Annotated in this window: 52 protein-coding genes and 2 tRNA genes (2 of these 54 cut by a window edge); 29 read left to right on the top strand and 25 right to left on the bottom strand. The window is 71.9% G+C overall.

Annotation, left to right across the window (positions count from 1 at the left end):
• Positions 1-260, top strand: the end of a protein-coding gene (locus tag AB0F89_RS00575; RefSeq protein ID WP_367131462.1) for an HNH endonuclease. The gene continues 406 nt to the left of window position 1, outside the view; only the last 260 of its 666 coding nucleotides appear in the window; the start codon falls outside the window, past its left edge; its stop codon occupies positions 258-260.
• A 17-nt stretch (positions 261-277) separates the two neighbouring features.
• Here AB0F89_RS00575 and AB0F89_RS00570 read toward each other — a convergent pair whose 3' ends face one another.
• Positions 278-511, bottom strand: a complete 234-nt coding sequence (locus AB0F89_RS00570) for a hypothetical protein (RefSeq protein ID WP_367131460.1) — start codon at positions 509-511, stop codon at positions 278-280.
• Between the two features lie 569 nt (positions 512-1,080).
• Between AB0F89_RS00570 and AB0F89_RS00565 the strand changes: the two genes are divergently transcribed.
• Positions 1,081-1,326 (top strand): hypothetical protein, encoded by a 246-nt coding sequence (locus tag AB0F89_RS00565; protein WP_367131458.1) that lies wholly within the window; start codon positions 1,081-1,083, stop codon positions 1,324-1,326.
• Positions 1,313-1,795, top strand: coding sequence for a DUF5130 family protein (locus AB0F89_RS00560; RefSeq protein ID WP_367131456.1), 483 nt, complete (start codon positions 1,313-1,315; stop codon positions 1,793-1,795). Before AB0F89_RS00565 ends, AB0F89_RS00560 begins: the two co-directional genes overlap by 14 nt.
• 49 nt (positions 1,796-1,844) lie before the next feature.
• Here AB0F89_RS00560 and AB0F89_RS00555 read toward each other — a convergent pair whose 3' ends face one another.
• Both AB0F89_RS00555 and AB0F89_RS00550 read right to left on the bottom strand, forming a co-directional pair.
• A complete protein-coding gene (locus AB0F89_RS00555; protein WP_367131454.1) occupies positions 1,845-2,009 on the bottom strand; it encodes a DUF397 domain-containing protein in 165 nt (54 codons plus the stop codon).
• Entirely contained in the window at positions 2,006-2,848 is an 843-nt protein-coding gene (locus tag AB0F89_RS00550; RefSeq protein WP_367131453.1) for a helix-turn-helix domain-containing protein, read from the bottom strand. Before AB0F89_RS00550 ends, AB0F89_RS00555 begins: the two co-directional genes overlap by 4 nt.
• Positions 2,849-3,070: 222 nt before the next feature.
• Here AB0F89_RS00550 and AB0F89_RS00545 point away from each other — a divergent pair, with 222 nt between their 5' ends.
• Positions 3,071-3,919 carry a helix-turn-helix domain-containing protein gene (locus AB0F89_RS00545; RefSeq protein WP_367131451.1) on the top strand — a complete coding sequence of 283 codons (849 nt, stop codon included), beginning with the start codon at positions 3,071-3,073 and terminating at the stop codon, positions 3,917-3,919.
• A 132-nt stretch (positions 3,920-4,051) separates the two neighbouring features.
• Here AB0F89_RS00545 and AB0F89_RS00540 read toward each other — a convergent pair whose 3' ends face one another.
• The 3 genes from AB0F89_RS00540 to pepN all read right to left on the bottom strand — a co-directional run bounded on the left by AB0F89_RS00540 (position 4,052) and on the right by pepN (position 7,219).
• Complete coding sequence (locus tag AB0F89_RS00540) at positions 4,052-4,363, bottom strand: type II toxin-antitoxin system PemK/MazF family toxin (RefSeq protein WP_367131449.1); 312 nt, start codon at positions 4,361-4,363, stop codon at positions 4,052-4,054.
• Complete coding sequence (locus AB0F89_RS00535; protein ID WP_367131447.1) at positions 4,353-4,583, bottom strand: hypothetical protein; 231 nt, start codon at positions 4,581-4,583, stop codon at positions 4,353-4,355. Before AB0F89_RS00535 ends, AB0F89_RS00540 begins: the two co-directional genes overlap by 11 nt.
• A gap of 74 nt (positions 4,584-4,657) precedes the next feature.
• Positions 4,658-7,219 carry an aminopeptidase N gene (gene pepN, locus AB0F89_RS00530; protein ID WP_367131445.1) on the bottom strand — a complete coding sequence of 854 codons (2,562 nt, stop codon included), beginning with the start codon at positions 7,217-7,219 and terminating at the stop codon, positions 4,658-4,660.
• A gap of 217 nt (positions 7,220-7,436) precedes the next feature.
• Here pepN and AB0F89_RS00525 point away from each other — a divergent pair, with 217 nt between their 5' ends.
• Together AB0F89_RS00525 and AB0F89_RS00520 are read left to right on the top strand one after the other, a co-directional pair.
• Positions 7,437-8,060, top strand: coding sequence for a disulfide bond formation protein DsbA (locus AB0F89_RS00525; RefSeq protein WP_367131443.1), 624 nt, complete (start codon positions 7,437-7,439; stop codon positions 8,058-8,060).
• Between the two features lie 70 nt (positions 8,061-8,130).
• The gene (locus AB0F89_RS00520) at positions 8,131-9,486 is read left to right on the top strand and encodes an aldehyde dehydrogenase family protein (RefSeq protein ID WP_367131441.1); all 1,356 of its coding nucleotides are present in this window, start codon (positions 8,131-8,133) and stop codon (positions 9,484-9,486) included.
• 151 nt (positions 9,487-9,637) lie between these two features.
• Here the strand turns inward: AB0F89_RS00520 and AB0F89_RS00515 are convergent, their stop codons facing one another.
• Positions 9,638-10,351, bottom strand: a complete 714-nt coding sequence (locus tag AB0F89_RS00515; RefSeq protein WP_367131439.1) for a 2-phosphosulfolactate phosphatase — start codon at positions 10,349-10,351, stop codon at positions 9,638-9,640.
• 27 nt (positions 10,352-10,378) lie between these two features.
• Between AB0F89_RS00515 and AB0F89_RS00510 the strand changes: the two genes are divergently transcribed.
• On the top strand, positions 10,379-10,846 hold the full coding sequence (locus AB0F89_RS00510) for a ribose-5-phosphate isomerase (protein ID WP_367131436.1): 468 nt from the start codon (positions 10,379-10,381) through the stop codon (positions 10,844-10,846).
• Positions 10,846-11,649 carry an Fpg/Nei family DNA glycosylase gene (locus tag AB0F89_RS00505; protein ID WP_367131434.1) on the top strand — a complete coding sequence of 268 codons (804 nt, stop codon included), beginning with the start codon at positions 10,846-10,848 and terminating at the stop codon, positions 11,647-11,649. The genes AB0F89_RS00510 and AB0F89_RS00505 overlap by 1 nt, the downstream gene beginning before the upstream one ends.
• 5 nt (positions 11,650-11,654) lie before the next feature.
• On the opposite strand, the gene AB0F89_RS00500 is transcribed toward AB0F89_RS00505, so the two are convergent.
• Both AB0F89_RS00500 and AB0F89_RS00495 read right to left on the bottom strand, forming a co-directional pair.
• Complete coding sequence (locus AB0F89_RS00500) at positions 11,655-12,419, bottom strand: hypothetical protein (protein WP_367131432.1); 765 nt, start codon at positions 12,417-12,419, stop codon at positions 11,655-11,657.
• A gap of 62 nt (positions 12,420-12,481) precedes the next feature.
• Complete coding sequence (locus tag AB0F89_RS00495; protein WP_367131430.1) at positions 12,482-13,690, bottom strand: GNAT family N-acetyltransferase; 1,209 nt, start codon at positions 13,688-13,690, stop codon at positions 12,482-12,484.
• A gap of 84 nt (positions 13,691-13,774) precedes the next feature.
• Between AB0F89_RS00495 and AB0F89_RS00490 the strand changes: the two genes are divergently transcribed.
• Positions 13,775-14,494 carry a maleylpyruvate isomerase family mycothiol-dependent enzyme gene (locus tag AB0F89_RS00490; protein WP_367131428.1) on the top strand — a complete coding sequence of 240 codons (720 nt, stop codon included), beginning with the start codon at positions 13,775-13,777 and terminating at the stop codon, positions 14,492-14,494.
• 148 nt (positions 14,495-14,642) lie between these two features.
• On the opposite strand, the gene AB0F89_RS00485 is transcribed toward AB0F89_RS00490, so the two are convergent.
• Positions 14,643-14,987, bottom strand: a complete 345-nt coding sequence (locus AB0F89_RS00485) for a VOC family protein (protein ID WP_367131426.1) — start codon at positions 14,985-14,987, stop codon at positions 14,643-14,645.
• A 516-nt stretch (positions 14,988-15,503) separates the two neighbouring features.
• Positions 15,504-15,577 (bottom strand) — tRNA-Gly (locus tag AB0F89_RS00480).
• A gap of 61 nt (positions 15,578-15,638) precedes the next feature.
• Here AB0F89_RS00480 and AB0F89_RS00475 point away from each other — a divergent pair.
• Positions 15,639-15,712: transfer RNA gene (locus AB0F89_RS00475), tRNA-Pro, on the top strand.
• A 57-nt stretch (positions 15,713-15,769) separates the two neighbouring features.
• Here the strand turns inward: AB0F89_RS00475 and AB0F89_RS00470 are convergent.
• Together AB0F89_RS00470 and AB0F89_RS00465 are read right to left on the bottom strand one after the other, a co-directional pair.
• Positions 15,770-16,021: a hypothetical protein gene (locus AB0F89_RS00470; RefSeq protein WP_367131424.1), complete on the bottom strand. Its 252-nt coding sequence runs from the start codon at positions 16,019-16,021 to the stop codon at positions 15,770-15,772.
• Positions 16,022-16,110: 89 nt separating this feature from the next.
• On the bottom strand, positions 16,111-17,016 hold the full coding sequence (locus AB0F89_RS00465; RefSeq protein ID WP_141978685.1) for a LysR family transcriptional regulator: 906 nt from the start codon (positions 17,014-17,016) through the stop codon (positions 16,111-16,113).
• Positions 17,017-18,225: 1,209 nt separating this feature from the next.
• On the opposite strand from AB0F89_RS00465, the gene tig reads away from it, so the two are divergent.
• The 5 genes from tig to AB0F89_RS00440 all read left to right on the top strand — a co-directional run bounded on the left by tig (position 18,226) and on the right by AB0F89_RS00440 (position 23,038).
• Positions 18,226-19,578, top strand: a complete 1,353-nt coding sequence (gene tig / locus AB0F89_RS00460; RefSeq protein WP_367131422.1) for a trigger factor — start codon at positions 18,226-18,228, stop codon at positions 19,576-19,578.
• Between the two features lie 113 nt (positions 19,579-19,691).
• Positions 19,692-20,300 carry an ATP-dependent Clp protease proteolytic subunit gene (locus AB0F89_RS00455; RefSeq protein ID WP_367131420.1) on the top strand — a complete coding sequence of 203 codons (609 nt, stop codon included), beginning with the start codon at positions 19,692-19,694 and terminating at the stop codon, positions 20,298-20,300.
• Positions 20,301-20,328: 28 nt separating this feature from the next.
• A complete protein-coding gene (locus tag AB0F89_RS00450; RefSeq protein WP_367131418.1) occupies positions 20,329-20,955 on the top strand; it encodes an ATP-dependent Clp protease proteolytic subunit in 627 nt (208 codons plus the stop codon).
• Between the two features lie 207 nt (positions 20,956-21,162).
• Positions 21,163-22,443 (top strand): ATP-dependent Clp protease ATP-binding subunit ClpX, encoded by a 1,281-nt coding sequence (clpX, locus tag AB0F89_RS00445; protein ID WP_077008567.1) that lies wholly within the window; start codon positions 21,163-21,165, stop codon positions 22,441-22,443.
• A gap of 1 nt (position 22,444) precedes the next feature.
• On the top strand, positions 22,445-23,038 hold the full coding sequence (locus AB0F89_RS00440) for an RBBP9/YdeN family alpha/beta hydrolase (protein ID WP_367131416.1): 594 nt from the start codon (positions 22,445-22,447) through the stop codon (positions 23,036-23,038).
• On the opposite strand, the gene AB0F89_RS00435 is transcribed toward AB0F89_RS00440, so the two are convergent.
• From AB0F89_RS00435 to fdhD, 4 genes are read right to left on the bottom strand one after another with little or no spacing between them, the layout of a single operon-like run.
• Positions 23,025-23,768: a methyltransferase domain-containing protein gene (locus AB0F89_RS00435; RefSeq protein WP_367131414.1), complete on the bottom strand. Its 744-nt coding sequence runs from the start codon at positions 23,766-23,768 to the stop codon at positions 23,025-23,027. The genes AB0F89_RS00440 and AB0F89_RS00435 overlap by 14 nt on opposite strands.
• A 40-nt stretch (positions 23,769-23,808) precedes the next feature.
• The gene (locus AB0F89_RS00430) at positions 23,809-24,699 is read right to left on the bottom strand and encodes an alpha/beta hydrolase (RefSeq protein WP_367131412.1); all 891 of its coding nucleotides are present in this window, start codon (positions 24,697-24,699) and stop codon (positions 23,809-23,811) included.
• A 16-nt stretch (positions 24,700-24,715) separates the two neighbouring features.
• Complete coding sequence (locus AB0F89_RS00425) at positions 24,716-25,882, bottom strand: CaiB/BaiF CoA transferase family protein (RefSeq protein WP_367131410.1); 1,167 nt, start codon at positions 25,880-25,882, stop codon at positions 24,716-24,718.
• Complete coding sequence (gene fdhD / locus AB0F89_RS00420; protein ID WP_367131408.1) at positions 25,879-26,703, bottom strand: formate dehydrogenase accessory sulfurtransferase FdhD; 825 nt, start codon at positions 26,701-26,703, stop codon at positions 25,879-25,881. Before fdhD ends, AB0F89_RS00425 begins: the two co-directional genes overlap by 4 nt.
• 94 nt (positions 26,704-26,797) lie before the next feature.
• On the opposite strand from fdhD, the gene AB0F89_RS00415 reads away from it, so the two are divergent.
• Positions 26,798-28,318, top strand: a complete 1,521-nt coding sequence (locus AB0F89_RS00415) for a phytoene desaturase family protein (RefSeq protein WP_367131406.1) — start codon at positions 26,798-26,800, stop codon at positions 28,316-28,318.
• Positions 28,319-28,330: 12 nt separating this feature from the next.
• Here the strand turns inward: AB0F89_RS00415 and AB0F89_RS00410 are convergent, their stop codons facing one another.
• The 4 genes from AB0F89_RS00410 to AB0F89_RS00395 form a co-directional block, all read right to left on the bottom strand.
• A complete protein-coding gene (locus AB0F89_RS00410) occupies positions 28,331-28,813 on the bottom strand; it encodes a hypothetical protein (RefSeq protein WP_367131404.1) in 483 nt (160 codons plus the stop codon).
• Positions 28,814-28,883: 70 nt separating this feature from the next.
• Entirely contained in the window at positions 28,884-31,178 is a 2,295-nt protein-coding gene (locus AB0F89_RS00405; protein WP_367131402.1) for an FdhF/YdeP family oxidoreductase, read from the bottom strand.
• 256 nt (positions 31,179-31,434) lie between these two features.
• Positions 31,435-32,376, bottom strand: coding sequence for a hypothetical protein (locus AB0F89_RS00400; protein WP_367131400.1), 942 nt, complete (start codon positions 32,374-32,376; stop codon positions 31,435-31,437).
• A gap of 72 nt (positions 32,377-32,448) precedes the next feature.
• Positions 32,449-33,360, bottom strand: a complete 912-nt coding sequence (locus AB0F89_RS00395) for a hypothetical protein (RefSeq protein WP_367131398.1) — start codon at positions 33,358-33,360, stop codon at positions 32,449-32,451.
• Between the two features lie 202 nt (positions 33,361-33,562).
• On the opposite strand from AB0F89_RS00395, the gene AB0F89_RS00390 reads away from it, so the two are divergent.
• The 6 genes from AB0F89_RS00390 to pulA all read left to right on the top strand — a co-directional run bounded on the left by AB0F89_RS00390 (position 33,563) and on the right by pulA (position 46,345).
• Positions 33,563-36,199 (top strand): valine--tRNA ligase, encoded by a 2,637-nt coding sequence (locus AB0F89_RS00390; RefSeq protein ID WP_367131396.1) that lies wholly within the window; start codon positions 33,563-33,565, stop codon positions 36,197-36,199.
• A complete protein-coding gene (locus AB0F89_RS00385) occupies positions 36,196-37,560 on the top strand; it encodes a folylpolyglutamate synthase/dihydrofolate synthase family protein (RefSeq protein ID WP_367131394.1) in 1,365 nt (454 codons plus the stop codon). Before AB0F89_RS00390 ends, AB0F89_RS00385 begins: the two co-directional genes overlap by 4 nt.
• A 59-nt stretch (positions 37,561-37,619) precedes the next feature.
• Positions 37,620-37,973, top strand: coding sequence for a DUF4233 domain-containing protein (locus AB0F89_RS00380; protein ID WP_367138625.1), 354 nt, complete (start codon positions 37,620-37,622; stop codon positions 37,971-37,973).
• 58 nt (positions 37,974-38,031) lie between these two features.
• Positions 38,032-39,048, top strand: a complete 1,017-nt coding sequence (locus AB0F89_RS00375) for a hypothetical protein (RefSeq protein ID WP_367131392.1) — start codon at positions 38,032-38,034, stop codon at positions 39,046-39,048.
• 115 nt (positions 39,049-39,163) lie between these two features.
• Positions 39,164-40,693, top strand: coding sequence for an alkaline phosphatase (locus tag AB0F89_RS00370; RefSeq protein WP_367131390.1), 1,530 nt, complete (start codon positions 39,164-39,166; stop codon positions 40,691-40,693).
• Between the two features lie 126 nt (positions 40,694-40,819).
• A complete protein-coding gene (gene pulA, locus AB0F89_RS00365) occupies positions 40,820-46,345 on the top strand; it encodes a pullulanase-type alpha-1,6-glucosidase (protein WP_367131388.1) in 5,526 nt (1,841 codons plus the stop codon).
• 50 nt (positions 46,346-46,395) lie between these two features.
• Here the strand turns inward: pulA and AB0F89_RS00360 are convergent, their stop codons facing one another.
• A complete protein-coding gene (locus AB0F89_RS00360; RefSeq protein ID WP_367138624.1) occupies positions 46,396-46,791 on the bottom strand; it encodes a RidA family protein in 396 nt (131 codons plus the stop codon).
• Between the two features lie 99 nt (positions 46,792-46,890).
• Between AB0F89_RS00360 and AB0F89_RS00355 the strand changes: the two genes are divergently transcribed.
• Entirely contained in the window at positions 46,891-47,865 is a 975-nt protein-coding gene (locus AB0F89_RS00355; RefSeq protein ID WP_367131386.1) for a helix-turn-helix transcriptional regulator, read from the top strand.
• Positions 47,866-47,869: 4 nt separating this feature from the next.
• Here the strand turns inward: AB0F89_RS00355 and AB0F89_RS00350 are convergent, their stop codons facing one another.
• Entirely contained in the window at positions 47,870-48,496 is a 627-nt protein-coding gene (locus tag AB0F89_RS00350; protein ID WP_367131384.1) for a hypothetical protein, read from the bottom strand.
• A 73-nt stretch (positions 48,497-48,569) separates the two neighbouring features.
• On the opposite strand from AB0F89_RS00350, the gene ndk reads away from it, so the two are divergent.
• A complete protein-coding gene (gene ndk / locus AB0F89_RS00345; RefSeq protein ID WP_367131382.1) occupies positions 48,570-48,980 on the top strand; it encodes a nucleoside-diphosphate kinase in 411 nt (136 codons plus the stop codon).
• 51 nt (positions 48,981-49,031) lie between these two features.
• Here ndk and AB0F89_RS00340 read toward each other — a convergent pair whose 3' ends face one another.
• Positions 49,032-49,619 carry an N-acetyltransferase family protein gene (locus AB0F89_RS00340; RefSeq protein WP_367131380.1) on the bottom strand — a complete coding sequence of 196 codons (588 nt, stop codon included), beginning with the start codon at positions 49,617-49,619 and terminating at the stop codon, positions 49,032-49,034.
• Positions 49,620-49,675: 56 nt separating this feature from the next.
• Between AB0F89_RS00340 and AB0F89_RS00335 the strand changes: the two genes are divergently transcribed.
• Genes AB0F89_RS00335 through AB0F89_RS00320 form a run of 4 tightly spaced genes read left to right on the top strand, consistent with a single transcriptional unit; the run spans position 49,676 to position 54,262 of the window.
• On the top strand, positions 49,676-50,596 hold the full coding sequence (locus AB0F89_RS00335; RefSeq protein ID WP_367131379.1) for an ABC transporter ATP-binding protein: 921 nt from the start codon (positions 49,676-49,678) through the stop codon (positions 50,594-50,596).
• Entirely contained in the window at positions 50,597-51,385 is a 789-nt protein-coding gene (locus tag AB0F89_RS00330) for an ABC transporter permease (RefSeq protein WP_367131377.1), read from the top strand. It begins immediately after the preceding gene.
• The gene (locus tag AB0F89_RS00325; protein WP_367131375.1) at positions 51,382-52,239 is read left to right on the top strand and encodes an ABC transporter permease; all 858 of its coding nucleotides are present in this window, start codon (positions 51,382-51,384) and stop codon (positions 52,237-52,239) included. Before AB0F89_RS00330 ends, AB0F89_RS00325 begins: the two co-directional genes overlap by 4 nt.
• Before the next feature lie 58 nt (positions 52,240-52,297).
• A complete protein-coding gene (locus AB0F89_RS00320; RefSeq protein ID WP_367131373.1) occupies positions 52,298-54,262 on the top strand; it encodes a TIGR03960 family B12-binding radical SAM protein in 1,965 nt (654 codons plus the stop codon).
• Between the two features lie 42 nt (positions 54,263-54,304).
• Here the strand turns inward: AB0F89_RS00320 and AB0F89_RS00315 are convergent, their stop codons facing one another.
• Entirely contained in the window at positions 54,305-55,780 is a 1,476-nt protein-coding gene (locus AB0F89_RS00315) for a S8 family serine peptidase (protein ID WP_367131371.1), read from the bottom strand.
• 275 nt (positions 55,781-56,055) lie between these two features.
• On the opposite strand from AB0F89_RS00315, the gene AB0F89_RS00310 reads away from it, so the two are divergent.
• A protein-coding gene (locus AB0F89_RS00310) for a TIGR03936 family radical SAM-associated protein (RefSeq protein ID WP_367131369.1) crosses the window boundary here: on the top strand, positions 56,056-56,363 show its 5' end (the start). The gene runs 436 nt beyond the window's last position; the window shows 308 of its 744 coding nt (coding positions 1-308); its start codon is at positions 56,056-56,058; its stop codon lies off the right edge, out of view.

The raw sequence follows: 56,363 nt of genomic DNA, 5'->3' as shown, positions 1-56,363 counted from the left end.
GCTGCGCGTACTGCGGCGGGCGCGCCGAGACCATCGACCACGTGGTGCCGCGCAGTCGCGGCGGACCCCACTCGTGGACCAACTGCGTCGCCTGCTGCGCGAAGTGCAACCACCGCAAGGCCGACAAGCTCCTCTCGGAGCTGGGCTGGCGCTTGCGCGTGGTGCCGAACGCGCCCCGCGGGCCGCACTGGCGGCTGCTGGCCGGCGTCACCGAGGCCGACCCGCTGTGGCTGCCGTACCTGGGCGAGCCCGCGGCTTAGCGACGACGTGCCCCACCTCAGGCCGCCAGGACCACGTCCTGGGGGCCTTCGGTGATGCGCACGGAACCTGACGTGATCCGCACGGAGCCGGACGTGATCCGCACCGAGCCCGACGTGATGCGCACGGAGTCGGACGTGTCGCGCACGGAGTCGGACGTGATGCGCACAGATCCCGACGTGATGCGCACAGAGCCCATCGCGGTGATCCGGACGGAGTCGTCGGAGGTGATGCGGACGGAGTCGGCGAGCACGCTCGGAGGCTGAACAGTGGTAACGGTCTGCTCCGATTGGGTGTACGACGAAAGGGTGAGGGCGGCGACCAGAACGAGGTTCATGGTGTACATGTCGTGTCCTCCGAGACTCATCGGGCGGGTATTGGTCTCCGGAATCGGATGCGCAAGACCCGTACAGGTGAAAAGCTAGAAGCCGACTGGGCTCGGGACAAGACGCCAAACCGGCCGCCATTCGCCTCCGTCCGGGCGAAGGCCGTCCGGGTGTACGCACTGCGACGATCGAGCGGTCGAGCTGGTTCATTCGGCACCGATGAGTACCGAGGGTGACGTCGTCCCAGGTAGGGCGTAGGGAGGATCACTCGCGTCCATGCCACGTGCCCAGGCTCGTCACGGTGCGCGGCGCGGTGTCCCGGCCGCCGCCGGGGCGTCCCACGGCTTGGTAACCGCCATACGCGTGATCGCGGACCGCGCGACGGGGGTCTCGTTCACAGATAGAACGACCGCCGGAGGACCCCGCCGGACCTCCTCGACACCACAACGGTGCCCTCGCCCGGACGTGACCAGGCCGATCGGTTACCGTAACCAGCGTGACCATCGTGGAGACCGTGCTCGTCTTCGCGCTGATCCCGCTGGCCATCTACGGCGTGATCACGCTACTGACGCTGAGGCCGAAGGCCACCCGCATCCAGCGGTACCGCCCGGGCCAGGAGTGGAACTACCCCACCGTCTGGTGGACCGCGAACCCCGGCGGCTTGCCCGGTGGAGCGCACCAGGCCGTCGCGGCGCCGGCCGAGGGCCGTACCGCCAAGGGAGGTGCCCGTGGCAACTGGTGAGCTGACGAGGGTGGAGGTGGACCCGTCAACCCTGCCGGTCGGCGCGGCCGTCACCAACAGCGGCCGGGTGTCCGCCGCGAAGATGTACGAGCCGCACGCGCCGATCCTGCCGTTCACGCCGGTGCAGCTGGCGAGCCTGGACGAGGCGCTGACGCTGGCCAGCCGCACCACCGGGCTGGACTTCAGCGTCTACCTGGGCGGGCTGGGCGCCGACTCGCGCGCGAAGGCCGAGGAGCTGCACGCGAGCACCCCGCGCCCGACGCACGCCGTGCTCGTCGCGGTGTCGCCCGGTGAGCGCAAGGTCGAGGTGGTGACCGGTGACGAGTCGCACCGCCGCATCCCCGATCGCGGCACGAAGCTGGCCGTCATGAGCATGGTCGCGTCCTTCAAGGAGGGCGACCTCGCAGGCGGCCTGGTGAGCGGCCTGCGGATGCTGACCGACCAGGCCGGGCACGCGCCCAGGGCGTGAACCCGCTCGTGAAGTGAAGGCCCCGGCGCACGAGCCGGGGCCTTTGCCGTTACCGGGCCTTGAGGGCGTCCACGAACGCCCTCAGCCTGGCCGTGCTCACCCCGAGGACCACCCCGGGGTTCTTGCTGTCCCGCACCGCGCCGAGGTGGTTCGCCACCTCGACGCAGGCGCTATCGCTGACGCTCTTGCTGGACTTCTTCCACCGAAGTGTCATGCGACTCCTGTCGTCCGCTGCACCTCCTTCGCGATGAACTCGAAAGACTCCTGCGGGCTCATCGCGACCTCCAGCAACCTTGGCACGCACGCCTCGAAGTCGGCCACCGCCTCAGGCTCCTGCACGAACACCGAGCTGACGTGGTTCTCCATGTGGGCGAACGAGGTGCCGTCGCACCTCAGCAGCATGAAGGCGCCACTGAGACCCGGGTGCCAGCCCGTGGCGGTGGGCATGATCCTGAGGTCGACGTTCTCGTGCGCGCTCATCATCAGCAGGTGGTCGAACTGCTCGGCCATGACCTCCCGGCTGCCGAACTCCTGGTGCAGCACGCCCTCGCCGATGATGGCGGTGTACTGGACCGGGTTGCGACGGGTGAGGATGTCCCGCCGCCCCATCCGGACCGCGACGCGGGTGGCGATCTCCTCGTCGGGGATGCGGGCGGCCTCCATGATCGTGCGGGTGTAGGCACTGACCTGGAGCAGGCCGGGGATGATCAGCGGCGACCAGCTCACCACCTCCTTGGCCATCTGCTCGACCTCCACCAGAGCGGCGAGCTGCACGCGCCGGTGGGGCAGTTCGACGATCGCCAGCGGCGAGCCGTCCGGGTCTTCGGTCATCGCCAGGATTTCTTCGCGTTCCCGATCCGGTAGGTACAGGGGTTCGAGGATGCGGACGACCTCGGCGCGGGTCGGAACCCGTTGCCCGCTTTCGTTGCGCGAGAGCAACGAATGCACGACACCAATCTTCTTCGCCAGTGCGCGCTGACTGAGATTGTTGGACTCGCGGGCGTTGCGGAGACGCGCGCCCAGGGCGATGGATTTCGAGGTATTGCGATTCATGAATCGCAGCTTAGGGCTGGACCAGTGGTCCAGTCTCTCGCTCGAAAAGGGTATTGACCGGTTGTTCCACGCCGGACAGTCTGTTGTGCACCAAGCCACCGGCAAGCCCGCACGCTTGGCCGGACATGCACGGCGGGTGGTGGGACCCGCAGGTTCCGCACGATGCCACCACCCGCCGTGCCCCTCCCGAACATTCTGCACACACCTAGAGCTAGGGGTGACATGGAAACCGATGAAAAGCCGCCTGCCCGCCTGAGCACCGCGCGCAGCCGGGAATTGGGCGAGGAATTGCGCCGGGTCCGCCACCGGGCCCGGTTGTCGTCGGCATTCGTGGCCGAGGCGCTGGGTTGGTCGCTGGGCAAGCTGTCGAAGCTGGAAACCGGCAGTCGCGGCACGAGCGCGTGGGAAATCGGCACGCTGCTCGGCCGCTGCGGCGCCGACAAGCCGACCCGCGACCGCATCATGGCCATCGCCGCCGAGATCGACACGGGCAATTTCCTGCGCCTGCACGGCCCGACGCCGGACGCGCTCACGGCGTTGGCGCTGCACGAGTACACGGCCCGCACGCTCACCACCTACGAGCCGCTGACGATCCCCGGTGTCGCGCAGACCGAGGACTACGCCCTCGCGCTGACCGGCGACCGGGACGTCGTGCAGGCCCGGATGGTCCGCCAGGACGCGCTGCGCAGGCCGGGCGGCCCGGAGACGGTCATCTACATCCACGAGGCCGCGCTGCGGGTGGTCGTCGGCGACTCGAAGGTCATGCGAGACCAGCTGCTGCGCCTGACGCTGATGTGCGGCTGGCCCCGGTTCAGCCCGCGGATCGTCCCGATGAGCGCGCAGTCGCACGAGTCCCTGCGCCACGCGGCGACCCTGCTGACGTTCCCCGCGCCCAGCAAGGCGATGGCCTACGCCGAGACGGAGACCGCGACGATCTTCCACGACGACCCGAACGCCGTCCTGGCCTACCAGACCAAGATGCGGCACCTGGAGCGCATGGTCCTCACCCCGGCCCAGTCGCGCGACGTCTTCGCCCGCTGGGCCGACGCCTACGACAAGGACCACCGCTAGGGCGTCCCGGCGCTCCTACCAGGCGATGATGAACCCGTTCACCTCACAGGCGCACCCGCGCTGGAAACCGAACGGGGCGACGCCTGGAGCGCCACCTGTCGACCCGGCAAGCTTGCCGGGTGGACCTTCGGCTCAGAGGTCCAGCACGATGCGGAGTGCGGCATCGACCGCGTCCATCTCATGCAGTGTCAGCCTGCCGGCCACATCGCCCAGGCGCTGCGGGTCCACAGCGGTTGTCTGCTCCACGAGAACCCTGGTCGACTTCCCGTTCAACTCGATCTCAGGACGAAACGATGCCGCTCTGGCCGACGTCGAAGTCGGCGCGATGAGCCACGTGCTCAGTGGGAGCGCGTTCGACTGGACGACGACCGCGTAGCGGCTGCCCTGCTGCTCGTGCTCGGTCGCGTTGCGCGGAGCGCGAAGGCGGTAGACCTCACCACGCACGCAGTGGCTCCAGATCGGCGAGCACGGCATGTGCTTCCGCCACGTCGTCCGGGTCGGCCGCCAACGCCAGCGCTTCTGCGCGCAACTCCTCAGCCTGCTGCACCTTGGCTGCCAGGAGCAGGGCCTCGCGAATCGCAGCCGAAGCGCTGCGGCCGTTGGCCGTCAACGCCGCCAACGCGCGTTCTGTCTCCGCGTCCGGGCGAAAGGTGATGGTGCCCATGTGCTCAGCGTACTACGAATTGTATGACGTGCGGTAACACGTTCGAGTGGTACCGCACGTCACACGACATGGGCTCAGGACCGGTCGAACTCCTGGGCCGCCAGGGCGCGCACGATGCCCGCGCGACCCTCCGACACCAGCCGCCGCAGGGCGGGCGGCCGTTCCTCGGCCAGCCACTCGTCGGCCGCCGTCACCGTGTCCTTCGCGATCGACCACGAGGGGAACAGCCCGACGACCATCGACTGCGCCCGCTCGCTGGACCGCCGCTCCCACACGTCGGCCACGTCGGCGAAGTACCGCTGCACGAACGGCTGCAGCAGCTGCTTCTGGCCGGGGTGCTGGATGCCCGCGATGACCGCCTCCGACACCGCGTTCGGCAGCTCGTCGTCGTTCACCGCCCGGTCCCACGCCTCGGCCTTCGCCTCGGCCGTCGGCCGCAGCGCCCGCGCCGACTCGGCCCGTCGCCGCCCGGTGGCGGTCGGGTCGCGCTCCTCCTCGGCCTGGATCTCGTCCAGCCCGGCGGCGCCGTGCGCGACCAGCGCGTGCAGCAGCCGCCACCGCAGGTCGGTGTCGACGTCCAGGCCGTCGAGCACGTCCGTGCCGTCCAGCCAGCCCCGCACCACGGCCAGCGCGCCCTCGTCCAGCACCGACCCGGCCAGCGCGTTCACGAACGCCAGCTGGTGGTCGGAACCGGCCTCGGCGGCCCGCGCCAGCTCCAGCGTGGTCGAGGTGAACCGGCGCCAGCCCTCGTCGCGCCACGACGCGTCCGCGTACGACGACAGCGCGGTCTGCGCCTGGAGCAGCAGCCGCTGCACCACGCCGACCTCGGACTCCGAGCGCAGCCCGCCGAGCACCAGGTTGACGAAGTCGCGGGCCTTCAGCTCGGCCTCGCGGGTCATCTCCCACGCCGCCGACCAGCACAGCGTGCGCGGCAGCGGCTCGGCGATGTCGGCGATGTGGTCGATCAGCGAGGCCAGCGAGTCCGGGTCCAGCCGCATCGTGCAGTAGGTCAGGTCGTCGTCGTTGACCAGCACGAGCTTGCCCCGGTGCACGCCGATCAGGTCGGGCACCTCGGTCCGCTCGCCGGACACGTCCAGCTCGACCCGGTGCTCGCGCACGAGCTTGCCCGACTCGTCCGCGTCGTAGACGCCGATCGCCAGCCGGTGCGTGCGCAGCTCGCCCGCACCCGGCCGCGCGCCGCCCTGCAGCACCGCGAACTCGGTGAACCGGCCCTCGGCGTCGACGGTGAACTTGGGGCGCAGCAGGTTCAGGCCGGTGGTCTCCAGCCACTGCGCGCTCCACCACGACAGGTCGCGGCCGGACGCCTCCTCCAGCGCGCCGAGCAGGTCGGCCAGCGTGGCGTTGCCCCAGGCGTGCTTGCCGAAGTACACCCGCAGGCCGGACAGGAAGTTGTCCAGCCCCACGTAGGACACCAGCTGCTTGAGCACCGAGGCGCCCTTGGCGTAGGTGATGCCGTCGAAGTTGACCTCGACCGCCTGCAGGTCCGGGATGTCGGCGGCCACCGGGTGCGTGGACGGCAGCTGGTCCTGCCGGTACGCCCACGACTTCTCGATCTTGGCGAACGTCGTCCACGCCTGCCGGTACTCGGTCGCCTCGGCCTGCGCCAGCACCGACGCCCAGGTGGCGAACGACTCGTTCAGCCACAGGTCGTCCCACCAGCGCATGGTCACCAGGTCGCCGAACCACATGTGCGCCATCTCGTGCAGCACGGTCTCGGCGCGGCGCTCGTACAGGTAGCGGGTGACGCGGCTGCGGAAGACGTAGTCCTCCAGGAACGTGACGCAGCCGGCGTTCTCCATCGCGCCCGCGTTGAACTCGGGCACGAAGCACTGGTCGTACTTGCCGAACGGGTACTTGACCCCGAACGCGCCGTGGTAGAAGCCGAAACCCTGCTTGGTCTCGGTGAACAGCCGCTCGTGGTCCATGTGCGGCGCGAGCGACGCGCGGCAGTAGATGCCCAGCGGGATCGTCGTCTCGCCGTCGCTGAACTCGTCGCGCCACTCCGCGTACGGGCCCGCGACCAGCGCGACCAGGTAGGTCGACATGGGCTTGGTGGTCGCGAAGACGTGCCGGTCCGCGCCGCCGCCGCCGTCCACAGTGGACTCGATCGCCGAGTTGGAGACGACCTTCCAGTGGTGCGGGGCCGTCACGGTCAGGTCGTAGACCGACTTCAGGTCGGGCTGGTCGAAGCAGGCGAACATGCGCTTGGCGTCCGCCGTCTCGAACTGCGAGTACAGGTAGACCTCGCCGTCCACCGGGTCGACGAACCGGTGCAGGCCCTCGCCGGTGTTCATGTACCGGCAGTCGGCCTCGATCGTCAGCTCGTTGACCTCCGCCAGCTCGGGCAGGTGGACGCCGTCCTCCTCGCGGTACGCGGAGACGTCCAGCTCGTGACCGTTCAGCACGGCGCGGTGCACGTTGGCGGCCACGACGTCGACCCAGGTGGACGCGCCGGGCGTCCGGCTGCGGAACGCAACCGTCGTGGTGGAGCGGAAGGTGTCCGCGCCGGGCTTGCCGCCACCGTCGGTCAGGTCCAGCTCGATCCGGTAGGAGTCGACTTCCAGCAGCGCAGCCCGCTGCTGCGCCTGGTCGCGGGTGAGGTTGGGTGCCGCCACTGGTCACCTCGTCTGCCGGCGCCAGGGAACTCGGAGCCGACCTCGTCGGAACGGGAATGGTGTCGTGTCGGTGAACACGACAGTCGCATCCAATCACGTGGGACCCGCGGAAGTGGACTGGCGTCCGAGGGAAGACTGCGCGCGGTCGCCGGGTTGAGCACGATGAGGAACGTCGGACCAGGCAGATGGACACGAACAGCCACGGAGGGGACACCGCATGTCGACAGAGGGACGCACGAAGGTCGACTTCTACTTCGACCCGATCTGCCCGTTCGCGTGGATCTCGTCCCGGTGGATCCTGGAGGTGGAGAAGCAGCGCGACCTCGACCTGGACTTCCGGGTCATGAGCCTGTCGGTGCTCAACGACGGCCGCGACGTGCCCGCCAACTACCGGGACATGCTCGACCAGGGCTGGGGCCCGGTGCGGGTCGCGATCGCCGCCGCCAAGCTCAAGGGCGACGGCGTGCTGCGCGACCTGTACACGGCGCTCGGCACCAAGATCCACAACGACGGGCTCGGTCGCGACCGGGAGTACGACAAGGCCGTCGAGCTGGCGCTGGAGGAGGTCGGCCTGCCCGCCGAGCTGGCCGCCGCCGCGCACACCGACGAGCACGACGAGGAGCTGCGCGCCAGCCACCACCGGGGCATGGACCCGGTGGGCATGGACGTCGGCACGCCCACGATCCACATCGACGGCGTGGCGTTCTTCGGGCCGGTGCTCACCAAGATCCCGCGCGGCGAGGACGCGGTGAAGATCTTCGACGGCGCCCGCGCGCTGGCGGGCTTCCCGCACTTCTTCGAGCTGAAGCGCACCCGGACCGGTGAGCTGGACTTCTCCTGACGCCTTCGGTGTGACACTCTGGGGCTGATTTCGTCTTGGAGTGTCACACCGTTCCGCAGGGGAGTGCGCAGTGATCGAGGTCGTCAACCCGACCACCGAAGAGGTCGTCGGCACCGTCCGCGCCGGCACGGCCGGTGACGTGGACACGGCCGTGACCAGGGCCGTCGCCGCGTTCCCGACGTGGGCGGCGACGCCGCTCGACGTGCGGCTGGACGTCCTGCGGCGGTTCGCCGACCTGCTCGGGGCGCGGGCCGACGAGTTCGCCGCCACCATGACCGCCGAGATGGGCACGCCCATCACGTTCGCCTCGCGGGTGCAGGTGCCGAACCCGCTCGGGATCACCCGGGGCGTGGTCGACGTGCTCGCGGACGGGTACCTCGACGGCGAGGAGGTCGGCAACTCGCTGGTGCTGCGCGAGCCGATCGGCGTGGTCGCCGCCATCACCCCGTGGAACTTCCCGCTCCAGCAGATGGTGGCCAAGGTCGTGCCCGCGCTCGCGGCCGGCAACGTCGTCGTGCTCAAGCCGAGCGAGCTGGCGCCCATGACCGCCGACCTGCTGGCGGAGGTGCTGCACGAGGCCGGCGTGCCGCAGGGCGTGTTCACGCTCGTCCACGGCACGGGCCAGGTGGTCGGCGAGGCGTTGGCCGGTCACCCGATGGTGGACATGGTGTCGTTCACCGGTTCGACCAGGGCCGGTCGCCGGGTCGCCGCGCTGGCCGCCGAGACGGTCAAGCGGGTGGCGCTGGAGCTGGGCGGGAAGTCGGCGAACGTCGTGCTGGACGACGCCGACCTGACCCGCGCGGTGAAGATCGGCGTGGCGAACGCGTTCATGAACAACGGTCAGGCGTGCAGCGCGTGGACCCGCCTGCTGGTGCCCGCTTCCCGGCACGACGAGGCGCTGGAGATCGCCGTCGCCGCCGCGTCCAAGTACGAACCGGGCGACCCCGCGCTCCCCGGCACGCGCCTCGGGCCGGCCGTGACCGCCGCCCAGCGCGACCGCGTCGTCGGCTACATCGAGCGCGGCGTCTCCGAGGGCGCGCAGCTGGCCCTGGGTGGAGCCGAACGCCCCCTGCCCGTGGGTTTCCACGTCGCGCCGACCGTGTTCGGCGGTGTCCGGCCGGACATGACGATCGCGCAGGAGGAGATCTTCGGCCCGGTGCTGTCCGTGATGCCGTACAAGGACGAGGACGACGCCGTGCGCATCGCCAACTCCACCATCTACGGCCTGGGCGGCGCCGTCTTCTCCGCCGACGCCGACCGCGCGCTGGCCGTGGCGCGGCGCCTGCGCACCGGCCAGGTCGACATCAACGGCGCCGCGTTCAACACCAGCGCCCCGTTCGGCGGCTACCGCCAGTCCGGCAACGGCCGCGAGTTCGGCCACCACGGCCTGTCCGAGTTCACCGAACTGAAGTCCATCCAACGCTGACCCCCGCGAGAGTCCAACGCTCGCAGCGCGAGAGTCCAACGCTCAGCGCACCTGAATTCAACGCTCAGCACCCGGCCGTCGGTGGCTGAGCGTTGAATTCAGGGTGCGTGAACGTTGGACTCTCGCGCGCTGAGCGTTGGACTCTCGCGGGTTAGTAGTGGGCGCGCAGGACGCCGTCGGTGAGGCGGGGGACGGCAGTGCTCACGTCGACCTCGGAGGCCAGGGCCACGTCACCCGCGTGACCGGCGGCGATCAGCTCACGGCCCGACACGCACCCGGCCAGCACGTCCGCCACCGACGACCGCGCGAACACCTCCGCCGCCAGCGCCGCCTCCACCGACGCCGAGCCGTACCCCAGCAGCGACGCCACCACGGCGCCCGCGCCGAGCAGGTCCTCCACCGCCGGCCGCAGCGGTCCGCCCTCCCCCGACTCCGAGATGGTCACGCCCCACCGCTCACCACCCGGCACGACCCCGATCGGCCCACCGGCCGCCAACTCCCGCGCCGCCGCCGCGACCGCACTCGCGTTGCGTAGGCACCCGGCCAGCACGACCGCGCCCGTCGAAGCGGCCAGCGAGCACAGCGTCGCCCCGTTGGCCGACGCCAGTTCCAGCTCCACCCCCGTCGGCACCGACACCAGCGACGACGGCCGCAACGTCCACGACGGGTCCGCCGGCCGGGCCGCCGACGCCCGGTCCGCCCACCGCACCGGCCGCACCGAACCGCCGCGGGCGACCACCACGTCCACCGCCGTCGAGAACGACAGCACGTCCACGACCACGAGCACCGCGCACTGCCCCCCGAGCGCGGCGACCCCCTCGGCACCCCACTCCAGCCGAAGCCGGGAACCCTCTTGAGCGAACACGCGACCAAGGATGGCAGACTTGCTGACGTGCGCGTTTACCTGGGATCGGACCACGCGGGCTTCGAGCTGAAGACCCACCTCGTCAAGCACCTGACCGACACCGGCCACGAGGTGGTCGACGTCGGCCCCGAGGTGTACGACGCGGAGGACGACTACCCGCCGTTCTGCATCGAGGCGGCCCGTCGCGTGGTCGCGGACCAGGGCAGCCTCGGCATCGTCATCGGCGGTTCCGGCAACGGCGAGCAGATCGCCGCGAACAAGGTCCCCGGCGCCCGCGCCGCGCTGGCCTACAGCGTGGAGACGGCCAAGCTCGCCCGCGAGCACAACGACGCCCAGCTGATCGGCGTCGGCGGCCGGATGCACACCACCGAGGAGGCCGTCGCGATCGTGGAGGCGTTCCTCGCCACCCCGTTCTCCGGCCAGGAGCGGCACGCCCGCCGGATCGACATCCTCCGCGACTACGAGCGCACCGGCGAGGCTCCGGCCCTGCCCTGATGCCCGAAGGTCACACGCTCCACCGCCTCGCGGAACTGCACCAGCGCCGCTACGCGGGCTCGACGGTCGGGGTGTCGAGCCCGCAGGGCAGGTTCGCGGCCTCCCTCGTGGACGGCCGGCTGTTCGAGCGCGCCGAGGCGCACGGCAAGCACCTGTTCCACGTCTACGGCCCGGACGCGACCGTGCACGTCCACCTGGGGCTCTACGGCACGTTCACCGAGTCGCCGCACCCGGTCACCGAGCCGGTCGGCGCGGTGCGGATGCGGTTGGTCGGACCGACGCACTGGACGGACCTGCGCGGCCCGACCCGCTGCGAGGTGCTGACCGACGTCGAGGTCGACGCCCTGCGCGCCCGCCTCGGCCCGGACCCGCTGCGCGACGACGCCGAGCCGGAGGTGGCCTACGCCCGCGTCGCCCGCTCACGCCAGTCCATCGCCGTGCTGCTGATGGACCAGTCGGTGCTCTCGGGCGTCGGCAACGTCTACCGCGCCGAAGTCCTGTTCCGCCACAACGTCCACCCGTTCGTGCAAGGCCACCGGGTCGACCGGGCCCTGTGGGACGCGATGTGGCTCGACCTGACCGTGCTCATGCGCGCCGGCGTCGAGGCGGGCCACATCGACACCGTCCGCCCGGAACACCGCCCCGAGGTCATGGGCCGCCCCCCGCGCGACGACCGGCACGGCGGCGAGGTCTACGTCTACCGCCGCACCGGTCAACCGTGCCTGATCTGCGGCACCCCGATCACCACCGCCGAGGTCGCCGCGCGCAACCTCTACTGGTGCCCGACCTGCCAGGCCCCCTGACCCGGTCAGAACCCGCCGAAGTCACCGCCGCCGAAGTCGCCACCGCCGTAATCCCCGCCGTAGTCGCCACCGGTGTCACCGGCGTCACCGCCCGCGTCACCGCCGTCGCCACCGTCACCGCCGTCCGCGCCACCGGGGTCCTCGGCCGCCACCGCGGCGGGCACGCCGACCATGCCGGTGAACATCGCGCTGAACAGCAGCATCGAGCCGAAGCCCCACGCGCCCGCCACCAGGGCGGGCTTCCACCACGGCTCCGAGTACCAGCCCTGCGGCACCGGGCGACCCGCCACCACACCACCGGGGTAGTAGTGCGGGGTGTGCGAGCCCGGCCGCGGCGAGGCGACGTAGCGGTGGCCCTCCACCGTGACGTCCCGCTCCTCCATCACCGCGCCCGCACGGCTCTGACCGGTCAGGTCCGGCAGCTCCGGGCCGGGGTCGAGGTCCATCGCGACGCGCGCCGCCCGCACGTAGTACAGGCCCTCCATCGCGGTCTGCGTGACCAGGCGGCACTGCTCCACCGTGCGCGCCTGCTCCATCTGCGACCCGGCCGCGGTGAACCGCTCGGACGCGTCGGCCAGCGCCTGCTGCGAGGCCACGTCCGTGCCGGTCAGGTTCATCACCTGGCCGCCGAGCCGTTCGACCCAGCGACGGGCGTCGGCCTGGGCGTCCTCCAGCTCCCGGCGCCGCTTCTCGGCGGCGGACCGGGCGAAGTACCAGCCCACGCCCACCACCAGGGCGAGCAGCACGAGCAACACGATCGTGGTGGTCATCGACCCTCCCGGTGCCTGTTGCCCGGAGAACGGCCCGCGAGCCGCAGAGGTTCCCAAACCGGTCAGAACACCTCCGGGCAGTGGGGGTCCCGATCACCCGAAAAGGCGTGTGACAAGGCGTTCACGGCACCGTGCGTGACCTCGCGCACCCGTTGGGCTCGCGCCATGGCGGCCAGCTTCGTCCCACCGAGGTACACCGCGCCCAACGCCTGCACGTCCAGCACCACGTCCGGCTCGTCGTCCACCCGCCGCACGGTCGCCTCACCGCCCTCGACGGTCAACCGCCGCCGGCCCGCGTTCCACGGGCAGAAGTCGTCGGTCACCTCCAGCACCAGGTCCACGTCCGACGGGTACCGGCGTTGGGTGAGCGCGAGGTCGACGTCCACGACGCGCACCCACAGCGAGTCCGCCCGACCGCGCAACGCCAGCCGCGAGTCCTCCAGCAGGTGGGTGATCGGGTCGTCGGAGGCGGTGTAGGACTTCAGCTCGCCGATCATGTCGACGTCCAGCAGGTACCGGTACAGCGCCGCGTACGCCTCGTCGGTGCGCGCCGCGATCTCCCGCAGGTGCAGCTCGTTGCGCGGACCGCGTTCCTGCCAGTCGTACTTGACCCGGTAGACCGCGTACCCGTCCGGGTGCAGGACGTAGCGGAAGGCGCTCAGCCCGCCGCGGTCGCGTTCGAGGTCGGCGAACTGGTGGTCCCAGAACCCGTCGGTCCGGCTCAACCACCCCGTGCGGCCGGGTCGGACGGCTTCGTGGACGACCTTCATGGCCGGCATCGCCACGTCCCGCGGCACCTCGCGCACCCGCGCGTCACCGGTCGACACCCCGGGGCGGAACGCCGCCCCTCGCGGCACCTCCAGCCTCGTGAACTCCGCCCCGAGCCCGTAGCCGAAGCGCGGGTAGATCGCGGCCTCCGACGCCCACAGCGCGGCGATGCCCTCGCGGCCCTCGTCGCGGATGCTGTCCAGCTGCGCCCTCATGATGCGCGTGAGCACGCCCCGGCGGCGGTGACCGGGCCTGACGCCCACCGACGTGACCGCCGCGAAGGGCTGCGGACCGGCGCCGGGGAGGGTGATCTCACGGCTCTGGATGCCGCCCACGCCGATCATCTCGTCGTCCTCGAAGACGGCGTGGTGGCGTTCGGGCTCGAAGATGTCACGCCATCGTTCCAACCGCTCCTCGGCGGGGTCGTTGAGGAACGCGGTGTCGACCACCCGCTGCAGTTCGGGGAGGTCGGCCGGGGTCAGGGTGCGGAGTGTGAGCGCCATTACCCGTTCATACGCCGGTCGCCGGTCCGTCGCGACGCAATTCAGGGGTCGCCCGGAGGACGGCCGGTCCGCGATGCTGCGGCGATGGACGCCCACTCGTTGGCGGTAGCGCTCCGCGTCGAAGCGGCGGCGTTGGCGGTCGCGGCCGACCTGGCCCCGTTGAGCCGGGACGTGCCGGCGTGCCCGGGGATGACGGTCGCCGACCTGCTGGTGCACCTGGGTTCCATCCACCGGATGGTGGCGAGGTGGATCGCCCGCGGCGCGCGTCCGGTGGGCTGGGAGTGCTCTCCCGGTGACGCGGACCTGGTCGACTGGTACCGGGTCGGCGCGGCGTCGCTGATCGCGGTGCTGGACCCGGCGCGCGCGGCGTCACCGGCGGCGACGTGGTGCCCGTGGGACCGGACGCTGGGGTTCTGGCTGCGGCGCATGGCGCACGAGACGGCCGTGCACCGGGTCGACGCGCAGGCCGCGATCGGCCTGGCGGCGCCGTTGGAGACGGGGTTGGCGGCCGACGGCATCGACGAGGTGCTGCGGTTGTGGCTGGGCTGCCACCAGCCGCCGGGCGCCCACGCGTCGGGGAGGGCCGTGACGCTGCGCGTGCCGGGGCGGGAGTGGACCGTGGCGCTGCACGAGGGGGTCGTGGACTACTGCCCCGGAGCCGACGCGGCGGCCGTGGTCAGCGGGTCGGCGTCGACGGTGGACCTGTGGTTGTGGGGGCGGGTGGGGGAGGAGCAGTTGTCGGTGGAGGGGGATGTGGTGGTCGTGCGCGCGCTGCGGGCCGCAGTGGCGGCGGCAACCGGCTGATAAGTGGTGGGGTGAGGGGCAGACTGTGCGCGTGACGAAGCTGCGCGTGATCCTGAGATGCCTGGTGACGTTCGCCATCGGTGTTCTCGCGGTGGTGCTGGCGGTGCGCTTCGGCGAGGCCCTGTGGCGCGCGGTGACGTCGTGAGAGTTATCGGAGGGGCTTCACGAAGCAGAACTCGTTGCCCTCGGGGTCGAGGAGCACTTGGAAGCTCCCCTGCTCATCGGTCTGAACCGCGCCCTGCCGCACAGCGCCCAGCTCAACGGCCCGCTCGGTGGCGATCGCGATGTCGTCCACGTCGATGTCCAGGTGCAACCGGTTCTTGACGGCCTTCACCTCCGGCACCGGCTGGAACGAAATCCTCGGCCACCCGGGCGGAACCACGTGCGCCCAACCGTGCTCCCGCTCCACAGACCGCCCCCCGAGCAACCCCGCCCAGAACCTGACGAGCCGTGCGGGTTCGAGGCAGTCCACCACGATCTGATCGAGACGCATACCTCCCATCATGACGGCTGGAGTGGTGCGGGCCGCCGGGAATCCCAAGCCACTGTTCTTCCCGGCGACCCACTTCGACGGCCTCCGCACGAGTCTGGGGTGACATCAAGGCAGCCAAAACGACTGTAGGACCCCACCGCACCCGTTCGTCAACCCAAACCCCCACCTCATCCGCGTGAAGCCACCACCCCACAATCCCGTTGGGGCACAACAACTCCGTCCCTGCACCTTCACCACCTCAACCAACCCCCTCCCCTTTCTGCCCCACCGGCCAACCTCCCGCCAACCCAACCGAGTGGCCGCACCGTCCAAGCACCCCCACCGGTCCACACCTCGCCTGCTCAACTTGAAGGTCCGCAAGAGGTGTTCACTCCATGCCAGGGAGGAGCGGGGGCGGAGCATTGAGGCGGGGATCGAGGCTCTGGTGAGTGCCGAGAAGGGGCACGGGGAAGTCGTAGAAAGCAAAAGACCGTCCACGTGGGACGGTGAGTGAGGGCTCTACCAGCAAGAAGAGGCTGGAGCGGGTGACGGGAATCGAACCCGCATGACCAGCTTGGAAGGCTGGGGCTCTACCATTGAGCTACACCCGCATCGCGCCTACCGGGGTGGGCGCGGGATCAGTTTAGCGGGTCGCGATAGGGTGGGGTGGACCGGGGCGTGGCGCAGCTTGGTAGCGCACCCGCTTTGGGAGCGGGGGGTCGCAGGTTCAAATCCTGTCGCCCCGACGGTCGCGCCCTGGCCAGCCGTGAGGTTGGTCAGGGCTTCACCTGCCCCCCGGTGGGCTAGCCGCCCAGTTCGTTGACGGCGGTGGAGACCGCCGCGGCCTGGCGTTCGAGTTCGTCGTCGGTCGAGGTCTCGTCGACGCCGCGGGCCAGGAGTTCGGCCCTCGACAGCAGCAGCATGGCGCCGCGGTAGTCGTCGGTGTCCAGGTCGTCGACCTTGACCACCTCCAACCGACCCTCCACCAGGACCAGGTTCGGGTCCGGCAGGTCGGACGTCAGCAGCTCTCGCAGGTCACTCGCCTCGACGGTCATGGGTTCGAGCTACCCGACGCCCGCCGCGCGAAACGCGGGCCGTTCTTGAGCACACCCGCGCCCGGGTGCTCAAGAACGGCTCCCCAGTGTCATGCCGGAGTCGCCACCTGCTCGCTGACCACCTGCGCCGCCGCCGACACGAGCGCCGTCACCGACGGGTTCGTCGAGTTGTCCTGGCGCCACGCGAACTGCGTGTACACCCGGAACGGCGGGACCCAGGGCAGTCGGCACAGCCTGCCGTCCGCCAGCTCGGCGGCGACCGTCACCTCGGGGACGAGCGAGATCCCCAGACCCGAGGCGACCGCCCGCTTGGCGGCGTCGATCGAGTCCAGCGCCAGCACCGGCGACTTCGACTCGGCCTCCTGCAGGCCCAGCGCCTGCTCGAACTGCTCGTAGTAGCTCGCGCCGTTCTCGGCCCGGATGAGCGTGCTCCCGCGCAGCTCGTCCTCGGTGATCACCGAACGCCTGGTCAAGGCGTGGGTCGGGCCGGCGACCATGACCAACGGCTCCGGGCACAGCACCGTCGTCTCCAACCCCTCGCGGGGCTCCACGGAGCCGATGAAGAAGGTGCAGTCGAGCCGCCCCTCGCGCACCGAGGTCAGGTTGGCCTGGGTGTTGCGGGAGTGGAGCGAGATCTGGACGCTCGGGTAGCGCCAGCACATGTACTCGATCAGTGGTAGCAGACGGTAGTCGGTCAGACTCTGTGCGCTGCCGATGACCAGCTTGCCGTGCGGCTCGCCGTTCATCGTGATCGCTTTCCTGGCCTTGTCGGTCAGGGTGATGATGTTCCGCGCGAACGGCAGTAGTTCGACACCGGCGGAAGTCATCTGGATGCCGCGTGGAAGTCGCCGGAACAAAGGCACGCCAAGGGTCTCTTCGAGTGCTTTGATCCGGGTGGTTATAGTCGGTTGTGAGCAATTCAGCGTGGCGGCTGCCTTGGTGAAACTGCCCGTTTGAACCACAGTTGTGAACGCCAAAAGCTGACGCGTCTCCATGGAGCTCCCCAACGGTGCGTGTAAGTGGTCCACGGCGTCGGGTAGGACGGCGCCGTGATCTCTTGTGCGTGGCGGCAGTTGACCGGGCTGCGCTGTCTACGTGCGCGAAGCCTGGTCGATCAACATCGCCGCGCTACCGCGAGGGGTGGTTGGCGGTGGCCGGGTGACGTCTCCGGGCACCGTCGGGCGCCAGGGTGGCGGTCGGTGCCCAGCGGTTGTCCTGGGTTGGTGTTCGGCAGCGGCGGAATGGATCTCATCGGGTCATCGGCACCTTGTCTTGGTAGGTGGTTAAAGAGCTCGATGACATTTCTCGCTCGTTCCTGTCGGTCCCGGTTGCCGGTTGCGTCCGCTGCTGACCCCCCAGAACGTCCGGCAACGTGAATTATTGCTGGTCCAACATGCGGATCCGGGCGTCACGCTACCTGAAACCCACACTAATGGACTACGGCGAGTGGAGTCATCTCGACAAGTGAAAGTTTTCTGCCAAGGGTTGCTCCAAACGGCCTCAATTCACTCTTTCCGCCGAACCTCCCCTCGTTGTTGGTTGCAGAACGTTAGTCGTCCCTACGGCATCCGTGTTACACGACACGATCGTGCTCCTGCTCGGTGCAGACGTCGACCGCCCCGCTCTCGGCTCCCAGTGCCACTCGAATGGCCTAGCGAACAGCTTTGTCGATCCCCCGTTCAGAGGCATAGGAGCGGCCAAACCGCCCCTGGCGGAACCGCTGAATTGCGGAGAGCTGGTCCGAGGCGGTTGTGTCGCCCGTCCGTGGCGGTCGTGCTCACACCTCGGGACGCCCGGCACGGTGGCGAGGGCGGTTAAGAACCACTGTTGTGATTTTCACCGCGCCCCAGCGGTCCCCCCGGCGACGTCCCGGACGCGCCCCGGACGCGCCCCGGACGACGCCCCGAAGACGTCCACGAAGACGTCCACGAAGACGTCCGTGAAGGGGTCCACGAGGTGTCCGGACGGGCGTAATTCCACCGCCGACAAGAATTCCGCGGCGCTATTCACGCCGCCCGCCACATTGCGCCCGGCAAAGCCCCGAACGCACCGCGCCGCCGCCGTCACGCGCGGTTGCGGCCCCCGGACCCGGGGTGCTAGCGCCGCCGCGCCGGCCGACCGCCTAGACTCGAACCCGAATCCCGGCGCGCCCCTACGCGTTCACGGGGTGTTCCGCACGTCCTGCCCGTTACGAGGAGACCACGTTGAAGAGCACCGTCGAGCACCTGAGCCCGACGCGGGTCCGGATCAACGTCGAGGTGCCGTTCGACGAGCTCAAGTCGGACTTCGACCGCGCGTACCGCAAGCTGGCCAAGCAGGTCCGCATCCCCGGCTTCCGCCCCGGCAAGGCCCCCGCCCGAGTGCTGGAGAGCCGCATCGGCCGCGCGCCCGTGCTGGACGAGGTCGTCCAGGAGGCCATCCCGGCCAAGTACCTGGAGGCCGTCAGCTCCGGCGAGCTGCGCACGCTCGGCCGCCCGGACTTCGAGGTGACCAAGATCGAGGACGGTGAGTCGCTGGCGTTCACCGCCGAGGTCGACGTCCGCCCCGAGATCACCGTCCCCGCGTTCGGCGAGCTGAGCGTGAGCGTCGACGACCAGGAAGTCACCGACGAGGACGTGGACACCCAGCTCGACGAGCTGCGCGCCCGCTTCGCGACCCTGACCGGCGTCAAGCGCCCGGCGGAGACCGGCGACTTCGTCGTGGTCGACCTGTCGGCGACCGTGGACGGCGAGGAGGTCGAGGAGGCCAAGACCGCCGGCCTGTCCTACGAGATCGGCTCCGGCCAGCTCGTGGAGGGCATCGACGACGCCCTGGTCGGCGCCTCCGAGGGCGAGTCGAAGAACTTCACCACCACCCTGGTCGCCGGCGACCACGCCGGTCGCGACGCCGAGGTCACCGTGGTGCTGAACTCGGTCAAGGAGCGCCAGCTGCCCGAGCTGGACGACGAGTTCGCCCAGCTGGCCAGCGAGTTCGACACGCTGGACGAGCTGAAGACCGACCTGCGCACCCGCCTGGGCCGGGTCAAGAAGATGCAGCAGGGCGTCCAGGCCCGGGACAAGGTGCTGGAGGCGCTGCTGGCCAGCGTCGAGGTGCCGCTGCCCGAGGCCGTCGTCCAGGGCGAGGTCGAGGCGCGGGCGCACGACGCCATCCACGCCCTCGACCACGACGAGGCGCGCTTCGCCGAGTGGCTGGCCGAGCAGGGCCAGACCCAGGAGCAGTTCGACACCGAGGTGCGCGAGGCCGCCGAGCAGGCGGTCAAGACCCAGCTCGTGCTGGACGCCATCGCCGACGCCGAGCAGCTGAACGTGACCGACGCCGAGCTGACCGAGCGGATCATCTACCAGGCCCAGCGGTTCGGCATCAGCCCCGACGAGTACGTCAAGCGGGCGCAGCAGTCCGGCCAGTTGGGCGCGATCTTCGCCGACGTGCGCCGCGGCAAGGCCCTGGCCTCGGTCGTGCGCCAGGCCACCGTCACGGACTCCGAGGGCAACACCCTCGACCTCGACGAGCTTTTCGGGGAGACCAAGTCCACTGAGGAACCCGCCAACGCGGAGTGAAGCCCTGAGCGAACGCGGGCGGTGTCGGGACGTCGACGCCGCCCGCCTTCGTTAAGGTCGTTGCTACGAGACTCTTTTCGGCACAGCTAGTCGGCAAAGTTAGGCAGGCAGACGTGACGCAGCATTCCTTCCCGACGCCCGAGATGCGGTCGGCCACGGGGATGAACCTCAACGACTCGGTCTACGAGCGCCTGCTCCGCGAGCGGATCATCGTGCTGGGGTCGCAGGTCGAAGAGGGCATCGCCAACCAGATCACCGCCCAGCTCCTCCTGCTCGCCGCGGAGGACCCGGAGAAGGACATCACGCTCTACATCAACTCGCCCGGCGGCTCGGTGACCGCGGGCATGGCGATCTTCGACACGATGCAGCTCATCGAGCCGGACGTGGCCACGTACGCCATGGGCCTGGCCGCCTCGATGGGGCAGTTCCTGCTCTCGGCGGGCACGCCCGGCAAGCGGCACGCGCTCCCGCACGCCCGCATCCTCATGCACCAGCCCTCGGCCGGTGTCGGCGGCACGGCGGCGGACATCGCGATCCAGGCGGACATGCTCACCCGGACCAAGCAGGAGATGGCGGAGCTCATCGCGCAGCACACCGGTCAGCCGGTCGAGCGCATCATCGCCGACTCGGACCGCGACCGCTGGTTCACCGCCCAGGAAGCCCTCGAGTACGGCTTCGTGGACAAGGTGATCACCCGCGCCAGCCAGGCGACGACCAACTGACCGCGAGCAGAGCACCAGGAGACCTGAAGTGAGCCAGTTCCACGCGCCGCAGTCCCGGTACGTGCTCCCGTCGTTCGTCGAGCGCACCAGCTACGGCATCAAGGAGTCCAACCCGTACAACAAGCTGTTCGAGGAGCGCATCATCTTCCTCGGCGTGCAGGTGGACGACGCGTCGGCCAACGACGTGATGGCCCAGCTGCTCGTGCTGGAGTCGGAGGACCCGGACCGCGACATCCTGATGTACATCAACTCGCCGGGTGGCTCGTTCACCTCGCTGATGGCCATCTACGACACCATGCAGTTCGTCCGCCCGGACATCCAGACCTACTGCCTGGGCCAGGCGGCCTCGGCGGCCGCGGTCCTGCTCGCGGCGGGCACCCCCGGCAAGCGGCACGCGCTGCCCAACGCCCGGATCCTGATCCACCAGCCGGCCACCGAGGGCGTCTACGGGCAGGTCTCCGACCTGGAGATCCAGTCCAACGAGATCCAGCGGGTGCGCAGGCTGCTGGAGACCACGCTCGCCCGGCACACCACCCGCTCGCCGGAGCAGGTGCGCACGGACATCGAGCGCGACAAGATCCTCACCGCCGACGAGGCGAAGGAATACGGGCTCATCGACAGCGTTCTGCCCTACCGGAAGCTCTCGGCGAAGTAGGTCCGGCGCGCCGCCCGACACGCCGAGCTGACCAGGGGTCCTGCTCAGTTCGGGGTGTCGGGGGCACGCTGGTCCTCCCGCGCAGCGGGGTTGGACAGGTACCGTCGAGGGGAACGGGCGGACCCCGCATCCAGCGGGCACTCGCCACATCAGCAGTCAGGCGCACCTCACCAGGTCGTGCGCCGGAGGGGACAGAGGTCAGCGGTCATGGCACGTATCGGTGACGGCGGCGACCTGCTGAAGTGCTCTTTCTGCGGCAAGAGCCAGAAGCAGGTGAAAAAACTCATCGCCGGACCGGGTGTCTACATCTGCGATGAGTGCATCGACCTCTGCAACGAGATCATCGAGGAAGAACTCGCGGAGGCCGGTGACGTCAAGCTCGACGAGCTGCCCAAGCCCGCCGAGATCCACGAGTTCCTCGACCAGTACGTGATCGGCCAGAACGAGGCCAAGCGCACGCTCTCGGTGGCGGTCTACAACCACTACAAGCGCATCCAGGCCGGTGACCGCGGGCGCGAGGGTCGCGACGACGGCGTGGAACTCGCCAAGTCGAACATCCTCATGCTCGGCCCGACCGGGTGCGGCAAGACCTACCTGGCCCAGACGCTCGCGAAGATGCTGAACGTGCCGTTCGCCATCGCGGACGCCACGGCGTTGACCGAGGCGGGCTACGTGGGTGAGGACGTGGAGAACATCCTCCTCAAGCTCATCCAGGCGGCGGACTACGACGTCAAGCGCGCCGAGACCGGCATCATCTACATCGACGAGGTCGACAAGATCGCTCGAAAGAGTGAAAATCCGTCGATCACGCGGGACGTGTCGGGCGAAGGCGTGCAGCAGGCGCTGCTGAAAATACTGGAGGGGACGACGGCCTCGGTGCCGCCGCAGGGTGGTCGCAAGCACCCCCACCAGGAGTTCATCCAGATCGACACCACGAACGTGCTGTTCATCGTGGCGGGCGCGTTCGCGGGCCTGGACAAGATCATCCAGGACCGGGTCGGCAAGCGCGGGCTCGGCTTCGGCGCCGAGGTGCGGACCAAGGCCGAGGTCGACGCGGCGGACTACTACGCCGAGTCGATGCCCGAGGACCTGATCAAGTTCGGCCTGATCCCGGAGTTCATCGGCCGGTTGCCGATGGTCGCCAGCGTCACGAACCTGGACAAGGAATCACTCGTCCGGATCCTGACCGAGCCGAAGAACGCGCTGGTCAAGCAGTACCAGAAGCTGTTCGAGATGGACGGGGTCGAACTGGAGTTCACCCGGACGGCGATGGAGGCGGTCGCCGACCAGGCGATCCTGCGCGGCACCGGGGCGCGCGGCCTGCGGGCGATCATGGAAGAAGTCCTGCTGCCGGTGATGTACGACATCCCCAGCCGCTCGGACGTCGCCAAGGTCGTCATCACGGAGCAGACCGTGAAGGAGAACGTGAACCCGACCATCGTGGCCCGGCAGCCCTCGCGCCGGGAGCGCCGCGAGAAGTCGGCCTGAGTTGTCCCTCCCGCACGCGCTGATCCTGCACGGCCTGGGCGGTTCCGGACCGGAGCACTGGCAGAACTGGCTGGCAGGCGAGCTGGCCCACCACGGTGGGTCGGTCGACCTGCCCCAGTTCAGCTCCCCGGACGAGCCGCGGCTGTCGACGTGGCTGGCCGAACTGCGGTCGCACCTGGCCGCGATGCCCGAGGCGGGTTCGGTCGAGCGGGTCGTGGTGGCCCACTCGCTGGCCGGGCTGCTGTGGCTGCACCACGCCGCGGGCGACGTCGACCCGGCGCTGCGGGTGGACCGCGTGCTGCTGGTCGCACCACCCGCGCCGGACCACGCCGACGAGCCGCTGATCCGCGAGTTCCTGCACCCCGCGCTGAGCCCGGAGGCCCCGCGACGGGCGGCGGCGTCGACCCGGCTGGTGGTGGGCGAGGGCGACTCGTACTGCACGGTGGCGCAGGCCAAGGAGCTGGCCGAGGCGCTGCGGGTCGAGGTGGACGTCATCGTGGACGGCGGCCACCTCAACGTCGACGCGGGCTACGGGTCGTGGGGCGCCGTGCTGAAGTGGGTGCGCAGCGCCCGCGTGCCCCTCACGCCGCGCTGACGACCACCCGGAACAGGGTGAAGGCGGCCAGGAACGGGCCGGTGGCGAGGTCGGCCAGCCAGGTCTCGGCCGCTCGGCGGGTCAGCCGGCCCGCCCGGACGGCGCGGTGGGCGTTGCGGGTCAGGCCGAGCAGGTCGTCGGCGGTGGGGAAGTCGTGCAGGAGCTGGACGTCGGCTTCGACCGCCCGCACGGTCAGGCCCGCGTCGACGGCCAGTCGTGCCAGTTGGCGACCGACGACGGGGTTGCGCACGACCCGGTCGCACACGAAGCGGTTGAACGCGAGGTTCGTGGCCACCGAGCCGGGGTCCACCGCGAGGGTTTCCCAGTCCGGCTGGGCCAGCGCCGCCAGCCCTCCCGGGCGCAGCACGCGGCGCAGCTCGACCAGCACGGCGCCGGGGTCGGGGACGAGGTGCAGGACCCGGTCGACGCGGGCGCGGTCGGCGCTGCCGTCGTCGAGCGGCAACGCCCGGGCGTCGCCCCGGTGGACCAGCACGGGCAGGCCGGCGGTCCGGCGGGTGGCCTCCTCGACCATGGCGGGGTCGGCGTCGACGCCGATGACGGTCCCCGCCCGCTCGGCCATGGCGGGCAGGTCGGTCCCGGGGCCGCAGCCGACGTCCAGGGCGACGTGGTGCGGCCGCAGGTCCAGCGACTCCAGCAGCCGCCGCTTGTAGGCGCGGCCCGCGTCGGCGGCGTGGTCGAGGTAGGCGATCGGGTCCGGGCTGGTCGGCATGCCGCCAGGCAACCACAGCCGTGTGGAGGACCTGTGAGCGTCAGGGCACGCGCCTGCCGAGGAAGCGGATGACGTCCGGGACGACCCGGCGGTAGAAGGTGTCGTCGTGGCTGCCGGGGGAGATGGCGGCGACGGTGGGCCTGGCCAGGGCGATGAACCGGCGGGTCCCGGTGATGAAGCGGTCGTGGTCGCCCGCCCAGACGCCGATCGGCGTGGCGCCCAGCTCGGCCACGTGCTTCAGCGGGTCGAGCGACACCCACTGCTCCCGGTCGGCGAACGCGTTGCGCCGCGCCATCTCCGGCCAGTCGGTGATGAGCGCGGGCGCGATCGCGGCGACGGCCCCGGTCGGCTCGCGCCGCTCGTGCCGCCGCCGGGCGTAGAGGAGCGCGCCGAAGCCGCCCATCGACACCCCCGTGCAGGCGAACGGCGCGCCGTGGCCGCGCTCGGCCAGCCACCGGGGCACCTCCTCCAGCAGCATCCCCATCGGGTCGTCGCCGGGGACGTTCTCGTGCCAGTAGTGGTCGTCGCCGTCGACCGCCACGAAGCCGAACGGCGGCACCTGGCCGCGTCCCACGGCGGCGGCCAGCACCTCCTCCATCCCGCCGACGAACGCCAGCCGGGCGGTGCCGTGCCGGCCGTGCAGCATGATCGACATGGGCAGGCCCTCGGTGGGCACGCCCGGCGGGACCATGGTGAGCAGGTCGACGTCGCGACCGCGGTGGTGCGAGTGGACGCGCTCGACCCGCACCACGGACCGCTTCACGGCGGGCACCGGACCGGCGACGCCCCGCGCGTGCCGGAGCGCTTCGCCGAACGGCGCGTCGCTGCGCAACCCGGCCGTGACGCCCACCGCCGCGAAGGCGCCACCGCCCAGCGCCGTGAGGACCGTCCGCCTGCTGACCACGTCACCGCCCCCCGTCGAGTCCTCCACCGCGTCGGGTGTGCTGTCAGACCGCCGACCGCGCTCGGAGCGCGGCGACCTGCTCCGCCGTGTAGCCGAGCCCGCGCAGCACGTGCTCGGTGTGCTCGCCCAAGGCGGGTACCGAACCGGGTACCCACTCCCAGCCGGAGGAGTCGACCGGTGGGCGCAGGACGGTGACCTCGCCGCCGGGCACCGCCACGGACGCCTGCCGGGCGCGGGTCGTGAGCTGCGGGTGCTCGGGCAGGTCGGCGACCGTGCGGGTGCGGGCGGCGGGCACGTCGGCCCGGTCCAGCGCCTCGACCAGGTCGGCGGCGGTCCAGGCGGTGAAGTCCAGTTCGGCGTGCAGGGCGGCGCGGTGGGCCACCCGGGAGCTGACGGTGGTGAAGCGGGGGTCGTCGGCCAGCTCGGGGCGGCCGAGCAGGCCGCACAGCCGCCGCCACTGCGGTTCGTTCTGCACGGCCAGGTGCACGGTGCCGTCCGCGCAGGTGAAAGGCCCGTAGGGGGCGATGCTCGGGTGGTGCGCCCCGGTGCGCGGCGCGGCCCGCCCGGCGCCCGCCGCGTACAGCATGGGCTGGTGCATCCACTCGGCCATCGCGTCGAACAGCGACAGCCGCAGGGTCGCGCCCTCGCCGGTGCGGGCGCGGCGCAGCAGGGCGGCCAGCACGGCGGACTGCAGCTGCACGCCCGCCGCGATGTCGGCGACCGAGATGCCCGCCCGCGCGGTGACGTCGCCGTCGCCGGTCAGGTCGATCAGGCCCACCTCGGACTGGACGAGCGCGTCGAACGCCTTGCGGGACGCGTACGGCCCCGACTCGCCGTAACCGGAGAGGTCACCGACCACGAGGTCGGGTTTCACCTGACGGAGTGAGTCGGCGTCCACGTTGAGCCGACGCGCGGCGTCCGGCGACAGGTTGCACAGGACCACGTCGGCGGCGGCGACCAGCCGGTCCACCACGTCCCGGGCGGCCGGGTGCTTCAGGTCGAGGGTCAGCGACTCCTTGCCGACGTTGGTCCAGGCGAAGTACGACGACACCGAGCCGCAGGTGCTGTCGTAGTGCCGGGCGAAGTCGCCGCCGCCGGGCCGCTCCACCTTGATCACGCGGGCGCCGAGGTCGGCCAGCAGCCGGGTGGCGTACGGCACGGCGACGGCCTGTTCGAGGCTGACGACGAGCACGCCGTCCAGGGGTCTCAAGCGACCACCCGGTCGTGCCCGGCGTAGACGTTCATCGAGTCGCCGCGCAGGAAGCCGACCAGCGTCACGCCCTGCTCCTCGGCCAGCTCGGCGGCGAGCGAGGACGGCGCGGACACGGCGGCGAGCACCGGCACCCCGGCCATGGCGGCCTTCTGCACCAGCTCGAACGACGCCCGCCCGGACACCATCAGCACGGTCCCCCCGAGGGGGACCCGGTCCTGCAGGACGGCCCAGCCGAGCACCTTGTCCACCGCGTTGTGCCGACCGACGTCCTCGCGGACGACCAGCGCCTCACCGGTCGTGGTGAACAACCCGGCGGCGTGCAGCCCGCCGGTGGCGGCGAACACCTTCTGCCGGGCGCGCAGGGCGTCCGGCAGGGCGGAGAGCACGTCCACGTCGACCGTCGACGCGTCGCCGGCGGGGGAGAAGCGGGTCTTCAGCTTCACCGCGTCCAACGCCGCCTTGCCGCACACGCCGCACGACGAGGTCGTGTAGAAGTTGCGCTCCACACCGGGGTCGGGCGGCGCGACGCCGTCGGCCAGCGCCAGGTCGAGCACGTTGTAGGTGTTCACGCCGTCGGGACCCGCGCCCTCGCAGAACCGGGCCACGGCGATGTCCGCCAACCCGCCGATGACGCCCTCGCCGAGCAGGAAGCCGTGCGCCAGCTCGACGTCGTGGCCGGGCGTGCGCATCGTCACGGTCAACGCCCTGCCGCCGACGCGCAGCTCCAACGGCTCCTCGGCGGCCAGCGCGTCGACCCGCTTCCGGGACGTCCGTCGCGCATAGGTGACCACTGGGCGACGCACGGTGACCCGCCCCATCGGGGAACTCCTTCGCTCGGCCAAGTCTCCCCACCAGGTTACGGAGGTGTCGCGCGCGCCGTGACGGCGTTGCGCACTGGTTAGAGTCGCCGAGGTGGACATCTACGACGTGGTGGTGGTCGGCGGCGGGCACAACGCGCTGGTCGCGGCGGCCTACCTGGCGCGGGCGGGCCGCACGGTGCTGGTGCTGGAGAAGCTGGGCCACGTCGGCGGCGCGGCGGTGAGCGAACAGGCGTTCGCGGGCGTGCCGGCCCGGTTGTCCCGGTACTCGTACCTGGTCAGCCTGCTGCCGGACCGGATCGTCGCCGACCTCGGGCTGCGGGTGTCGCTGCGGTCCCGCGCGTCCTCGTCGTACACGCCGGCGGGCGACCTGCTGGTGGAGCGCGACCCGGGCGGGGCGACCGCGGCCTCGTTCCGGGCGCTGACCGGGTCGGACGCCGAGTGGGAGCGCTGGCGGCGCTGGTACGACGACCTGGAGGTGCTGGCCGGGGCGCTGGCGCCGACGATGCTGGAGCCGCTGCTGTCGCGCGAGCACGCCCGGCTGCGGGTCGACTCGGTCGCGCGGGCCCGGCTGTGGGACCAGGTCGTGGAACGGCCGCTGGGCGAGGCGCTGGAGGAGCTGTTCGCCGACGACGTGGTGCGCGGCGTGGTCGCGACCGACGCGCTGATCGGCACGCACACGTCGTTGCACGACCTGAAGGCCAACCGGTGCTTCCTGTACCACGTGATCGGCAACGGCACGGGTGAGTGGCAGGTGCCGGTCGGCGGGATGGGCGCGGTGACCGGCGAGCTGCTGCGGGTGGCGCGCGAGGCCGGTGCGGAGGTCGTGACGGGCGCCGAGGTGACGCGGGTGGACGCGGACGGCACGGCGGCCGAGGTCGAGTACGACGGCCGCGCGGTGGGCGCGCGGTTCGTGCTGTCCGGCGTCGCCCCGTCCACTCTGGACGCGCTGCGGGGTCGGCCGGGCACGCCGGTGGCCGAGGGCTGCCAGGTGAAGGTGAACATGCTGCTGGAGCGGCTGCCGCGGTTCCGCAGCGGCGTCGACCCGCGGGTGGCGTTCGCCGGCACGCTGCACGTGGACGAGTCGTACGGGCAGCTGGAGGCGGCGTACCGGGAGAGCGCGGCCGGGCGGGCGCCGTCCGTGCTGCCGTCGGAGATGTACTGCCACACGTTGACCGACCCGTCGATCCTCGGGCCCGAGCTGGTCGGGCGCGGGTGGCACACGCTGACGCTGTTCGGGCTGCACACGCCGGCGGCGTTGTTCGAACGGGACAACGCCGGGCTGCGGGACGAGCTGGTCGGCCGCTACCTGGCCGGGCTGAACGCCCACCTGGAGGAGCCGATCGAGTCCTGCCTGGCGACGGACGCCGACGGCGAGCCGTGCCTGGAGGCCCGCACGCCGCTCGACCTGGAGGCCGAACTGGGCCTGCCGCGCGGCAACATCTTCCACGACGAGCTGGCCTGGCCGTTCGCCGAGCGCGAGGACGAGGTCGGCCGGTGGGGCGTGGAGACCGACGTGGCGAACCTGTTCGTGTGCGGCGCGGGCGCCCGGCGCGGCGGCGGGGTCAGCGGGATCGGCGGCCACAACGCGGCGATGGCCGTGCTGGAGCGGTGACCCGGGCCCGGCTCAGAGGGCGGCGAAGAGGTCGTCGACCAGCTGTCGCGCCTGGTCGGCGTTCGCGCCGGACGTCACGGTCACCTCGACCGTCCCGGAGCGGGCGACGACGGTGGTCTTGACGACCTCGCCGACGACGTCCGTGGCGCGGTACGCCTCGTCGTGGAAGTCCGGCAGGTCGGTCACCCGCCCGTGCTCCGCCCGACCCCCGGCGAACGACGCCGCGTCCGCGCCGGTCTCGAACCGGACCTCGGCCATCCCGCCGTCGTAGGCGCAGCGGACCACGTTGCCGGTGATCGTCTGCCGGGTGTGGTTGAGCCGCAGCCGCAGCGCCGCGCCGACCACCTCGGGCGGGGCGTCGTCGCAGTTCACGCCCGCCGAATCGGTCGCGGTGGACGGCGGTTCGGTCGGTGGCGCGCTCGGCGGCGGGTCCGGTGGGGTGCTCGTGCAGGCGCTGAGCGCGAGCAGCGCGACGGCGAGCACGGTCCTGATCAAGGCTGACTCCAGAGCGGTCGGTTGCCCTGTGGTTCGCCCGAACGGCCGCCGGCGTTACCGCGCCGCCGGGTCAGTCGTCCCGCTTCTCCAGCCTCACCACGATCGACTTCGACGTCGGCGTGCCGGACACGGCGGCGGTGGAGTCCAGCGGCACCAGGGAGTTCGCCTCCGGGAAGTACGCCGCCGCGCAGCCGCGGGCCGTCGGGTACGACACCACCCGGAACCGCTCGGCCCGCCGCTCGGTGACGCCGGTCGGGTCGTCGGGCCACTCGCTGACCAGGTCGACGTGCCGGCCGTCGAGCAGGTCGAGCGCGTCGAGGTCGGCCGGGCTGACGAACACCACCCGCCTGCCGTCCTTCACGCCCCGGTAGCGGTCGTCCAGGCCGTAGATCGTGGTGTTGTACTGGTCGTGGCTGCGCATGGTCTGCAGCAGCAGCCGCCCCGGCGGCACCCGCAGCACGGTCAGGTCCTCCGTCGAGAACTGCGCCTTGCCGGTGCGGGTGCCGGTGAACTCGCGGGCGTCGCGCGGCGCGTGCGGCAGCACGAACCCGTCGGGGCGGCGCACCCGCACGTTGTAGTCGCCGCAGCCCGGCACGACCCGCGCGATCCGGTCGCGGATCAGGTCGTAGTCCTTCTCGAACTCCTCCCACGGCACGGGGTGGTCCGGCCCGAGGACGGCCCGCGCCAACCGGCACACGATCGAGACCTCCGACAGCAGCCGGTCGCTCGCGGGCGCCAGCCGCCCCCGCGACCGGTGCACCACCGACATCGAGTCCTCGACCGTGACGAACTGCTCGCCGCTGTGCTGGAGGTCGCTCTCCGTACGCCCCAGCGTCGGCAGGATCAACGCCGTGCGGCCGTGCACCACGTGCGACCGGTTCAGCTTGGTCGACACGTGCACGGTCAGGTCGAGGCCGCGCAGGGCCGCCTCGGTCACCGCGGTGTCCGGCGTGGCCGAGGCGAAGTTGCCGCCGACGGCGAAGAACACCTTCGCCCGGCCGTCGCGCATGGCCCGGATGGATGCCACCGTGTCGAACCCGTGCTCGCGCGGCACGTCGATGCCGAACTCCGACTCCAGCGCGGCCAGGAACTTCTCCGGCATCTTCTCCCAGATGCCCATGGTCCGGTCGCCTTGCACGTTCGAGTGGCCGCGCACCGGGCACAGGCCCGCGCCGGGCTTGCCGATCATGCCGCGCAGCAGCGCGACGTTGGAGATCTCCCGGATCGTCGGCACCGAGTGCTTGTGCTGGGTCAGCCCCATGGCCCAGCAGAAGATCGTCCGCTGCGAGTCGGCCAGCATCCGGGCGAACAGCTCGACCTGCGCCCGCGGCAGGCCGGTCGCCACGTCGACCGACTCCCAGTCCAGCCGCCGCACGTGGTCGGCGTAGCCCGCGAACCCGTCGGTGAAGCCCTCGACGAACCCGGTGTCCACCGCGTCCCACGACAGCAGCAGGTTGCCGACCGCCTGGAACAGCGCCTGGTCGCCACCCAGCCGGATCTGCAGGAACTCGTCGGCCAGCTTGGTGCCCGCGCCGACCAGGCCGCGCGCGTTCTGCGGGTTCTTGAACCGCAGCAGCCCCGCCTCCGGCAGCGGGTTCACCGCCACGACCTTCGCGCCGCCGCGCTTGGCCTCCTCCAGCGCCGACAGCATCCGCGGGTGGTTCGTGCCCGGGTTCTGGCCGATCACCACGATCAGGTCGGCGCGGGTGAAGTCCTCGATGCCGACCGAGCCCTTGCCGATGCCGGTCGTCTCGGACAGCGCCGCGCCGGACGACTCGTGGCACATGTTCGAGCAGTCCGGCAGGTTGTTCGTGCCGAACGAGCGGACCAGCAGCTGGTAGAGGAACGCGGCCTCGTTGCTGGTGCGGCCCGAGGTGTAGAACACGGCCTCGTCGGGGCTCGCCAGGCCGTCGAGGTGGGAGGCGATCAGCGAGAACGCGTCCTGCCACCCGATCGGCTCGTAGTGCGTGGCGCCCTCGCGCAGCACCACCGGTTCGGTGATGCGGCCCTGCTGCCCCAGCCAGTAGTCGGTCTTCCCGGCCAGTTCGGCGATCGGGTGCGCGGCGAAGAAGTCCGGCCCGACGCGCCGCCTGGTCGCCTCCTCGGCCACCGCCTTCGCGCCGTTCTCGCAGAACTCGGCGAGCTTGCGGTGACCCTGCGGCTCCGGCCACGCGCAGCCGGGGCAGTCGAAGCCCTCGCGCTGGTTGAGCAGCTTCAGCGTGGTCGCGGTCCGGGCCAGGCCCATCTGCTCGACACCGCGCTTGACGGACACCGCCACGCCGGGGATGCCCGCCGCCCACCGCTTGGGTTCGCTGACGTCGAGCTGCGACTCGTCGATGTCCTGGCGGGGCGGGTTGCGGTCCATGACCACATTCTGCGCCCACATCCTGCGGCCACGCGGGCGCGACCGTGCGACGCCGCCGGCGCACCCCGCGCGAGCGCGCCGGCGGCCTGTCCGATCACCGGTCGCGGCGAGGCGCGCCAGATCGCCGGCACGGGCCCCAAGGGGTTGCGAACGGCCCGTGCACCCGGCTTCCCACCTGCACCGATCCGGGATCGGTGTCAATTGTGATCGGCGTCACCAACCCGCGAATCGACTGAACGGGTGACGCCCGGCCGCCTCACTCCCGGCAGTCGTCCTCGGTCGACAGCGGCCGGTTCGGGTCGAAGTACTCCTCGGGGTCCTCCGCGCCGCCGGCGGCGCCGGTCCGGCGGTCGGCGATCCACGGCGCGAGGAAGCCCCGCTCGGCCGCCTCGCACGACATCGAGTAGCTGAACCCGGACGCCTCGTCGGTCCACAGGCCGTGGCTCTCGGGCCGGAGGTCCGGGCCGGAGCGCACGACGTAGCTCATCTCGACCCGGCTCACCGCGACGATGTCCATCGGACCGGCCAGCCTGCCCGGCTCGGCGGCGGCGAACGCGTAGGCGATCACGTAGTTCGTGCGCACGACCAGCTCGCCCGGCTCGCCCGCCTCGGCGCGCATCCAGCCGTTGACCTTCGGCGCGGCGGGCAGCAGCCGCGAGCCCCGCGCCACCCGCGTGACGACCAGGCCCGCCTCGACGTCGTTGCGGCCGTCGAACAGCGGGCGCATGTGGTCCTGGAGGTCCGGCGCGAGCAGCGCCAGGAACGGCTCCACGTCGTGCGCCTCGACCACCCGGCGGTCCAGCCGGGACGCGATCACGGCCTGCCGCACCCGCTCGTACCCCTGCGCGACCTGCTCGGCGGAGAACTCGCCGACCGCCGCCGCGGCGGGCGCGACGACCCCGGCCTCGCCGTCCGCCCACCCCTCGGCGGGCGTGCCGGTGAACGGCCGGTCCAGGTCGACGCCGGAGAACGCGTTGGGCTGCGACGCGTCCTGCCCGAACCCGCTCCACACCGACGCGCCGACCAGCATCGCCACCACGAGCGCCGCGGCGGTGATCGCCCTGGCCCGGCCCTGCGGCAGCCGCGGCCTTCGACGCCGCTTGGGGCGGAACGCGCGGGCTTCCCGCTCCGCCCGCCGGGTCGCCTCCCGGATCCACTTCTCGTCGTTCAGGTCCGGGTGGTCCTCCAACCCGTGCATGTCCACCGTGCTGCCCCCCCGATCGAGTGATGCGATCACTCGATCGGACTAGGCGACGTCCGCGTTACCGGGTCACTCCGGGCAGCCGTCGGCGGGCGAGGACGGGGCGCTGAGGTCGAAGTCCAACCCCGTCGGCAGCGCCGGCTCGGTGAACGCGGGCGCCAGGTAGCCGCGCTTGGCCGCCGAACACCCGATCGAGTGCAACGAGCCGATCGACGCGTCCGCCCACAGCCCCTCCACGCCCGGACCGCCGGTGCGCACCGAGTACCGCACCTGGAACCGCGACAACGCCACCACGTCCAGCGGCCCGCGCACCGCCTCCGGCCGGTCCGGCGTGAACGCGTAGGCGAACGTGTAGTCCGTCCGCACCGCCAGCTCGCCCTCCGGCCCCACCTCGGCGACCATCTCGCCGCGCACCTTCGGCTCCACCTCCGCCAACCGCGCGCCCCTGTCCACCCGCGTCGCCGCCAACGCCGCCTCGCCGTCGTTGCGGCCGTCGAACAGCACCCGCAGCGAGTCCCGCAGGTCCGGTGCGAACAGCCCGAAGAACGGCTCCAGGTCGTGGTCGCGCACCACCCGCCGGTCCAGCCGGGCCGCGACCACCGCCTCGCGCACCCGCTCGTAGGTCGCCCGCACCTGGTCGGCCGGGTAGGGGCCGACCTGGTGGCCGTCCGGCGCCACCACCCCGTCCGCGCCGTCCGCCCACGACGCCGCCGACGTGCCCGCGAACGGCTCGTCCGGGTCGACCGGTCGCAGCCCGCCCGACGAGCCCGTGCCGGCGCCCGAACCCGTCTCGACCACCGCCCACCCGAGCAGCACCGCCGCCACCGCGATCGCCAGCCCCGCCCAGAACCGCCGCCGCGGCCGCCGGGGCAACGACCGCAACCGCTGCGCCCTGGCCTCCCGCTCGGCCCGCCGCACGGCCGCCCGCGCCCAGCCGCGGTCCTGAAGGTCGGGGTGGTCCTCGATCCGGTACTCGTCCACGGTTCCCCCCACTCGACGTCAGCCCTACCGAAGGCGTTACCAGCTATCCGTCGCGAAGTCGATACGGGGTGGTCACCACGAGCCCGGCGGACGCGCCCCGCCACCACCCCGAACGGGCCCGGTCGGGTCGGTCGCCACGCACCGGGGCCGCTACCAGGTATCTGATTAGAAGTCGATACCCGAGCCTCCGTAGACTTCGACCGTGACTGAGACCCCCACCGCACCGCAGCGATCCGAACTCCCGCCGGCCTGGAACCCGGCCGAGGTAGAGGCCGGGCTGTACGAGCGGTGGGTCGAGCGCGGCTACTTCACGGCCGACGCCGCAAGTGACAAGCCGCCGTTCTCCATCGTGCTCCCGCCGCCGAACGTCAACGGCAGCCTGCACATGGGCCACGCCATGAACCACAGCGTGATGGACGCGCTGAGCCGCCGCCGCCGCATGCAGGGCTACGAGGTGCTGTGGCTGCCCGGCACCGACCACGCCGGCATCGCCACCCAGACCGCCGTCGAGCGCGCCCTGGCCGACGAGGGCAAGTCCCGCCACGACGTCGGCCGGGAGCAGTTCGTCGAACGCGTCTGGGAGTGGCGCGAGGAGGTCGGCGGCCGGATCCTCGGCCAGATGCGCCGCCTCGGCGACGGCGTCGACTGGAGCCGCGTCCGCTTCACCATGGACGAGGGCCTGTCCCAGGCCGTCCAGACCATCTTCAAGAAGCTCTTCGACGACGGCCTGATCTACCGCGCCGAGCGGATCATCAACTGGTGCCCGCGCTGCCAGACCGCGCTGTCCGACATCGAGGTCGACCACTCCGAGGACGACGGCGAGCTCGTCTCCATCCGCTACGGCTCCGGCGAGAACTCCATCGTGGTCGCCACCACCCGCGCGGAGACGATGCTCGGCGACACCGCCGTGGCCGTCCACCCCGAGGACGAGCGCTACCGGCACCTCATCGGCACCGAGGTCGAGGTGCCCCTGACCGGCCGGCGCGTGCCGATCGTCGCCGACGAGCACGTCGACCCGAAGTTCGGCACCGGCGCGGTCAAGGTCACCCCCGCGCACGACCCGAACGACTTCGAGATCGGCCAGCGCCACCAGCTGCCCGCGCTCACCGTCATGGACGGCCGCGGCGTGATCACCGCGCACGGGCCGTTCGAGAGCATGGACCGCTTCGAGGCGCGGCCCGCCGTCGTCGCCGCCCTGCGCGAACAGGGCCGCATCGTCGCCGAGAAGCGCCCCTACAAGCACTCCGTCGGCCACTGCTCGCGCTGCGACACGGTCATCGAGCCGCGCCTGTCGATGCAGTGGTGGGTCCGGGTCGCCCCGCTCGCCGAGGCCGCGGCCGCCGCCGTCCGGGACGGCCGCACCACCATCCACCCGCCGGAGCTGGCCAAGCGCTACTTCGACTGGGTCGACAACCTCAACGACTGGTGCATCTCGCGGCAGCTGTGGTGGGGCCACCGCATCCCGGTCTGGTACGGCCCCGACGACCAGGTCGTGTGCGTCGGCCCCGGCGAGGAGCCGCCCGGCGAGGGCTGGGTCCAGGACGAGGACGTGCTCGACACGTGGTTCTCGTCCGGCCTGTGGCCCTTCTCGACCCTGGGTTGGCCGGACCGGACCGCCGACCTGGCCAAGTTCTACCCGACCAGCGTCCTGTCCACCGGCTACGACATCCTGTTCTTCTGGGTCGTCCGGATGATGATGTTCGGCCTGTACGCGATGGACGGCGAGCAGCCGTTCGACCACGTGTTCCTGCACGGCCTCATCCGCGACCAGCACGGCAAGAAGATGTCGAAGTCGCGCGGCAACGGCATCGACCCCATCGACTGGATGGACGCCTACGGCGCCGACGCCACCCGCTTCACGCTGCTGCGCGGCGCCAACCCCGGCTCCGACATGGCGCTGGCCGAGGAGTGGGCGGCCGGGTCGCGCAACTTCACCACGAAGCTGTGGAACGCCTCCCGGTTCGCGCTCAACAACGGCGCCACCGTCGCCCGGCCGCTGCCGCCGCGCGAGGAGCTGACCGACGCCGACCGCTGGATCCTCGACCTGCTCGACGGGCTCGTGACCGACGTCGACGGCTACTTCGAGGCGTTCCAGTTCGCCAAGCTCAGCGAAGCGCTCTACCACTTCACCTGGGACGAGTACTGCGACTGGTACCTCGAACTGGCCAAGGTCCAGCTCGCCGAGGGCGGCGCGCGCGCCGAGGCCACCCAGGCCGTGCTCGGCCACGTGCTGGAAGTGGTGCTGCGCCTGCTGCACCCGCTCACGCCGTTCATCACCGAGGTGCTGTGGACCACCCTCACCGGCGGCGAGTCCGTGGTGGTCGCGCCGTGGCCGAAGCCGACCGGCGCCGAGCGCGACGAGGTGGCCGCCACCCGGGTCGAGGGGCTGAAGAAGCTCGTCACCGAGATCCGCCGGTTCCGCTCCGACCAGGGCCTCAAGCCCGCGCAGAAGGTCGCGGGCAAGGTCCGCGGCGCGTGCTGCGTCGACCTGCTGGAGCAGGTGCCCGCGGTGCGGGCGCTGACCAGGATGACCGAGCCCGGCGACGACTTCTCGGTCAGCGTCTCGCTCGACGTCGGCCTGCCCGCCGGCACGGTCAAGGTCGAGCTGGACCTGTCCGGCGCGGTGGACGTCGTGGCCGAGCGCAAGCGGCTCGCCAAGGACCTGGCCGTGGCCGAGAAGGAGCGCGCCCAGTGCGAGGGCAAGCTCGGCAACGCCGCGTTCCTGGCCAAGGCGCCCGCCGACGTCGTGGCCAAGATCCAGGCCAGGCTGGCGGCGGCCAACGCCGAGGTCGACCGGATCCACGCCCGCCTGGAGACCATGCCGCAGGACAACTCGTGACCGGCTTCGAGACGGGCGCGCTGGAGGAGCTGCGGCAGGTCGAGTCGGAGCTGAACACCCGCTGGCCCGAGACCAAGATCGAGCCGAGCCTGGACCGGATCAAGGCGCTGGCCGACATCCTCGGCGACCCGCAGTCGTCGTACCCGGTGGTGCACGTCGGCGGGACGAACGGCAAGACGTCCACGTCCCGGATGATCGACGCGCTGCTGACCAGGATCGGGCTGCGCACCGGCCGGTACACCAGCCCGCACCTGCAGCTGGCGACCGAGCGGATCAGCGTCGACGGCACCCCGATCAGCCCCTCCCGGTACGTCGAGATCTACCGGGACGTCGAGCCGTACCTGTCGATCGTGGACGCGCGCGGCGACGTGCCGATGAGCAAGTTCGAGGTGCTGACCGGCATGGCGTTCGCGGCGTTCGCGGACGCCCCGGTCGACGTCGGCGTGATCGAGGTCGGCATGGGCGGGTCCTGGGACGCGACCAACATCGCCGACGGCCGGGTCGCCGTGATCACGCCGATCGGGCTGGACCACGTCGAGTACCTGGGTGGTGACCTGGGCGGCATCGCGGAGGAGAAGGCCGGGATCGTCAAGCCCGGTGCGGTCGCCGTGCTGGCCAAGCAGGAGCCGGTGGTGGAGCAGGTGCTGCTCCGGCGGTGCGCCGAGGTGGACGCCACGGTCGCGCGGCTCGGGTCCGAGTTCGGCGTGAGCCGGCGGGACGTCGCGGTCGGCGGGCAGGTGCTGCGGCTGCAGGGGCTCGCCGGCGAGTACGACGAGGTCTTCCTGCCGCTGCACGGCGCGCACCAGGCCGCGAACGCGGCCCTCGCCCTGGCCGCCGTGGAGGCGTTCTTCGGCGCGGGCGCCGACCGGCAGCTCGACATCGAGGCGGTGCGCGAGGCGTTCGCCTCGGTCAGCTCGCCGGGCCGGTTGGAACGCGTCCGGTCGGCGCCGACGGTGCTGGTGGACGCGGCGCACAACCCGCACGGCGCGGAGGCGTTGGCGAAGGCGCTGGACGAGGAGTTCGGCTTCCGCAAGCTGGTCGCCGTGGTCGGCGTCATGCAGGAGAAGGACGCGGTCGGCATCCTCAGCGCCCTGGAGCCGGTGGTGCAGGAGGTCGTGCTGACCTCGAACTCCTCGCCCCGGGCGATGGACCCCGACCTGCTGGCCGGGGTGGCGATCCCGATCTTCGGCGAGGACCGCATGGTCGTCCAGCCGCACCTGGACGACGCGATCGAGGAGGCCGTGCGGCTGGCCGAGGAGAGCGACGACGGCGACGTCGTCTCCGGTGGCGGCGTCGTCGTGACCGGCTCGGTCGTCACGGCGGGCGACGCGCGTGCGCTGTTCGGCAAGGAGCCCTCGTGACCACGACCCCCGAGCCCACCCCCGGGGCCGGCCACGTCCCGGCCCCGAAGAAGGACCCGATGAAGTCCTTCCGCGGGATCATGGCGGGCACGCTGATCCTGGAGGCGATCGTCCTCGCCCTGGCGCTGCCCGTGGTGGCGAAGCTGGGCGGCGGCATCGGCACCGGCACCGGGTTCCTGGTGCTCGGGCTGATCGTCGCGCTGATCGCCACCTGCGCGCTGCTGAAGCACCGGTGGGCGGTGTACGTGGTCGTGGCCATCCACGTCGTGATGGTCGCGTCGTGGTTCGCCATGACCGCGCTGGGCGGCATCGGCGTCGTGTTCAGCCTGGTCTGGGTGTACCTGCTCTGGCTGCGGCGGGACGTGGCGAAGCGGATGGCCGAGGGCCGGCTGCCCAGCCAGCAGCAGGGCTGACGGGTCGCGTCCAGCCCGGCGGCTTGACCGGCCGCCCGCCGCGATCCACCCTGACGTGATGGTCACCCCCGGCAGTCCGCTTTCGCCCGCGCCCGGTCACGACGTCGTCCAGCGCTCGCTGCGGGATCGCGTGGACGAGTACGCCACCTACGCCCACCAGCTCGCGAACGACCCGCCCAAACCCGGTGCGAAGTCGTTCCACGCGAAGCTGCTGGACTGGGTGACGGAGCGCTTGGTGGCGGACGGGGTCCCCACCTGGACCCGCGTAGAGGACTCGGCCCTGCCGTCGGGCAAGAGCGGCGCGTTCGACCACGTGCTGTGGAAGGTCAAGTTACCGCCGAGCAAGCAGCTGTACCGCAAGGCGATCAACGAGCTGGGCGCGGATGCCGTGAAGGGCTACACCGACACGCTGTTCCACGAGGCGTACCACTGCGAGCAGTACTTCACCGTGGCCAAGCTGCTCGCCTCCCGCGGGATCGGGATTCCCGAGATCATGGGCAAGCTGGTGGTGCCCCGCCGGGTGGCCGAGGCCGCCGTGAGGGCCAAGGGCACGCTCGACGGCGAGGGGGCGGCGGAAGCGCGGTCGCTCGCCGAGCGCTGGGAGCCGTGGACCACGGGACCGGTCCACGACTGGTTGAACGCGGTGCTCAAGCTCAAGAACCTCAGCCGTGCCGCCCGTGCCGCCCAGGACAAGTCTCCCGACACGATCCAGAAGGAGATCACCGCGCTGCTGGCCGGCATGGGCGACTGCCGGGACAAGGTGGTGCGGCACGCGGCCGAGGTGACCGGGCAGGAAGCGGACGTGGTCGCCGCCGAGACCGTCCGGCTCCGCGAGGCGTGCGCGGCGGTCGAGGACGGCAGGCCCGCCGACGGTTCGGCGTCCGCCCGGGCCGAGTTCGTCCGGGAAGGCGGGCCGGTCGCCGCGCTGAACACCATCGCCCACCACGTCTACCAAGAGGTCGACCCGCTGGAGAAGGACGCCTGGGCCCTCGGGGCGCTGGCCGGGGAGGCGTTCGCCCTCAAGGCGGGGGTGGGCGGCGGCACGGCCCCGCCCTCGGCGGGAACGGCTCACTGACGCCCGGCGCGAACGGTCGACGACGGGGTGGCCGGGGCACTCCGCCGCGCGCAGGGCCCGCGGACGACGCGCCGCGTTCACCCGGGGTTCGGCTTCACCGGTTACAAAGCCGCGCATGAGCGATGGTGTGGTGAACCGGCGGACGCTGCTGCGCGCCGGTGCGATCGGCGCGGGCGCGGTCCTCGTGCCCGGCGGCGTGGCGTTGGCGCGCGGTGGCGACCGCCCGGTGCTCACGCACGGCGTGCAGTCCGGTGACGTGGCGTTCGACGGCGGCCTGGTGTGGACGCGGGCCGACCGGCCGTCGCGGATGCTGGTCCAGGTGTCGTCGGACCCGTCGTTCCGGCACGCGCGGACCGTGCGCGGGCCGCTGCTGACGCCCGAGACCGGCGGCACGGGACGGGTGCGGCTGCGCGGTCTGCCGGGCGGTCGGGACGTGCACTACCGCGTCGTCGCCGAGGACCTGGACGGCCGCACCCGCAGCGAGGCCGTCGCCGGCAGCTTCCGCACCGCGCCGCTCGGCCGCGACGAGGTCCGGTTCACGTGGTCCGGCGACGTGGCCGGTCAGGGCTGGGGCAGCAACCCGGACCTGGGCGGGATGCCGATCTTCGGCGCGATGGCCGCCCGCCGCCCCGACTTCTTCCTCAACAGCGGCGACACGGTGTACGCGGACGGACCGCTGGCGGAGTCGGTGACGCTGCCCGACGGCCGGGTCTGGCGCAACCTCGTGACGCCGGAGAAGCTGAAGGTCGCCGAGACGCTGGACGAGTACCGCGGCCAGTTCGCCTACAACCTGCTCGACCCGCAGTACCGGGAGTTCGCCTCCCGGGTGCCGATGGTCGTGCAGTGGGACGACCACGAGGTCACCAACAACTGGTACCCCGGCGAGGTGCTGACGCTGCCGCAGTACACCGAGAAGCGGGTGGACGTGCTGGCCGCGCGGGCGTTCCGGGCGTTCCACGAGTGGCAGCCGATCGACCCGCGGCAGGCGGTGGACGGCCGGGTGTACCGGAAGTTCCGCTACGGCGCGCACGTCGAGGTGTTCGTGCTGGACATGCGCTCGTACAAGGACGCGAACACGGCGCCGCGCGACGGCGTCGGCCACGTCCTGGGCCGCGAGCAGGCCCGCTGGCTGGTGGACTCGCTGGACCGCAGCCGGGCCACCTGGAAGGTCATCGCCGCCGACCTGCCCATCGGGTTGACCGTGCCCGACGGGGCGGACATCGAGGGCGTGGCCAACGGGCTGCCCGGCGCGCCCGGCGGGCGTGAGCACGAGCTGGCGTGGGTGCTGGGCGAGCTGAAGCGGCGGCGCGTGCGCAACACCGTGTGGCTGACCGCGGACGTGCACTACACGGCCGCGCACCACTACTCGCCGGAGCGGGCCTCGTTCCAGGACTTCGACCCGTTCTGGGAGTTCGTGTCCGGTCCGCTCAACGCGGGCGCGTTCGGCCCCAACGCGCTCGACCCGACGTTCGGGCCGGAGGCGGTGTTCGTCAACGCGCCGCCGGTCGCGAACACCAGCCCGTTGGACGGGTTCCAGCACTTCGGCGAGGTCGAGGTGTCGCGCGACGGCGAGCTGACCGTGTGGCTGCGCGACATCAGGGGCAGGTCGCTGTGGAGCAGGACCCTCCGCCCCGAGCGGCGCTGACGCAAGGATCTGCAAGCACTTGCAGCCTTCTGGACCTTGTCCGGCCGCATTTGTCGTGGTTTTGTGCACTCCGTCCCGGCTCGGTGCCGGGACGGGGTTGCAAATTCTTGCGACAAGGAGGTCGCGATGCGTCGGGCCGTCGCCGCGCTCATCGCCCTGGCCGTTGTGCCGTTCGTGCCACCGAGCCCACCCGCGGGCGCCGCGCCCGAAGTCCGACGGCTCGCCGTCGGCGCCGTCACCGACATCGCCCCCGGTGTCCGCGACGGCGACCGGGCGCTGGCCAAGGACGCCCTGCGGGACGACCTGACCGGTGAGCGGTTCTACTTCGTGATGCCCGACCGGTTCGCCAACGGCGACCCGCGCAACGACCGCGGCGGCACGAACGAGAGCGACCGGCTCAAGAGCGGCTACGACCCCGCCGACAAGGGCTTCTACCACGGCGGCGACCTCAAGGGCCTGCGCGACAAGATCGACTACCTGGACGGCATGGGCATCACCGCGATCTGGATGACGCCCATGTTCCGCAACCGCTGGGTGCAGGGCTCCGGCGCGGACGCCTCGGCCGGCTACCACGGCTACTGGACCACCGACTTCACCCAGCTCGACCCGCACTTCGGCACGACCAACGACATGCGGCGGCTCATCCAGGACGCGCACCGCCGCGGCATCAAGGTCTTCTTCGACATCGTCGCCAACCACACCGCCGACCTGATCGACTACGCCGAGGGCGAGCACGACTACGTCAGCACCGGCGCGCAGCCCTACCTGGACGAGCGCGGCAACCCCGTCGACATCGCCGAGATCGCGGGTCAGGAGGACTTCCCGACCCTCACCGCGCCGTACACGCCGGTGGTCCAGGGGCAGAAGACCCCCGCCTGGCTGAACGACCCGCAGCTCTACCACAACCGCGGCGACTCGACGTTCAGCGGCGAATCGGCCGAGTACGGCGACTTCGTCGGCCTGGACGACCTGATGACCGAGCACCCGACGGTCGTCAAGGGCATGAAGCGGATCTTCACCAGCTGGATCGACACGCTGGGCATCGACGGCTACCGGGTCGACACCGTCAAGCACGTCAACATGGAGTTCTGGCAGGCGCTCGCGCCGCACGTGCAGCGGTACGCGGCGATGCGCGGCAAGAAGGACTTCTTCGTCTTCGGTGAGGTCTTCGACGCGAATCCGGCGTTCACCTCCCGCTACACCACCACCGGCAAGATGCAGGCGACGCTGGACTTCCCGTTCCAGAGCGGCGCGGCGTCGTTCCTGTCCGGCCAGGGCGCGGCCCGGCTCGGCGAGGTGCTGGTGGACGACGACCGGTACACCGACGCGGACTCCAACGCCTCCTCGCTGCCGACGTTCCTCGGCAACCACGACATGGGCCGCATCGCGTGGATGATCCGGCAGAGCCGCCCGGACGTCCCCGAGGCCGAGCTGCTGGACCGGCTGGAGCTGGGCAACGCCCTGATGTACCTGTGGCGCGGCAACCCGGTCGTCTACTACGGCGACGAGCAGGGCTTCGCGGGTTCCGGCGGCGACAAGGCGGCCCGCCAGGACATGTTCGCCTCCAAGACCCCCGAGTACGCCGCCGAGGACCTGGTCGGCAGCGACCGCACGGGCGCGGTCGACAACTTCCGCACCGACCACCCGCTGTACCGGCAGCTCAGGGACCTCGCCAAGTTCGTGGACGCGGACCCCGTGTGGCGTGACGGCAACCAGTCGCTCCGGCTCGCCCAAGGCGACGTGATCGCGTTCAGCCGCACGGGCCGCAAGCAGCAGGTCGAGCACGTGGTGGTGGCCAACGCGGGGACCGCGCCCGCGACCGTCGAGGTGCCGGTGGCCGGTCGGGGCTACCGGCCGACCTGGCCCAAGGCCGGTTCGCAGGTCAACGCCGTCGGCGGCAAGGTGACCGTGACCGTGCCCGCGCTGTCCGCCCTGGTGCTCAGGTCGACCGGCAAGCTGCCGTCCGCCGCGCCGACGCCCGCCCTGGCCGTGCCCGCGACCGGGGTCGTGCTGGACGACCGGGTCGAGCTGCGGGCCGATGGCATCACCTCGCCGTACGCGCAGGCCACGTTCGCCGCGCGGGTCGAGGGCGAGCGCGGCTGGCAGGTGCTCGGCACCGACGACGCCGCGCCGTACCGGGTGTTCGCCGACCTGGCCGCGCTGCCCGGCGCGGCGGTCGGCAAGGACGTCGAGGTCCGGGTGGTCGCCAAGGACGCCAAGGGCTCGCTGGGCGCGGACGGCGCGAAGCTCGGCCTGGTCGCCGCGCCCGCCGTCGAGCCGCCGGGAGCGGTGACCTCCGACTGGCTGGTCGTGCACTACAACCGCCCGGCCGGCGACTACGACGGGTGGGGCCTGCACGCCTGGGGCGACGTCGAGGACGCGCCGACGTGGGACGCGCCGCTGCCGTTCGCCGGTGAGACGCCGTACGGCCGGTTCGCGTGGGTCAAGCTCAAGCCCGGCGCGCGCTCGGTCGGCGTCATCGCCCACCGCGGCGACGAGAAGGACACCGACGGCGACCGGTTCATCGACCCGAGCGCCACGCCGCAGGTGTGGATCGGGCAGGGGCAACCGGCGGTGCACGCCAGCGAGGTCGCCGCGACCGGTCGGGCCGTGGTGACGCACACCGGCGACGCCTCCGGGCTCGTGGTGCGCGCGGGCGGCGTCGACCACCCGTTCACCGGGGGAGTGGCGACGATCCCGGCGACCGCGCCCGTCGAGTTCTCCGTGCTGCGCGGTGACGTGGTCGAAGCCTCCGGTCGCACGGCCGGGCGCGCGTGGGTCGACGGCGACGGGGTGTTCGCGAGCCTCGCCGCCGCGCAGAACCGCGCGGTGATCCACTACAACCGGCCGGCCGGCGACTACGCCGACTGGACGCTCTACCACTGGACCGGGTCGCTGGAGCCGAGCCCGGGCTGGGCGCAGTCGCGCGTGCCGGACGGGAGCGACGGGTTCGGCGTGTACTGGTCGGTGCCGCTGGAGCCGGGCGCGGCCGGGCTGAGCAACATCATCCACAAGGGCGACGAGAAGGACCCGGGGCCGGACCAGTTCCTCGACGTCACCGGCACCGGCCACGAGGTCTGGTACGTCTCCGGCTCCACCAAGCCGGACGGCTCGATCTCCTACGTGCTGCCGCCGTCCGGCGGTGAGGGCGTGGACGACGACCTGACCAAGTCCAAGGCGATCTGGGTGTCGAAGGACCTGGTGGTGTGGGACGTGCCGGTGGTGGCGTCCGACGGCTACCGGCTGGAGCACGACGGCAGGGTGCTGCGGCTCGAACCGTCGACCGACGCCGTGCCCGACCGGTTCCCGCACCTGCGGGGCAAGCCGGTGTTCCGGGTGCGTGACGGCGCGCGGCTGGACGAGGCGTTGCGCGGCAAGCTGTCCGCCGTGCACGTCGACTCCGGCGGCGGCCTGCGGCACCGCACGGGCGTGCAGATCGCCGGTGTGCTGGACGACCGGTTCGCCGCCGCCGCGTCGTCGCTGACCTACGGGCCGACGTTCGACGGCGACCGCGTGACCACCCGGTTGTGGGCGCCCACGGCGTCGTCGGTGGCGTTGCAGGTGTTCGACCAGCCCGGCGGCACGCCGACGACCGTGGCCATGGCCCGCGACGACGCGTCCGGCTCGTGGACGGCCTCCGGGGCGTGGAAGGACAAGTTCTACCGGTACGAGGTGACCGTCGCCGGTCGCTCGGTGACCGTCACCGACCCGTACTCGGTGGCGCTGGCGGTGGACTCGACGCACTCGCAGTTCGCCGACCTGGGCGACGCCCGCACCATGCCCGCCGGCTGGTCCGACCACGTCGCCCGCGGCCTGGGCGGCGACCCCACCGAGCACGGCGTCACCGAGCTGCACGTCCGGGACTTCTCCATCGGCGACGCGTCGGTGCCGGAAGGCGACCGGGGCACCTACCGGGCGTTCACGCACCCGTCGTCGGTCGGCATGGCGCACCTGCGGGAGCTGGCGGCGGCGGGGCTGGACACCGTGCACCTGCTGCCGACGTTCGACATCGCCACGATTCCTGAAAAGCGCGCGGACCAGAGGCAACCGGCGTGCGACCTGGCGTCGCTGCCCCCGGACTCCCCGGCGCAGCAGGAGTGCGTGGCCGGGGTCGCCGCGAAGGACGGCTTCAACTGGGGCTACGACCCGTTCCACTACGACGTGCCCGAGGGCTCCTACGCGACGGACGACGCGCAGACCGGCTGGGCCCGGTCGAAGCAGTACCGCGAGATGGTGAAGTCGTTGCACGACAACGGCAACCGCGTGGTCGTGGACGTCGTCTACAACCACACGGCCGCCGCCGGCGACGCGCCGACGTCCGTGCTGGACAAGGTGGTGCCGGGCTACTACCAGCGGCTCGACGCCGACGGCGCGGTCGCGAACTCCACGTGCTGCGCCAACACCGCCACCGAGAACGCCATGATGGGCAAGCTCGTCGTGGACTCCGCGGTGCGGTGGGCGCGGCTGTACAAGGTGGACGGCTTCCGGTTCGACCTGATGGGCCACCACCCGAAGGCCAACGTCCTGGCCGTGCGGGCGGCGCTGGACGCGTTGACCGTCGAGCGCGACGGGGTCGACGGCCGCGGCATCAGGATCTACGGCGAGGGCTGGGACTTCGGCGAGGTCGCCGGCAACGCCCGGTTCGAGCAGGCCACCCAGGCGAACATGGCGGGCACGGGCATCGGCACGTTCAGCGACCGGCTGCGGGACGCGGTGCGCGGCGGCGGGCCGTTCGACGCCGACCCCCGCGTGCAGGGCCTGGCCTCCGGCCTGGCGGGCGACCCGAACGGCTCGCCCGCGAACGGCGACGTGGCCGCCCGGCTGGCCAACTACACCGACCTGGTGAAGCTGGGCATGGCGGGCAACATGGCGACCTACCGCTTCGAGTCGACGGCCGGCGGCGGGATCACCGGTCGCGACGTGTCGTACAACGGCTCGCCCGCCGGGTACGCGGGCGCGCCGGCCGACGTGATCACCTACGTCGACGCGCACGACAACGAGACGCTGTTCGACTCGCAGACCTACAAGCTGCCGGTCGGCACGTCCATGGCGGACCGGGTGCGGATGCAGAAGGTCGCGCTGGCGCCCGTGCTGCTGGGCCAGGGCCAGCCGTTCCTGCACGCCGGCGCGGAGTTCCTGCGGTCGAAGTCCCTGGACCGCAACAGCTACGACTCGGGTGACTGGTTCAACCGCTACGACCCGTCGTTGCGGGACAACGGCTTCGGCCGCGGCCTGCCGCCCGCGGCGGACAACGAGGACAAGTGGCCCTACGCCGCGCCCCTGTTGGCCAACGGCGCCCTGAAGCCGTCGACGGACGACATGCGCGCCGCCGTGGGCAACACGCTGGAACTGCTGCGCATCCGCGCGTCCTCGCCGCTGTTCACCTTGAACGACGCGGCGCTCGTGCAGCAGAAGCTGTCGTTCCCGGCGGCCGAGCCGGGCGTGGTGGCGGCCCTGCTGGACGACGCGGTCGGCCCGGACGTCGACCCGGCCCGCAACGCCGTCCTGGTCGTGGTGAACCCGTACCCGGCGCAGAAGTCGGTGGCGGTCGCGGGCGACTGGCAGAACCACGCGTCGGCCGCCGACCGGGCCGTCGTCGCCGGCGGTTCGGTGACCGTGCCGCCGCGCTCGGTCGTCGTCCTGACCCGCTAGGCGCACGGGCTCGGCGCGCGAGATCCCCGCGCGCCGAGCCCGTCACCGGGTCAGGCGACGGCCGTCCCCTCCAGTTCCACCATCAGGGTGGGGATGGCCAACCTCGTCACCCCGAGCAGCGTGCTGCTCGGGGCCGCCCCCGCGGCGCCCAACCTCGCCGCCAGCACGCCGTAGTGCTGGAAGAGCAGGTCGACGTCGGTCGTGTAGACGTTGAGCCGCACCAGGTTCGCGAGCGACATCCCCGCCTCGCCGAGGACCGACTCCAGGTTGTCCAGGCTCAACCCCAGCTGAGCCGCCATGTCACCGGCGTGCTCCGGCTCGCCGTCGGCGCTCATCGCGGCCTGCCCGGCGCAGTACAGGGTCCGGGTGTGCCCGGAGACCACCTCGCCCTGGTTGTAACCCAGCTCCGCGGACCACGTCCACGGGTTGACCGCCGTTCGCTGCACAGCCACGTCCGCTCCACTCGTCTCGATCACCGTCTTGCGAGTGGCAGCCTCCCCACCAATCACGACACCCTGTGTCGGGTATTCCAGTAGCGTTCCGCCATGCGCGCCGACCGGTTGGTCTCGCTGGTCCTGCTGCTGCGCCAACGGGGGCGGCTGTCCGCGGCCGCGCTGGCCCGTGAGCTGGAGGTGTCCACCCGGACCGTGCTGCGCGACGTCGAGGCGCTGTCCGCCGCCGGCGTCCCGGTCTACGCCGAGCGCGGCCGGCACGGCGGGTTCGCGCTGCTGCCCGGTTTCCGGACCGAGCTGACCGGGCTGAACCACGACGAAGCCCTCGCCCTGCTGATCGCCGGGTCGCGGCGCGGCGCGCAGGCGTTCGGCCTCGGCTCGGCCCTGGCCTCCGCCATGCTCAAGGTGGTCGACGCGCTACCGGAGAGCCACCGCAACGCCGCCGCCGACGTCGCCGAACGACTGCTCATCGACCCGGAGACCGACCTCCTCTCACGCCGCGTGGTCGCCGAGGAGGCGCCGGACGAGATCGTGGCCGAGATCCGCCGCGCGGTGTTCGCCGGGCGCAAGCTCCGCCTCCGCTACGCCGCCGCCGACCAGGCGCCGCGGTGGCGGACGGTGGACCCGATCGGCCTGGTCACCGTGCGGGACCAGGGCTACCTGCTGGCCACGAGGTCCGGCCGGGACCGCACCTACCGGCTGTCCCGGGTGCTGGCCGCCGAGGAGCTCCCCGAACCCGCGCAGCGCCCGGACCGGGTCGACCTGGGCCGGGCCTGGCAGGACCGCGGCGCCCGGTTCCGCGCCGGCGGCGACCAGGTCGCCGTGCTGCTGCGACTGCACCCGGCACGCCGGGAGGAGCTGCTGAACACCGCCGTCGCCGTCCTCACCGAGGCAACCGACCCGGACGGCTGGCTGCGCCTGGAGGTGACCTTCCAGGACCCGCGGCACGCCGAGTGGGCGCTGTGGCAGCTCGCCACGAGCGCGGAAGCCCTGACCCCGCACTGGCTGCGCACCTCCCTGCGCGACCGCGCCACCACGGTCGCCACCCGCTACGACGCGTCCCCCTGAGGGCCTAGTGGTCGGCCAGCTCCACCCGTGACCGGACGTCCTCGGCCCGCAGGATGCGGAACTCCCGCGCGCCGAGCACCTTCAGGAACCCCGGGCTGGTCTCCATCACGTACGCCTCGACCACGCCGTCGACGGTCTCGATCCGCTCCAGCGGCACCCAAGGCGTGGCCACCACCGCGGCGACCGCCAACGCCACCGCGCCCACCACGTACCCGAACCGCCGCAGCACGAAGTCGATCTGCGCGTGCAACCGCCGCGCGCGCTCCACCAACACCAGCACCACCGTCAACACCACCGCGCCGACCGGCACCCACCACCGGTGGTACGAGAGCACGTGCGCCACCAGGAACGCCACCAGCACGGCCACCCCCAACGGCGCCGCACGCGACCGCCGTCCCACGGCGTAGAACACCGTCAACGGCACCATCACCACCAACAGCGCACTGCTGATCCCCACGTCCGCCATGAACGTGCCCAGGAACAAGCCGGGCGCGTCTTCCAGGTCCAACGTGTGCAGCAGCGCGAACGCGGTGTGCCAGTCGTAGTGCGACACCGCGAGCAACCGCAGCAGCACGAACAGCACGGCCGCGCCGGTGAGGGTCGTGCCGAGGTGGGGCTTCCCGGTGGTCACGGCGGGCACTATCGCAGCTCCCGCTACCCTCTACCGGAGTTGCACGATTCCCCACGAAGGAGTACCGACCGCCGTGAGCGAGCGCACCCTGGTCCTGGTCAAGCCCGACGGCGTCAGCCGCGGCCTGGTCGGCGAGGTCATCTCCCGCATCGAGCGCAAGGGCCTGCACCTGGCCGCCCTCGAACTGCGCACCGTGGACCGCGCGACCGCCGAGCAGCACTACGCCGAACACGACGGCAAGCCGTTCTTCGCCGACCTGGTCGAGTTCATCACCGGCGGTCCGCTGGTGGCGATGGTGGTCGAGGGCACCCGGGCGATCTCGGCGTTCCGCCAGCTGGCCGGCGGCACGGACCCGGTCGAGAAGGCCACCCCCGGCACGATCCGCGGCGACTTCGGCCTGGAGGTCCAGTTCAACCTGGTCCACGGCTCGGACTCGCCGGAGTCGGCCGAGCGCGAGATCAAGCTCTGGTTCCCGAGCGCCTGAACCGACGCCGAACGGCCCGGGACCGACCGCGGTCCCGGGCCGTTCGCCCGCTCAGGCCAGTGGGGAGCGCGCGGGCGACGAGCCCGGGCCGCCCGGCGCGGAGCCGTGCAGCACGACGCCCTCCCGGTGCCCCAGCGGCAGGTGCATCCGCACGTCGTCGTACCGGACGTCACCGACCGCGATCACGTTCGGCAGCCGCCCCCACTCGCGGAAGCCCAGGCTCTCGTACAGCTCGATCGCGCCGTGGTTGTTGCCGCGCACGCCCAGCGTCAGCACCTCCACCCCGGCCGCGCGCGCGTGCTCGACGACCGCGCCCACCAACCGCCTGCCCAGCCCCAGCCCGCGCGCCGCCGGGTGCGACGTCACCCGCCGCACCTCGGCCATGTGCCCGAACACCTCGCTGTCGGACCGCCGCCACGTCGCCGTGCCGCGCAGCACGCCGTCCACGCGCGCCACGACGAGGGCGCCGTCCGCCGGCGACGCGAGCACGCCGTCCAGCCACGCGTCGGTCTCCGCCCGCACCGGCGGCTCCAACCAGCCGATCGCCCCGCCCGCGGCCACCACGGCGTGCAGCACCTCGTGCACTTCGGCCCGAAGTCGTTCGTCGGCCACCACGGGCCAACTCAGGTCGATCTCCACAGCGCCACCCCAAAACGGTTCCGGGATTGTCGGACCTCGCCGCTAACGTGACGGACGTGATCCCAACCCTCGTCCACGCCAAGGGCCTGACCAAGCACTTCGGCTCGTTCGAAGCCGTCCGGGGCATCGACGTCGAGGTGCCGAAGGGCGAGGCGTTCGGCTTCCTCGGGCCCAACGGCGCGGGCAAGTCCTCGACCATGCGGATGGTCTCGTGCGTGTCGCCGCGCACGGGCGGGGAGCTGCGCGTGCTCGGCCTCGACCCGGACACCGACGGGCCGCGCATCCGGGCCCGCATCGGCGTGGTGCCGCAGCAGGACAACCTGGACACCGAGCTGACCGTGCGGCAGAACCTCCAGGTCTACGGCCGCTACTTCGGCCTGTCCCGCTCGGCGGTGCGCGAGCGCGCCGTGGAGCTGATGGAGTTCGCCCAGCTCAGCGACCGCGCGGACGCCGAGGTGGAGCCGCTGTCGGGCGGCATGAAGCGGCGGCTCACCATCGCCCGCTCGCTGGTCAACGACCCCGACCTGCTGCTGCTCGACGAACCGACCACCGGCCTGGACCCGCAGGCGCGCCACCTGCTGTGGGACCGGCTGTTCCGGCTCAAGCAGTCCGGCGTCACGCTGATCATCACCACGCACTACATGGACGAGGCCGAGCAGCTGTGCGACCGGCTGGTGGTGATGGACGGCGGCCGGATCGCGGCCGAGGGCTCGCCGTCGGAGCTGATCCGCCGCTACTCCACCAGGGAGGTGCTGGAGCTGCGCTTCCCGCCGGGCGAGCAGAGCGCCGCCGAGGTGCGCGACCTGGCCGACCGGGTGGAGGTGCTGCCCGACCGGGTGCTGCTCTACACCGCGGACGGCGAGGCGGCGCTGGCCGCGGCCCACGCGCGCGGCGTGCGGCCGGTGTCCAGCCTGGTCCGCCGCAGCACCCTGGAGGACGTGTTCCTGCGCCTGACCGGCCGGACGTTGGTGGACTGAATGAGCGCGCACGTCGTCAACCCCTGGCGCGCCGCGCTGATCGCGGTGGAGAACCACTGGACCTGGTACCGCCGCAACTGGCGGGCCACGGTCATCTCGAACTTCCTGCAGCCGGTGCTGTTCCTGCTGGCCATGGGCGTCGGCTTCGGCTCGCAGGTGCAGCCGGGCGAGGCGACCGGCGGCCACCCGTACGTCGTGTACCTCGCGCCCGCGCTGCTGGTCGTCACCGCCGTGCAGAACGCCACCTTCGAGTCGAGCTGGGCGGTGTTCTCGTCGTTCAAGTGGCAGCGCACCTACCTGGCCGTGGTGTCCACCCCGGTCACGCCCGCGCAGGTGCTCTACGGCCAGCTGCTGTGGATCGCGCTGCGCCTGGCCGCCGGCACCGCTGTGTTCCTCCTCATCGCGGTGGCCCTCGGCGCCATCACCAGCCCGTCCGCCGTGCTCGCGGTGCCGTTCGCGACGCTGGCCGGCATGGCGTTCAGCGCGCCCCTGGTGGCCTTCACCGCGACCAGGGAGAAGCCGGACGCGTTCAACTCCGTCTTCCGCTTCCTGGTGATGCCGATGACCCTGTTCACCGGCGCGTTCTACCCGCTGAGCCAGCTGCCGGGCTGGCTGCACCCGCTGGCCTGGGCCACCCCCGCGTGGCACGGCATCGAGCTCGCCAGGGGCGTCACCTTCGGCACCCTGGGCGTGCTGCCCGCCCTCGGCCACGTCGCCTACCTGGCCGCCCTGGTCGCGCTCGGCGTGGTGCTGGGCCGCCGCTACTTCCACCGGAGGCTGGCCGTATGACCCCGGAGTCCTCCACCGCCGACCGCCCCGGCGCCGCGGACCCGGCCGCGCCGCCGTCGCGCGCCGGCGCCGGCCTGCTGCTGCGGATCGTGCCGCCCGGCCTGTACGCGGGCCGCTCGCACGTCCTGGTCGAGCGCTCGTACCTGGTCAGCAGGCGGGCCTGGCTGTCGGTGATCTCCGGGTTCTTCGAGCCGCTGTTCTTCCTGTTCTCCCTCGGCTACGGCCTCGGCCGGCTGGTCACCGGCGTCGAGGGGGTGCCGTACGCGCAGTTCGTCGCGCCCGCGCTGCTCGCGGCGTCGGCGATGAACGGGGCGGTGTTCGAGGCGACGTTCAACCTGTTCTTCAAGTTCAAGTACGCCAAGGTGTACGACGCGGTGCTGGCCACCCCGCTCGGGCCGGTCGACATCGCGATCGGCGAGGCCACCTGGTGCCTGATCCGCGGCGGCCTGTACTCGGGCGGCTTCATCGTGGTCATGCTCGGGTTCGGCCTGGTCGACTCGCCGTGGGCGCTGCTGGCGCTGCCCGCGTGCCTGCTGGTCGCGGCGGCGTTCGCGGCGGTCGGCATGGCCGCGGCCACGTTCATGCGCTCGTGGCAGGACTTCGACCTGGTGCAGCTGGCCGTGATGCCGCTGTTCCTGTTCTCGACCACGTTCTACCCGCTGTCGGTGTACCCGGGCTGGCTGCAGGTGGTCGTCCAGTGGACGCCGCTGTACCACGCGATCGAGCTGATGAGGTCGCTGACCACCGGGAACGTCGACTGGGGCGCGCTGGTCCACGTCGCCTACTTCGCGGTGATGGTGCTCGTCGGGGTGGCCGTCGCGGCCCGCAGGCTCGGCAAGTTGCTGCTCACCTGAGCCGGTTGAACAAAGCCGCCACGTTCGGCAGCGGCGCCCTGCCGTTACCCTGGTCGGCGTGAGTGTCGAGTCGGTCTTCCCCGCCCTGGAACCCCTGCTGCCGAGGGTGTCCAAGCCGGTGCAGTACGTCGGCGGGGAACTGAACGCCACGGTCAAGGACTGGGACGCCGCGGCGGTGCGGTGGGCCCTGATGTACCCGGACGCCTACGAGGTCGGGCTGCCCAACCAGGGCGTCATGATCCTGTACGAGGTCCTGAACGAGCAGCCGGACGTGCTGGCCGAGCGGACCTACGCGGTGTGGCCCGACCTGGAAGCGCTGATGCGCGAGCACGGCGTGCCGCAGTTCACCGTGGACGCGCACCGGCCCGTGGGCGCGTTCGACCTGTTCGGGGTCAGCTTCGCCACCGAGCTGGGCTACACGAACATGCTCAGCGCGCTCGACCTGGCCGGCATCCCGATCCACGCCGCCGACCGCACCGGGGACCACCCGATCGTGGTGGCCGGCGGGCACGCGGCGTTCAACCCGGAGCCGATCTCGCCGTTCATCGACGCGGCCGTGCTCGGCGACGGCGAGGAAGCCGTCCTGGAGATCACCGACATCGTCCGCCGCTGGAAGGCCGAGGGCTGCCCCGGCGGCCGGGACGAGGTCCTGACCAGGCTCGCCGAGACCGGCGGCGTGTACGTGCCGCGGTTCTACGACGTCGAGTACCTGCCGGACGGCCGCATCCAGCGCGTGGTGCCCAACCGCGAGCGGGTGCCGTACCGGGTGTTCAAGCGGACCACGATGGACCTCGACGCGTGGCCGTACCCGAAGCAGCCGCTGGTGCCGCTCGCCGAGAGCGTGCACGAGCGGATGAGCGTGGAGATCTTCCGCGGCTGCACCCGCGGCTGCCGGTTCTGCCAGGCGGGCATGATCACCCGTCCGGTGCGCGAGCGGTCCATCGAGGGCATCGGCGCGATGGTGCAGCGCGGCCTGGAGGCGACCGGTTTCGAGGAGGTCGGCCTGCTGTCGCTGTCCAGCGCGGACCACTCGGAGATCGCCGAGGTCACCAAGGGCCTGGCCGACCGCTACGAGGGCACGAACACCAGCCTGTCGCTGCCGTCGACCCGGGTGGACGCGTTCAACATCGACCTGGCCAACGAGCTGTCCCGCAACGGCCGCCGCTCGGGCCTGACGTTCGCCCCGGAGGGCGGCAGCGAGCGCATCCGGCGCGTGATCAACAAGATGGTGTCGGAGGAGGACCTGATCCGCACGGTCAGCGCCGCGTTCGGCGCGGGCTGGCGGCAGGTGAAGCTGTACTTCATGTGCGGCCTGCCCACCGAGACCGACGACGACGTGCTGCAGATCGCCGAGATGGCCAAGAACGTCATCCGCGCGGGCCGGGAGGTCTCCGGCCGCAAGGACGTCCGCTGCACGATCTCCATCGGCGGGTTCGTGCCCAAGCCGCACACCCCGTTCCAGTGGGCCGCGCAGTGCGACCCGGAGACCGTGGACGACCGGCTGCGCAAGCTGCGCGAGGCGGTCAACTCCGACCGCTCGCTCGGCCGCAACATCGGCATGCGCTACCACGACGGCAAGCCGTCGCTGATCGAGGGGCTGCTGTCGCGCGGCGACCGGCGCATCGGCCTGGTGATCGAACGGGTGTGGCGCGAGGGCGGCCGGTTCGACGGCTGGTCCGAGCACTTCTCCTACGACCGGTGGGTGCGGGCGGCGGAGGCCGAGCTGACCCCGCTGGGCGTCGACCTGGCCTGGTTCACCACGCGGGAGCGCGAGGAGCTGGAAGTCCTGCCCTGGGACCACCTGGACTCGGGGCTGGACAAGGAGTGGCTCTGGGCCGACTGGCAGGACGCGCTGGACGAGCGGGAGCAGGACGACTGCCGCTGGACGCCGTGCTTCGACTGCGGCGTGTGCCCGGCCATGGGCACCGACATCGAGGTGGGGCCCACCGGCCGGACGCTGCTGCCGATCTCGCCGGTCGGCAAGGGCTCCCCGGTGCGCAACCCGGCGTTGACGCAGGGCTGACGGCTCGCGGACGGGCGTCGGCGCCCAACCGGGCGCCGACGCTCAGTCGCGCACGGCGGCGAGCGCGTCCACCATCCCGTTGCCGTAGAAGCCGTTGTACTCCGAGTAGCCCGTGCAGTAGGCGTCCTGCACACCCGTGCCGTTGAGGTCGTAGTCGGCCGGGCACGGCAGCGTCTCGGCCTGCTCGCCGAGCATCCGGGTCAGCTCGCCCGCGCCGGCCTGCGGGTGCGTGGACGCCAGCAGCGCCGCCACCCCGGACACGTGCGGCGTCGCCATCGACGTGCCGCACGAGTAGTCGTACCCGGCGGCGGGCACCGTCGACAGCACGCAGCCGCTCTGCCCGTCGTCCGGCACCTGCCTGCGGTCGCCGCCCGGCGCGGTCACGTCCACCGCGCCCAGCCCGTAGGAGCTGTACCCGGCCTTCACCTTGTCCGCGCCCACCGACGACACCGCCACCACGTTGCGCAGCTGCGCGGGCAGCACCAGGCACGAGCTGTCCACCGAGCGCGGTTTCACGTCCTCCGGCGCGGCGTTGGTCGGGCTGAGCGCGTCCCGGCCCGGCTTGGTCACGTCGGCCGCCGCGTTGCCCGCCGCCGCCACCGTCAGCACGCCGCGCCCGGAGGCGTGCTCGACCGCCCGCCGCACCGCCTCGAAGACCACGGACTGGCCCTGCTCGTCCTGGCAGGTGAACGCCCACGGGTCGATGAAGTAGCTGTTGTTGGTGATGGTCATGCCGTGCTCGGCGGCCCACATGAACCCGCACACCGCGTACTCGGGGTAGATGAACCCGGCGTCGTCCACGACCTTCACCGACGCGATCCGCACGCCCGGCGCCACCCCCGTGGTGCCCAGGCCGTCGTCGGCCGCCGCGATCGTGCCCGCCACGTGCGTGCCGTGCCCGGACGTCGTCGGCGACCACGCCGCGGGCGACGGGTCGGCCACGCCGGTCGTGCAGCCGGCCGACAGCGCCGGGTCCAGCGCGCCGACCAGGTCGGGGTGCGCCGGGTCGACGCCCGAGTCCAGCACGCCGACCACCACGTCCCGGCTGCCGCGGCTGACCGCGCGCGCCTCGGCCGCCCGGATCAGGTCCATGTCCCACTGCTCGGCCGTGCGGTCCACCGCCCCCGCCGACCGCGCGCCGCCCGCCTCGTCGTCCTTCTTCTTCTGCCTGGCCGGCGCGCCGGTGTGCCGGGACAGCCCGTCGGACTGCGCGCTGTACGCCCGGTCGACGCCGATCCGCTGCCCGAACCGGGGGTCCGGCGACACGGCGACGGCCACCGCGATCTCCGGGTAGTACCGGGCCGTCGTGCCGCACGCGGCGGAGACCTGGGCCTCGGCCAGCGGCGCGCTCGTGCCGGGTGCGAACACGACCAGGTAGCGCAGCGTCGGACCGGGCTGGACGCACTCCACGGCGGCCGCGGGCTCCTCGGGCTCGGCCGCCGCGGTCAGCGGCAGGCACCCGGTCGCGAGCAGCGCCGCGCTGACCGCGACCGCTCGGGCGCGGCGGTGCAGAGGCACGGGGGACCTCCAGGGCTGTGCCGGTCGGGGCGCCACGACGGGGAGCCGTCGGCCCGACTTCCAGGGGCGAACCGTCGATCGGACTGCTGCTGCCGGACGGTAGCCAGACGGGGCGGAGCAGACAAGCGCAACGGTGCCGAACAGGTCCAAGGTACCGTCCTCGTGGAGTAGGAGCGTGGACCGCCGGGGTGCCCAACCCCGCCGCGGGCCACTCACAGCACCCAAGGGGAGTAGCTCTGAGCCGCCAGCAGCAGCCCAACCCGTCGGCCGCACCAGTGCAGAAGCTGCGACTGCGCTACGCCAAACGCGGTCGGCTGCGGTTCACGTCACACCGTGACATCGCGCGCACGTTCGAGCGGGCGCTGCGCCGGGCGGGTGTGCCCATGGCCTACTCCCAGGGCTTCAGCCCTCACCCGAAGGTGTCCTGGGTGGGGGCCGCGCCGACCGGCGTGGCGAGCGAGGCCGAGTACGTCGAGGTGCAGGTCGTCGACCGGGTCGACCCGGAGGCGCTGCGGACCGCGCTGGACGCCGTGCTGCCGCCCGGGCTCGACGTGCTGGAGGTCGTCCAGTCGGGCGGCGGCAC

The organism is Saccharothrix sp. HUAS TT1, assembly GCF_040744945.1.
In the GTDB taxonomy this organism is placed as follows: domain Bacteria; phylum Actinomycetota; class Actinomycetes; order Mycobacteriales; family Pseudonocardiaceae; genus Actinosynnema.
Note: the sequence above shows the minus strand (reverse complement) of the source record. Positions and strands in the feature narration are given on the sequence as shown.

What these genes read in the sequence shown, in the direction of transcription:
- AB0F89_RS00550 (WP_367131453.1), bottom strand. Translation starts at nt 2,848, where the DNA reads ATGAATCGCAATACCTCGAAATCCATCGCCCTGGGCGCGCGTCTCCGC.
- AB0F89_RS00500 (WP_367131432.1), bottom strand. Translation starts at nt 12,419, where the DNA reads ATGACCACCACGATCGTGTTGCTCGTGCTGCTCGCCCTGGTGGTGGGC.
- AB0F89_RS00545 (WP_367131451.1), top strand. Translation starts at nt 3,071, where the DNA reads ATGGAAACCGATGAAAAGCCGCCTGCCCGCCTGAGCACCGCGCGCAGC.
- pulA (WP_367131388.1), top strand. Translation starts at nt 40,820, where the DNA reads ATGCGTCGGGCCGTCGCCGCGCTCATCGCCCTGGCCGTTGTGCCGTTC.
- AB0F89_RS00535 (WP_367131447.1), bottom strand. Translation starts at nt 4,583, where the DNA reads ATGGGCACCATCACCTTTCGCCCGGACGCGGAGACAGAACGCGCGTTG.
- AB0F89_RS00470 (WP_367131424.1), bottom strand. Translation starts at nt 16,021, where the DNA reads ATGACCGTCGAGGCGAGTGACCTGCGAGAGCTGCTGACGTCCGACCTG.
- AB0F89_RS00485 (WP_367131426.1), bottom strand. Translation starts at nt 14,987, where the DNA reads ATGCGTCTCGATCAGATCGTGGTGGACTGCCTCGAACCCGCACGGCTC.
- AB0F89_RS00355 (WP_367131386.1), top strand. Translation starts at nt 46,891, where the DNA reads ATGCGCGCCGACCGGTTGGTCTCGCTGGTCCTGCTGCTGCGCCAACGG.
- AB0F89_RS00555 (WP_367131454.1), bottom strand. Translation starts at nt 2,009, where the DNA reads ATGACACTTCGGTGGAAGAAGTCCAGCAAGAGCGTCAGCGATAGCGCC.
- AB0F89_RS00465 (WP_141978685.1), bottom strand. Translation starts at nt 17,016, where the DNA reads ATGGAGACGCGTCAGCTTTTGGCGTTCACAACTGTGGTTCAAACGGGC.
- AB0F89_RS00380 (WP_367138625.1), top strand. Translation starts at nt 37,620, where the DNA reads ATGAAGTCCTTCCGCGGGATCATGGCGGGCACGCTGATCCTGGAGGCG.
- AB0F89_RS00490 (WP_367131428.1), top strand. Translation starts at nt 13,775, where the DNA reads ATGGACGCCCACTCGTTGGCGGTAGCGCTCCGCGTCGAAGCGGCGGCG.
- AB0F89_RS00400 (WP_367131400.1), bottom strand. Translation starts at nt 32,376, where the DNA reads ATGCACGGGTTGGAGGACCACCCGGACCTGAACGACGAGAAGTGGATC.
- AB0F89_RS00435 (WP_367131414.1), bottom strand. Translation starts at nt 23,768, where the DNA reads ATGCCGACCAGCCCGGACCCGATCGCCTACCTCGACCACGCCGCCGAC.
- AB0F89_RS00505 (WP_367131434.1), top strand. Translation starts at nt 10,846, where the DNA reads ATGCCCGAAGGTCACACGCTCCACCGCCTCGCGGAACTGCACCAGCGC.
- AB0F89_RS00370 (WP_367131390.1), top strand. Translation starts at nt 39,164, where the DNA reads ATGAGCGATGGTGTGGTGAACCGGCGGACGCTGCTGCGCGCCGGTGCG.
- AB0F89_RS00525 (WP_367131443.1), top strand. Translation starts at nt 7,437, where the DNA reads ATGTCGACAGAGGGACGCACGAAGGTCGACTTCTACTTCGACCCGATC.
- AB0F89_RS00330 (WP_367131377.1), top strand. Translation starts at nt 50,597, where the DNA reads ATGAGCGCGCACGTCGTCAACCCCTGGCGCGCCGCGCTGATCGCGGTG.
- clpX (WP_077008567.1), top strand. Translation starts at nt 21,163, where the DNA reads ATGGCACGTATCGGTGACGGCGGCGACCTGCTGAAGTGCTCTTTCTGC.
- AB0F89_RS00375 (WP_367131392.1), top strand. Translation starts at nt 38,032, where the DNA reads ATGGTCACCCCCGGCAGTCCGCTTTCGCCCGCGCCCGGTCACGACGTC.
- fdhD (WP_367131408.1), bottom strand. Translation starts at nt 26,703, where the DNA reads ATGGGGCGGGTCACCGTGCGTCGCCCAGTGGTCACCTATGCGCGACGG.
- AB0F89_RS00405 (WP_367131402.1), bottom strand. Translation starts at nt 31,178, where the DNA reads ATGGACCGCAACCCGCCCCGCCAGGACATCGACGAGTCGCAGCTCGAC.
- AB0F89_RS00495 (WP_367131430.1), bottom strand. Translation starts at nt 13,690, where the DNA reads ATGGCGCTCACACTCCGCACCCTGACCCCGGCCGACCTCCCCGAACTG.
- AB0F89_RS00325 (WP_367131375.1), top strand. Translation starts at nt 51,382, where the DNA reads ATGACCCCGGAGTCCTCCACCGCCGACCGCCCCGGCGCCGCGGACCCG.